The organism is Knoellia flava TL1 (assembly GCF_000768675.1).
In the GTDB taxonomy this organism is placed as follows: Bacteria; Actinomycetota; Actinomycetes; order Actinomycetales; family Dermatophilaceae; genus Knoellia; species Knoellia flava.
In genome coordinates, this window is record NZ_AVPI01000004.1 from 1 (window position 1) to 56,159 (window position 56,159).

Sequence of the window (56,159 nt, forward strand, 5' to 3'; positions counted from 1 at the left end):
GGCGGTGGCGAAGGCGCCGAGCGTCGTCGGCGAGGCGAGGCGCCCGACGCGGCCGAGCGGCTGGTCCTCGACCACCGCGAGGGGCCGGGTGTCCTGCAGTCCCGCCGCGGCGGCGAGGGCCTCGGCGACCCCGGCGGCCGCGACGTCGGCGTTGGTGTGCGCGACGTAGAGGGCGATGTCGCCGACGACGAGGCCGGTGACGCTCGCCCCCTTGGCGCTCGTCGTCGCGACCGAGTGGACACCGCGCAGGAGGAGCGGGTGGTGTGTGACGAGGAGGTCGGCGTGGAGCTCGCGAGCCTCGTCGATGACCGCGAGCGTCGGGTCGACGGCGAGGAGGGCACGCTCCACCGGCTGCTCCGGGTCGCCGGTCACGAGGCCGACCTGATCCCAGGACTGGGCGGTGGCGGGCGGGTAGAGGCGGTCGAGGACGTCGACGACGTCCCGGAGGGTGGCGGTCACGTGGGCCCGGCCGGCCTCGAACCGACGACACCCGCGGTGTAAACGCGGTGCTCTACCAACTGAGCTACAGGCCCCGACACGGCGCCCGGCCGTGTGCGGTCGCCCATTGTGTCAGGAGTCGGGACCGGGCCCGGCCCGGCCCCGCGACTCGGTCAGGCTCGGGCGAGCGCGTCGTGGTAGCCGCTGAAGTCCCGACGCTCGCCGATAGCGGTGACGAGCGACCAGCGGATGACCCCGTCGGGCCCGATGAGGAAGGTGCCGCGGCGGGCGACGCCCGCCTTCTCGTCGAAGACGCCGTAGGCGCGGGCGACCTCGCCGTGCGGCCAGAAGTCGGAGAGCAGCGGGAAGAAGTAGGCGTCGCGGTCGGCGTAGGCCCGCAGCGAGAACATCGCGTCGCACGAGACGGTGAGGACCTGGACGTCCTCGGTGACGAAGGCGCCGAGGTTGTCACGGATCTCGGTGAGCTCGCCGGTGCAGATGCCCGAGAAGGCCCACGGGAAGAAGACGAGGAGGACGTGGCGGTCACCGAGGTGGTCGGCCAGCGAGACGTCCTGGCCGTTCTGGTCACGCAGCGTGAACATCGGGGCCTGCTCCCCCACGGGAAGGCCGGTCAGCACGTCGTCCATGACGAGCAGTCTGCCGCAGGAGGGGTCAGCGGCGTCCCTTGGGGGCGACGAGCTTGGTCGCCCGCCAGTCCGGTGACGCGTGGAAGGCGCCGGCGGTGTGGAGGCCAGCGGTGCCGGCCGCCTCGTCGATCTCGGACGGGTCGACCGCGCCGTTCTCGCGGTTCTTGGGGGTGAGCGCGACGACGAAGCCGCCCTCCTGGAGCACCCCGACGAGGTCGACGAGTGCGTCGGTGAGGTCGCCGTCGCCGGCCCGCCACCAGAGGAGGACTGCGTCGGTCTCGCCCGTGTAGTCGTCGTCCTCGAGGTCGGAACCGATGACGTCCTCGACGGCAAACCGGAAGTCGTCGTCGACGTCCTCGTCCCAGCCGAGCTCCTGCACGATCTGCTCGGCGACGAAGCCGAGGCGTCCGACGGTGCCCGAGCCGTCGGACCCGGGTTCGGCGGCAGGTGCTGCGGGGGTGTTCACGGTCGGCTACCTCTCCTCGTGTGGTGGTGGGGGCTCTAGTTGACTAGGAACCTCGGGCGTCGTGCAAGCGCTTCCCGAGATTTGCCGTGCGGCGCGCGACCTCGCTGCCTCGTCGCGCAGCAGGCCCGCCGCGGTGCCCGCCTCCAGGTGCTGGACCTGCACGGACACGGGTCCGGGCGTCGACACGAGGGTCACGGTCGCGAGGTCGAGGCGCCGGTCGAGAGGGCCCTGCGAGAGGGTGAGCGACTGGACGCGGGCGTGCGGCATGACCGAGACGCGCCGCCACAGCCGGCCGGTGCGGACCATGAGCGAGTGCGCGGACACGGCAAACCCGTTGCGGCGCCAGCCCAGCGGGTCGAGGGACCGGGCTCGCTCCGAGACCGTCGTCCAGCCGGGCTCGCCGCCCTCACCGAGCGCCGCCTGACGCAGGTCGTCGGCCGAGATGACGGGGTCGAGCAGCGCGAGCACCTCGAGCGCCTGGTCGAGCGTCCCCACGGGCAGGACGGTCGTGTCGTCACCACCGGCCTCGCCCGTCGGGTCGTGGCCGATGCCCGCGACGTTGACGTTGACGCGCCACCACCCGAACGGGCGCCACCACAGCGGCTGCACCATGGCGACGGCCTGGATGCGGTGCAGGGGGATCGTCGTCGTGCGCTTGTCGGTGAGCCCGTGCTGGACCCGGGCGGCCGTGCCCGTGTCGCCGAGGCGGAAGTTGCCGTGCTTGAGCAGCTCACCCACGCGGTTGACCACGATGCCGAACGCCAAGGGTCCGATGGCCGGCAGCGCGATCGCGGCACCCGTGAGGACCTCGAGCGACGACCCGTATGCCGCGAGCGCGAGGCTCGCTGCGACGAGCGCCACCGCGCCCAGGAAGATCGTGCCGCCGTGGAGGATCGTCGCGACGAAGAGCCGCGAGTTCGGGACGCGCAGCACCTCTCGACCCTCGTCGGGGTCGAGCAGGCCGGTCGACGGGACGGTCGCCGGTCGGCCGGTGGCGGGGTCGATGGCCGAGGGGACCGAGGCGGTGGCGGGGGTGCCGCTCGGCGTGGCGCCGCTCGGGTCGGTGCCGTCGACGCGCACCGCGGGGCGCACCTCGTCCCGGCGGCCCGCGAGCGCGATGAGCTCGCGGCGCACCTCGTCGGCGCGGCGGGCGCCGAGGAAGGCGAGCTTGAGGTGCGAGTCGCCGCCGCCCGCGGACTGGACGATGACCTGCGACAGGCCGGTGAGCTGGGCGAGCAACGGTCGGCTGATCTCGATGGCCTGGACCCGCTCCAGCGGCACCTGCCGGTGCTCACGGAAGAGCCACCCCTTGCGCAGCTCGATCTGCCCGGCGGCCACCCGGAACTTCGCGAAGCGCCACGAGAGCCAGCCGACGAGACCGACGACGAGGAGCGCGAGCAGCAGGACGCCACTCGTCGCGAGCGGGTGGTCGAGCAGGAACCCGAGGCCGTCGCGGATGCCGCCCTCCGAGGGGTCCTCGGGCTCGCCGCCACCCATGCCGCGTAAGAGGTCGTCGACGAACTGCGTCGCGGCATAACCGATGACGGCGATGCCGACGACGCCCCCGCGGACGAGCGGCGAGAGCGGGTGGAGGTGCTGCCACTCGTTGAGCGGGGTATTCGACCCCGGACGCGACTCCGGCACGACCTGACGGGGCAGCCCAGGGTTGGCCGCCGGCATACGCGGGTCCGGCGCCGGCATTCGCGGGTCCGACACCGGCATACGCGGATCCTGTTCGGTCACAGGCCTGCTCGCTGCGCCTCGCCACGGGCCGCGAGACGACCACGGAGCGCCTCGGCCTCCTCCAGCGGAAGGCCCGGAAGGGTTCCGCCACTCTCGGGCGATGCGGTGTGGAACTCGCACGACGCGATCCCCCGGGAGCGCATGAGCGGCCCGGACTGGACGTCGATGTACTGGAGCCGGCCGTAGGGGATGCTCACGAGCGACCGGAAGACGCGGCCCTTGCGGATGACGATCTCGTCGGGGAGCTCGATCCACGAGATCGCCGACACCTGGCGGCCGATGAGCCAGACCCCCCACGCGAGGAGGGCGGCGACCACGACGGCGCCGATCCAGAACCACGGCCACAGGAGCACGGCCAGGACCACGAAGGCGAGGACGAACGGCACGAGCCACACCGACAGGGTGATGAGCCGGACGGTGCGCAGCGCGGGGCTCACGGGGCGCCACGGCAGCTCGTCCCCGCGGAGGGTCACGGCGTCCGGGTCGAGCGCGGAGGTCATGGCCACAGCCTGCCAGCCGACCCGCGTGTGACGACGGCCACTCCCGAGTGACAGGATGGTCGGGACGACCTCTTGGTCGAATCCGCAAGCAGAAGGGACATCGTCGTGACGTTTCGCGAGGAAGCCGGCCCGATCCTCAATGGCCTCCCGAGCAGCCTCACCGACATCGACCCCGAGGAGACCTCGGAGTGGTTGGACTCGCTGGACCAGGTGATCGACGAGGGTGGCCGGCAACGGGCGCGCTACCTCATGCTGCGCCTCCTCGAGCGCGCCCGCGAGAACCAGATCGGGGTCCCGTCACTCACCGCGACCGACTACGTCAACACCATCGACCAGGAGCAGGAGCCCTGGTTCCCCGGTGACGAGGAGGTCGAGCGCCAGTACCGCCGCTGGATCCGCTGGAACGCCGCGGTCATGGTGCACCGCGCCCAGCGCCCGGGCGTCGGAGTCGGCGGCCACATCTCGACCTACGCGTCGGCCGCGACCCTCTACGAGGTCGGCTTCAACCACTTCTGGCGGGGCCAGGACCACCCCGGCGGCGGCGACCAGATCTTCTTCCAGGGCCACGCCTCCCCCGGTATGTACGCCCGCAGCTTCCTCGAGGGCCACCTCGGCGAGACCGACCTCGACGGCTTCCGCCAGGAGAAGAGCCACCTCGTCGACGGCCGCATCCGGGCCCTGTCGTCCTACCCGCACCCGCGGATGATGCCGGACTACTGGCAGTTCCCGACGGTGTCGATGGGCATCGGCCCGATGAACGCGATCTACCAGGCGCAGTTCAACAAGTACCTCCACGGCCGTGGCATCAAGGACACGAGCGACCAGCGCGTCTGGGCCTTCCTCGGCGATGGCGAGATGGACGAGCCGGAGGCGCGCGGTCTCCTGCAGCTCGCGGCATACGAGGAGCTCGACAACCTCACGTTCGTCGTCAACTGCAACCTGCAGCGGCTGGACGGCCCGGTCCGCGGCAACGGCAAGATCATCCAGGAGCTCGAGGCGTTCTTCCGGGGCGCCGGCTGGAACGTCGTCAAGGTCATCTGGGGCCGCGGCTGGGACCCGCTGCTCGCTGCCGACCGCGACCACGCGCTGCGGCACATCATGAACACGACGACCGACGGCGACTACCAGACGTTCCGCGCCAACGACGGCGCCTACGTCCGCGAGCACTTCTTCGGCCGCGACCCGCGCACCCGCAAGATGGTCGAAGGCCTCACCGACGACCAGATCTGGCACGACCTCCAGCGCGGTGGCCACGACTACCGCAAGGTCTACGCCGGCTACCAGGCCGCGGTCCACCACACCGGGCAGCCGACGGTCATCCTCGCCCACACCATCAAGGGCTACTCGCTCGGCAAGGGCTTCGCCGGCCGCAACGCGACGCACCAGATGAAGAAGATGACGGTCGACGACCTCAAGGGCTACCGCGACGTCCTGCGCCTGCCGATCACGGACGCGCAGATCGAGGAGAACCCCTACCAGCCGCCGTACTTCCACCCCGGCGAGAACGACCCGACGCTGCAGTACATGCTCGAGCGTCGTCGCGCGCTGGGCGGACCGATCCCCGAGCGCCGCAGCAAGTACACCCAGATCTCGCTCCCGGGCGACGACGCCTACAAGCAGGTCAAGAAGGGCTCGGGCAAGCAGACCATCGCGACGACGATGGCGTTCGTCCGGCTGCTCAAGGACCTCATGCGCGACAAGGAGTTCGGCAAGCGCATCGTGCCGATCATCCCCGACGAGGCCCGCACGTTCGGCATGGACAGCTTCTTCCCGACGCTGAAGATCTACAACCCGCACGGGCAGAACTACACCCCGGTCGACCACGACCTCATGCTCAGCTACCGCGAGTCCGAGCAGGGCCAGATCCTCCACCTCGGCATCAACGAGGCCGGGTCGGTCGCCGCCTTCACCGCCGCCGCGACGAGCTACTCGACGCACGGCGAGCCGATGATCCCGATCTACATCTTCTACTCGATGTTCGGGTTCCAGCGCACCGGCGACTCCATCTGGGCGGCCGCAGACCAGATGGCCCGCGGCTTCCTCATCGGTGCGACCGCGGGTCGCACGACGCTCACCGGTGAGGGCACGCAGCACGCCGACGGTCACTCGCCGCTGCTCGCCTCGACCAACCCCGCCGTCGTCGCCTACGACCCGGCCTACGGCTACGAGATCGGGCACATCATGCGCGACGGTCTCGAGCGGATGTACGGCGAGAGCCCCGAGGACCTCATCTACTACCTCACCGTCTACAACGAGCCGATCGTCCAGCCGGCCGAGCCCGAGGGCGTCGACACCGAGGGCATCCTGCGCGGCATGTACCTCCTCGAGAAGGCCGACACGTCGAGCTGGACCCACACCCCGGCGCGCGCGCAGCTGCTCGCGTCCGGCGTGGGCGTGCCGTGGGCGCTCGAGGCGCAGCGGCTCCTCGCCGACCACTGGGGCGTCGCGGCCGACGTCTGGTCGGTGACGTCCTGGGGAGAGCTCCGCCGCGACGGCCTGTCGTGCGACGAGGAGGCCTTCCTCCACCCGGAGAACGAGGCCCGCGTCCCCTACGTCGCGCAGAAGCTCAAGAACGTCGAGGGCCCGGTGCTCGCGACCTCCGACTACATGCGCGCCGTCCCCGACCAGATCGCCCAGTGGGTCCCCGGCGAGTTCCACTCGCTCGGCACCGACGGATTCGGCTTCGCCGACACCCGTCCGGCCGCGCGTCGGTTCTTCCACGTCGACGGCCCCTCGCTCGCGGTCCGCACCCTCCAGGTGCTCGCCGCGCGTGGAGAGGTCCCGGCCGACGTCCCCGGCAAGGCCGCCGAGAAGTACCAGCTCCTCGACGTTCGCGCCGGCACGAGCGGCAACGAGGGCGGCGACGCCTGACCCTCGCCCCACGGTCGCCTGCGCCCGTCACCCTCCGTGGTGGCGGGCGCAGCCGCTTCTCGTATGCCGTGCCACGCCTTCCGTGCGCCCGTCACCGGCGAGCGAGCCACAGGTGGGAGAGCGAGCCACGCCTGGCTGCGTCGCTCACCACGATGTGGCTCGCTCGGGCTGCCTGACCCAAGCAGGGCGGGTATGCCGTCCGCTCGCCTCTCAGAGCCAGCCGCGGTCGCGGGCGTGGACGGCCGCCTCGCCTCGGGTCGACGTGCCCGTCTTGGCCATCGCCGAGGAGAGGTGGTTGCGAACCGTCCCCTCCGAGAGGTGGACGGCGCGCGCCACGACGGCGATGGGCGCACCACCGAGCGTCGCCCGCAGGACGTCCTGCTCGCGCGGCGTGAGCGGGTTCGCGCCCTCGATGAGCGACTCGGCCGCCAGTGCGCCGTCGACGACCCGCTCCCCCGCGTGCACCCGCCGCACGGCGGCAGCGAGCTCGGAGGCGGGGGTGTCCTTCACGACGAAGCCGGCCGCACCCGCCTCGAGCGCCCGGCGGACGAACCCGGGGCGTCCGAACGTCGTCACGACGAGGGCCCGCGTCGGCAGGCCCGAGGCAGCGATGGCCCGGCACACCTCGATGCCGTCGAGGCCGGGCATCTCCACGTCGACGAGCGCGACGTCGACCTCGTGCTCGGGCAGCAGGGCGAGCACCTCGTCCCCACGCCCCGCCTCGGCGACGACGGTGAGGTCCGGCTCGAGGTCGAGCAGCGTGACGATCGCACCACGCACCAGCGCCTGGTCGTCGGCGACGAGGACCCGGATGACCGGTCCGACGTCGCTCACAGGGTCACCTCGAGCCTCGTGCCCGGGGCCGCGTCGGCCACTCGCAGCACTCCCCCCGCGGCGTCGACACGTTCGCGCACGCCGCGCAGCCCGTTGCCCTCGCGCAGCCCCGAAGGTCCCCGTCCGTCGTCCTCGACGGTGAGGGACGACGGGCCCAGGGCCACGCGGCATACGGAGGCTCCGCTGTGGCGCACGACGTTGGTGACCGCCTCGCGCAGCACCCAGGCGAGGACGACACGGTGGCGCGGGTCGACGACGGTGAGGTCCTCGGGCAGCTGCGCCGTGATCCCGGCGGCGGCGAGGACCCGTGCGGCAGAGGCGATCTCGTCGTCCAGCCGGGCGGAACGGATGCCGCCCACGGCGGCACGCACCTCGGCGAGCGCCTGCCGGCTCAGGGCGGCGACCTCGGCGATCTCGCGCCGCGCGCGCTCCGGGTCGGCGGCCACGAGCCGCTCGGCGACGTCGGCCTTGAGGCTCATCGCCGTGAGGGTGTGCCCGACGACGTCGTGGACGTCGCGCGCGAGCCGGTCTCGTTCCGCCGACACGGTGAGCTCGGCGGCGAGCTCGTCGTGCAGGATGCTGCGCCGCTCGATGGTCCGCACCACGGCGGTGACGACGGCGACGAGGATGACGATGCCGGGGAGGTACCACGTGTCCGCCAGCTCGCTCGAGACCGAGGTGAGCCACAGCGTGAGCCCGACGACGACGACGGTGAGGCCCACGGCCGCCCACATCGGCAGGACGAACATCGCGAGCGCGACGAGGTAGGGCCCGCCGCCCACCGACGCCGAACCCACGAGCGCGTGGATCACGACGCAGATCGCGACGAGCACGCCGAGGTGGGCGAGTCCGCCACGGACCACCTCGCGCTCGGAGCGGGCACGGCCCATCGCCTGAAAGCCGTGCAGGTAGACGACCGCGAAGAGGACGAAGAGGGCGACCCCCGCGACCACCCGTGGGCGGCTCGCGCCGCTGTCGACCACGCCGGCGACGGGGAAGGCGAGGAAGACGAGCCAGACCCCGCCCATGACCCATCCCCAGCGCTGCCAGGGATGGGCCACGGGCGGGTTCGCCGCCGAGCCGGGGCCGGTCACTGCCGTCCGCGGCTGCGTCGCACGAGCCAGGTCGCGAGCACCGCGAGAATCGTCGTCCACGCCGCCACGTTAGCCACCGACATCCACAGCGCCTCGGAGGCGAGGTTCCCGTCGGCATCGATGACCGAGCCCTCGGTGAGCGGGTAGCGGGCGAGCGACACGTAGCCGTAGAGGGGGGTGAACCGGGCGACGTCGAGCAGCACCCCGCTCAGCGGGAAGAAGATGTTGCCGAGGAAGCCCAGGACGACGAGCGAGCCGGACGCCGCCGAGACCGCCGCCTCCGACCGGAACGCCAGCCCGAAGACGAGCCCGTAGAGGGCGAAGAGCAGGGCCCCGACGACGAGGATGACCGCGCTGCCCAGCCACGCGCCGGGCGTGCCCTCGGCACCGGTGAGGAGCCCGAGGACGTAGACGACGAGGATCGGCAGGGCCGCGACGGCCAGCGCGACGAGCGCCTTGGTGGCGACGTAGGTGCTGTCGCGCAGCGGCGTGAGCCCGAGCTGGCGGCCCCACCCCTGCATCCGCTCGACCGCGGCCGAGCCGCCGATGCCGACGGTCGCGGTCACCGCGCCGTAGGCGGCCATCGAGATCATCACGTAGAGGGCGACGTTGCCGTTGCCCGCGCGCTCCTGCGAGTAGCCCGCGCTCGCGCCGAAGAGGAGGTACATGAAGCCGGGGAGCCCGACGACGAAGAACATCGCCACGACGTTGCGCAGCGTCCGCCGCAGCTCGATCCGTGCGTATGCCGTCCGCTCGCCTCGCGTGGTCGTCATGGCGCTCATGCCGCTGCTCCTTCGGTGGCGGGGGTCGTGGACCCGGTCGACGGGGTCGACCCGGTGAGGGTGAGGAAGGCCGACTCCAGCGAGCCGGTGGTGATCTCGACGTCCCTGGCGTCGAGCGTGGTGAGGAGGATGCGTGCGACGGCGTCGGAGTCCGCCGTCGTCACGGTGAGCCGGTCGCCGTCGACGCGCACGTCGTGCACGACGGCGAGGGCGCGCAGCTCGGTGGCCGCGGGGCCGACCACCTCGGGGGCGAGCCGCGCGGCGACCGTGCGGCCGAGCGCCGTGGAGCGGATGACGTCCGCGGGCCCGTCGGCGACGACCCGGCCACCCGCGACGAGGACGATCCGGCTGGCGAAGTCGTCGGCCTCCTCGAGGTAGTGCGTGGCGAAGACGACGGTGCGGCCCTGTGCGGCCTCGGCGTGCATCGCGTCCCAGAAGGCGCGGCGGGCGGCGACGTCCATGCCGGCCGTCGGCTCGTCGAGGACGAGCAGCTCGGGGTCGGGCAGGAGGGCGAGCGCGAAGCGGAGACGCTGCTGCTCGCCGCCGGAGCAGAGCGAGACGCGGCGCCCGGCGATCGCCGTCAGGCTCGCGCGGCGCAGGACGTCCTCGACCGGGACGTGGACGGCATACGTGCTCGCGACGAGCTCGACGGTCTCGCGCACCGTGAGGTCGCGAAGGAGCCCGCCGGTCTGGAGGACGGCCGCGATGCGGCCGGCGCGCACGGCCTCGCGCGGCGACCCGCCGAGGACCCTGACCTCGCCGGAGGTGGGTGTCGTGAGACCGAGGAGCAGGTCGAGGGTCGTCGTCTTGCCGGCACCGTTGGGTCCGAGCAGGGCGACGACCTCGCCGGTCGCGATCGTGAGGTCGATCCCCCGGACCGCGCGGACGGTGCCCGCGCGGCCGGGGAACGACTTGGTGATGGCCGTCAGCTCGACGGCCGGGTGCTGTGGTGAGGTCATGCATCAAGGCTCCGCCGCGGACCGGTGTCGGTGACAGTGCCGGACGCCACGACCTCGCCGTGACATCTGTCAGGGGTCAGCGGGCGAGGAACTCCGAGCGGGCAGCGACGCAGATGTCGGGCTGGTCGCAGAAGACGCCGTCGACGCCGGCCTCGAAGTACCTCGTGACCTCGTCACCCATGCGGCCGTGCGTGGCCGGGTCGGTGCCGACGCGGTAGTCGACCGGGAGGAACTGGTTCTCGGCGCGGAAGGTCCACGGCGTGACGTCGAGCCCGACCCGGTGCGCGTCGGTGACGAGCGAGGTCGGCGTGCCGAGGGTGCCGTCGCTGCGGCGCGGGATGACCCGGCTCTTCTCGACGCCGAGACCGTCGACGTCCTTGACGAGCTGCTTGAGGCTCGCCGGTGCGATGAGGTCGGTGTAGGTGCGCGGGTCACCCTGGGCCTCGAGGTCGTAGGGCCGGCCGCTCGCGCTCACGAGGAAGACGAGGTTGGCCTTGTAGCCGAGCTCGTCGTCGAGCCGGACGAGAGGGGTGAGCTCGAAGCTCTGCACCCAGACGGCGGCGTTGGGCCGGTTGAGCCCGAACGCCTCGAGCTCCTCGAGCAGGGCGACCTCGGGGTCGAAGCCCGCATCGTGGAGGAAGGTCGAGTGCTTGATCTCGGGGATGACTCCGATCGTGCGGCCGGTCTCGGCGCTCAGCTGCTCGCGCAGCGCGAGCACCTCACTCAGCGTCGGCACCTCGAACCGGCCGTCGTAGCTCGCGCTCTCGGTGCGGACTGCCGGGATCCGCTCCTCGGCCCGCAGCGTCTTGAGCTCGGCGAGAGTGAAGTCCTCCACCCACCAGCCGGTCGTCGCCCTGCCGTCGAGCATCTTGGTCACGCGACGACCGGCGAACTCAGGGTGCGCGGCGACGTCGGTCGTGCCACCGATCTCGGGCTCGTGGCGGTCGACGAGGACGCCGTCCTTCGTCATGACGAGGTCCGGCTCGATGTAGTCCGCGCCCTGCTGCACGGCGAGCCGGTAAGCGGCGAGGGTGTGCTCGGGGCGATAGCCGGACGCGCCGCGGTGGGCGTGCACGAGGGGCTCGGTGAGCTTCGCCCGCCCGTTCGACGACGGGGGTGCGTCGGCTCCGGCGGGAGCCGTCACCGCGACGGACGTGAGGGCCACACCGGCCGCGAGGACTACGGAGATCAGAGGTCTCATCATGTCCGCCAACGTAGGGCGGTTCGGGTGATGCCGCCTGTCGAGGACGTGGACGACAGGTGACCGGGGCACGTCCGGCGAACGACGGCATACGAAGGGATTTGTGGTTATGCGCTCGAATGTATAGTCTTGCAACGTGTCCAAGGTCCTCACGTCCCTTCCCGTCGGCCAGCGCGTCGGCATCGCCTTCTCCGGAGGTCTCGACACCTCCGTCGCCGTTGCGTGGATGCGCGAGCGAGGCGCCGTTCCCTGCACCTACACGGCCGACCTCGGTCAGTACGACGAGCCCGAGATCGACACCGTGCCCGACCGGGCCGGCGACTACGGCGCCGAGGTGGCCCGGCTCGTCGACTGCCGCAGCGCGCTCGTCGAGGAGGGCCTGTCCGCGCTCGCGTGCGGCGCCTTCCACATCCGGAGCGGTGGCAAGACCTACTTCAACACCACTCCCCTCGGCCGCGCCGTCACCGGCACCCTGCTCGTGCGCGCCATGCAGGCCGACGACGTCTCGATCTGGGGCGACGGCTCGACGTTCAAGGGCAACGACATCGAGCGGTTCTACCGCTACGGCCTGCTCGCCAACCCGGACCTGCGGATCTACAAGCCGTGGCTCGACCCGGCCTTCGTCAGCGAGCTCGGTGGCCGGCACGAGATGAGCGAGTGGCTCACCCAGCGCGACCTCCCCTACCGGGCGAGCGCCGAGAAGGCCTACTCGACCGACGCCAACATCTGGGGCGCGACGCACGAGGCCAAGACCCTCGAGCACCTCGACGAGTCGATGGAGATCGTCGAGCCGATCATGGGCGTCAAGCACTGGGACCCCTCGGTCGTCATCGAGTCCGAGGACGTCACGGTCCGCTTCGTCCAGGGTCGCCCGGTCGCCATCAACGGCGAGTCCCTCGACCCGGTCGCCCTCGTCGACCTCGCCAACACCATCGGCGGGCGCCACGGCCTCGGCATGTCCGACCAGATCGAGAACCGGATCATCGAGGCGAAGTCGCGGGGCATCTACGAGGCGCCGGGCATGGCCCTGCTCCACATCGCCTACGAGCGGCTGCTCAACGCCGTCCACAACGAGGACACGATCGCGAACTACCACGCGGAGGGCCGCCGCCTCGGCCGCCTGCTCTACGAGGGCCGGTGGCTCGACCCGCAGAGCCTCATGCTCCGCGAGGCCATCCAGCGCTGGATCGCGTCCGTCGTCTCCGGCGAGGTCACCCTGCGGCTGCGGCGCGGCGACGACTACTCGATCGTCGACACCCGGGGCGAGAACTTCAGCTACCACCCGGACAAGCTGTCGATGGAGCGGGTCGAGAACGCCGCCTTCGGGCCGCTCGACCGGATCGGGCAGCTGACGATGCGCAACCTCGACATCGCCGACAGCCGGGCCAAGCTCGAGCTCTATGCCGAGCAGCCGGTCGACCAGGGCCAGCTCCTCGTCGAGAACGGCACGCTCTTCGGCGACCTGCCGGCCGGTGGCTACGACCGCATCACCGACAACCCGGCGGCCTCCGGGCCCGACGACAACGCGCTCGACGCGGCCGCCATGGAGTTCGGCACCGACTGACCCGTTTCGACTGATTGCCCTTTCGGGACGTCCCACGCCAGCGAGGATGTCCGGGAAGGGCAATGAGTCGCGGACGGACGGGAGATCGACCATGGACAACCGACGGATCCTCGAGCGCGTTGTCGCGACGCTCGGCGTGCTGGGGCTCATCGGCGTGCTGCCGTTCTACGTCGCCTCCGGGCTGGCCGCCCCGCTCTGGGCCGTCGTGCTCCTGCTCGCCTTCTGGCTCGTGCTGCTCGTCCTCGCGATCCGGTGGTTCACCCGGCGCCCGTGGTGGGTCCTGGCCATGCCGTTCGTCGCCGCAGCCGTGTGGTGGCTGACGATGACGCTCGGGGAGTCGCTCCTCGGATGGCAGGCCTGAGCTCGCGCGACGTGACACGACGCGAAGGTCACGGGACGGTATACGCGTTGTGCACGGCATACAAATAGACTGCCGACGTGGCCACGACGCGAACGCGCCCCTCGGCGGCGACCCGACGACGGGTCGAGCGCGCAGCCGGCGATCTGGGCGCCGCCGCCGTCCAGCAGATGGAGAGCTCGCACGAGTGGTACCGCGCGCTCCCGCCCGAGGACCGGTCGTGGGTCGGCCTCGTCGCGCAGGCCGGCATCCGCTCGTTCATCGAGTGGTTCACCGGCAGCCAGGACCAGGCCCACGTCACCGCCGATGTCTTCGGCACGGCGCCGCGTGAGCTGACCCGCTCGATCAGCCTCGGCCAGACCCTCGACCTCGTCCGCACCGTCGTCGAGGTCGTCGAGCGCGAGTCGATGGGGCTGGCCGCCGGCGACGACGAGGTCAAGGTCCGCGAGGCCGTCCTTCTCTACTCGCGCGAGATCGCCTTCTCCGCGGCGGAGGTCTATGCCCACGCCGCCGAGGCGCGTGGCGCGTGGGACGCCCGGCTCGAGGCGCTCGTCGTCGACGCCGTCATCCGTGGCGAGGCCGACGACTCCATGCAGTCGCGCGCCTCCGCCCTCGGCTGGGGCACGACGAGCGACGTGTGCGTCATCGTCGGGTCCACCCCGAGCACGGGTGCCGCACAGGTGGTGGACCTGCTCCACCGTGGCGCGAAGCGGGTCGGCGTCGAGGTGCTCGTCGCCATCCACGGCCGGCGCGTCGTCTGCATCGCGGGCCGGGTCTCGGACGCGCTCGAGACCGCCTCCCACCTCGGGAGCCACTTCGGTGACGGCCCGATCGTCGTCGGTCCCGTCGTCCCCCACCTGTATGCCGCGGGGCGCAGCGCGCGGGCCGCGCTCTCGGGCCACACGGCAGCCCCGGCCTGGCCCACCGCGCCCCGGCCGGTGCGCAGCGACGACCTCCTCGCCGAGCGCGCACTGCTCGGCGACCTGCCGGCCCGGGCCTCGCTCGTCTCGCGGGTCTATGCGCCGCTGTCGGCGAGCGGCGGTGGCAACCTCCTCGAGACCGCGGCGGCCTACCTCGACGGCGGGCTCGGGCTCGAGGGCACGGCACGCACCCTCTTCGTCCACCCCAACACGGTCCGCTACCGCCTCGCCAAGATCGCCGACACCATCGGCTACGACCTCACCGACCCGCACGACGCGCAGACCGTGCGGCTCGCCCTCGCCTACGGGCGGGTAGCCCCCGAGCCCGCGACGCGCGTCACCCGGCCCTCCGCCCGGGCGTTGTAGGAACCCTACAGAAGTCTGCGGTGAGGTTCGTCTCCGCCGCTCGCGCCGAGCGGGCCCCCGGACGGACACGCTGAAGGGGTGCTCGTGATCGTCTGCCCTGGACAGGGCTCCCAGACCCCCGGCTTCCTCTCCCCCTGGCTCGCCATCCCCGGCGTGCGCGAACGGCTCGGCTGGCTCTCGGCCGTCGCCGGCATGGACCTCGTCACGCACGGCACCGAGTCCGACGAGGAGACCATCAAGGACACGGCCGTCGCCCAGCCGCTCATCGTGGCGTCGGGGCTCGTGTCGCTCCTCGCGCTCTTCGAGCACCCGGCCGACGGCTTCCGCCTCGTCGGCGCGGGCGCCGGGCACTCGGTCGGTGAGATCACGGCCGCCGCTGCCGGGGGCGTCATCTCCGCCGAGCAGGCCATGGTGTTCGTCCGCGAGCGCGGTCGCGCGATGGCCGAGGCCAGCGCCGTCACCCCGACCGGCATGAGCGCCGTCATGGGCGGCGACCCCGACGACGTCACCGCGACGATCGAGCGCCACGGACTCACCCCCGCCAACATCAACGGCGCCGGCCAGGTCGTCGCCGCAGGGACGATGGAGCAGCTCGCGGCCCTCGCCGCCGAGCCGCCCGCCAAGGCCCGGGTCATCCCGCTCAAGGTCGCCGGCGCGTTCCACACGCAGCACATGGCGCCCGCCGTCGACGTCCTCGCCGGCTACGCCAAGGCGATGTCGACCCACGACGCGCGGGTGCCGCTCGTCTCCAACCGCGACGGCGCCGTCGTCCACAGCGGCCGCGAGGTCCTCGGCCGCCTCGTCAGCCAGGTGAGCAACCCGGTGCGCTGGGACCTCACGATGGAGACGTTCAAGGAGCTCGGCGTCACGGGCATCATCGAGATCCCGCCGGCCGGAACCCTCGCCGGTCTCGCGAAGCGCGTCCTCAAGGACGTCGAGATCCTCGCGCTCAAGAGCCCGGACGACCTCGAGCAGGCCCACCGCATGGTCAAGGAGCACGGCAAGTCCTCGGGCGTGGCCCAGGACCCGACGTGGCGCCTCGTCATCAGCCCCGCCAAGGGCATGGTGTCGTTCACCCACAGCGAGGTCGGCACCGCGGTCGAGGCGGGCAGCGTCGTCGCCACCGTCGGCACCCTGCGCGACACCTATGAGGTCGTCGCCCCGCACGGGGGCCGCGTCGTCGAGTGGCTCGTGGAGGACGGCGACCCCGTCTCCCCCGGCCAGCCCGTCCTCCGCCTGCACCCGCAGGAGGGCTGACGTGTCCGGCAGCATCACCCCCTCCACGGGGGCGGCCCACGCCCGCATCGTCGGCGTCGGCGCCTACCGTCCGCGCCGCGTCGTGCCGAACTCCGAGATCGTCGACGCCATCGACTCCTCGGACGAGTGGATCCAGGAGCGCTCGGGCATCAAGACCCGCCACTTCGCCGGTGAGGGCGAGAGCATCATCGACATGTCCGAGGCCGCCACGCGCGACGCCCTCGACATGGCCGGCATGGAGGCCGGCGAGATCGACGCGGTCGTCCTCGCCACCGTCTCGCACCCCTACCAGACCCCGGCTGCCGCACCGGCCCTCGCCGACCGCATGGGCATGGGCAAGCCGGTCGCCTTCGACATCTCGGCCGCCTGCGCGGGCTACTGCCACGGCATCGCGATCGCCAGCGACATGGTCCGCGGTGGCAGCGCCCGCAACGTCGCCGTCATCGGCGTCGAGCGGCTCTCGGACTTCACCAGCCGCACCGACCGCGGGACCGCCTTCATCTTCGGTGACGGCGCCGGCTCCGCCATCGTCACCGCGGCGGACTCGCCCGGCATCGGCCCGACCGTTTGGGGCTCCGAGGGCGACAAGTGGGACGTCATCGCCCAGAACGAGAGCTGGATCGACGTCCACGAGCAGAAGCTCGACTGGCCGACGATCGGCATGCAGGGCCAGAGCGTCTTCCGCTGGGCCGTCTGGAGCATGGCGCCCGTGGCCCAGCAGGCGCTCGACGCCGCGGGGGTCACCGTCGACCAGCTCGACGCCTTCATCCCGCACCAGGCCAACGTCCGCATCATCGACGCGATGTGCAAGCAGCTCAAGGTGCCCGACCACGTCGCCGTCGCGCGCGACATCGTCGACTCGGCCAACACCTCGGCGGCGTCGGTTCCCCTCGCCACCGAGCGCCTCCTGCGCGAGGGCCTCGCCCCGCGTGGCGGCCTCGCGCTCCAGATCGGCTTCGGCGCCGGCCTCTCGTATGCCGCGCAGGTCGTGACGCTCCCCTAGGGACTCCCGCGGTCCACGGGTCACCTCGGACCACAGCACCACCCGCACCACCCCACCAGAGAGTCCGCACCCGGCGGACCGAACGACAAAGGAGCAGGACATGGCTCAGAGCGAGCAGGAGATCCTCGCGGGTCTCGCGGAGATCGTCAACGAAGAGACCGGCCTCGACCCCGAGAGCGTCCAGAGCGACAAGGCCTTCACCGACGACCTCGACATCGACTCGCTGTCGATGATGACGATCGTCGTCAACGCCGAGGAGAAGTTCGGCGTGCGCATCCCCGACGACGAGGTCAAGAACCTGCGCACCGTCGGCGACGCCGTCTCGTTCATCCAGTCCAACCAGAGCTGATCCCCTCTCGACCTATTGCGCTTTCGTGCCGGTCCAGGGGCGGTTCACCGCCCGCAGGACGCACGAAAGCGCAATAGGTCGGGACCAGTCCCACGCCAAGGAGTCATCGAACATGAGCACCGAACGTCGCGTCGTCGTCACCGGACTCGGAGCCACCACACCCCTCGGTGGGACGATCACCGAGACGTGGGACGCCATCCTCGCCGGCACCCCCGGCGCGCGGCCGCTCGCGCAGGACTGGGTCGAGCAGTACGAGCTCCCCGTCACCTTCGCCGCCACGATCCACACCTCGCCCGAGGAGGTGCTCACCAAGGTCGAGTGCCGCCGGATGGACCCGAGCGCGCAGTACGCCATGGTGGCCTCGCGCGAGGCCTGGGCCGACGCAGGAAGCCCCGAGGTCGACCCCGAGCGCTTCATGGTCGCCATCGGCACCGGCATCGGCGGCGTCCACACCCTCCTGACCCAGTGGGACAACCTGCGGGAAAAGGGCGTTCGACGGGTCTTCCCCCTCGCCGTCCCAATGCTCATGCCCAACACGAGCAGCGGCAACGTCTCCCTCGCCCTCGGTGCGCGTGCAGGCGCGCACACCGCGGTGTCGGCGTGCGCGTCCGGCGCCGAGTCGATGGGCCTGGCCGTCGACCAGATCCTGTCCGGTCGCGCCGACATCGTCATCGCCGGCGGCACCGAGGCCGCCATCCACCCGCTGCCCTTCGCCGGGTTCGCCCAGATGCAGGCTCTCTCGACCCGCAACGACGACCCGGCCCACGCCTCCCGGCCCTACGACACGGGTCGCGACGGCTTCGTCATGGGTGAGGGTGCGGCCGTCATCGTGCTCGAGTCCGAGGAGCACGCCAAGGCGCGCGGTGCCCGGATCTACGCCGAGCTCGCTCCCGCCGGCATGTCCTCGGACGCGCACCACATCACCGCCCCCGAGCCCGAGGGCGCGGGAGCGTCCCGCGCCATGCGAGAGGCCGTGCAGCGCGCGGGCATCACGCCCGCGGACATCGTCCACATCAACGCCCACGCCACCTCGACCCCCGTCGGCGACGTCGCGGAGGCCAACGCCATCCGCCGCGCCTTCGGTGACGCCACCGACGGCATGTGCGTCAGCGGCACGAAGTCGATGACCGGCCACCTCTTGGGTGCCGCCGGTGCCCTCGAGGCGCTCTTCACGATCCTCTCCGTGCACCACCGGATCGCCCCCGCCACGATCAACATCGAGAACCTCGACCCCGAGATCTCGCTTGACGTCGTGCGCGGCGAGCACCGCAAGCTCCCCGAGGGCGACATCGCGGCGCTCAACAACTCGTTCGGCTTCGGTGGCCACAACGTCGCCCTCGCGGTGAAGAGCCTCTGATGGCGCACCAGCCCAACGAGGCGTCCGCCACCGCGTCGGCCGCCACCAAGCCCAAGCCCGACCGCGCCACGGACCCTCGCAACCCGCGCCTGCGACTCGCCGCCTTCTTCGACGAGGGCTCGCTCGAGCTCATCACCCCCGAGGACGACTCCGGCATGCTCGCCGCCGTCGGCACTTGCCAGGGCACCCGCGTCGCCGCCTTCTGCTCCGACGCCACGATCATGGGCGGCGCGATGGGCGTCGCCGGCTGCAAGGTGATCCTCGAGGCCTACGAGCGGGCGCTCGCGGACGGCATACCGGTCGTCGGCATCTGGCACTCCGGGGGCGCACGCCTTCCCGAGGGTGTCGTGAGCCTGCACGCGGTCGGCGAGGTCTTCGCGATCATGACCCGCGCGTCCGGCAAGGTCCCGCAGATCTCGGTCGTCATCGGCGCTGCTGCGGGCGGCGCGGCCTACGGACCTGCCCTCACCGACATCGTCGTGCTCGCGCCCGACGGCCGCATCTTCGTCACCGGCCCCGACGTCGTCCGCTCCGTCACCGGCGAGGCCGTCGACGCGCTGCGCCTCGGCGGCCCCGAGCCGCACGGCCGTCGCAGCGGCGTCGTCCACGTCGTCACCGAGTCGACCGAGGAGGCCTACGAGCGCGGGCGCCAGCTCTGCTCCCTCCTTGCCGACCAGGGCACGCTCGACGCGACGGGCATCGAGGACATCGACCTCGAGGAGACCTTCCCCGAGTCGGCCAAGCGCGCCTACGACGTGCACCCCGTCGTCGACAACGTCCTCGACAAGGGTGCCGACTCCGTCGAGCTGCACCCGCGCTGGGCTCCGAACATCGTCACCCAGCTCGGTCGCTTCGGCGGCCGCACGGTCGGTGTCATCGCCAACAACCCCATGCGTCTCGGTGGCTGTCTGGACTCCCCCAGCGCCGAGAAGGCGGCCCGCTTCGTGCGCATGTGCGACGCGTTCGGTGTGCCGCTCATCGTCCTCGTCGACGTGCCGGGCTACCTCCCCGGCGTGGGCCAGGAGTGGGACGGGGTCGTGCGCCGTGGCGCCAAGCTGCTCCACGCCTTCGCCGAGGCCACGGTCCCGCGCGTCACCCTCGTCACCCGCAAGACCTACGGCGGTGCCTACATCGCGATGAACTCGCGCTCGCTCGGGGCGACCAAGGTCTTCGCGTGGCCGACCGCCCACGTCGCCGTCATGGGCTCGGTCGCCGCGATCCGCATCCTGCACCGCCGCCGGCTCGCCGAGGTCGACGACGCCGAGCGCGCGGCGGTCGAGCAGGAGCTCGCGGAGGAGCACGACCGCCTCAGTGGCGGCCTGCCCCGTGCCGTGGAGATCGGCGTCGTCGACGAGATCGTCGAGCCGACCGCGACCCGGTCCGCCCTCGCCAGGGCCATCGCCGAGGCGCCCCAGCGGCGCGGTCAGCACGGCAACATCCCCCTCTAGCCGCCTCAGCTTTTGCTCCGCATGCGGGAACGTTGAGGGTCCGGAGGGAACATTTCCCTCCGGACCCTCGAGGTTTCCTCCGCATGGTGCCGGACACAGCACGAGGCCCGCTCCCCCTGTACCGGAGCGGGCCTCGTGACGTGTGCGGGTTGTCGGCCGGCCTATCCGACCTGGTGGAGCCAGCGCACGGACGCCCCGTCACCGGCATACCGGAAGGGTTCGAGCTCGGCGTCCCACTCGGTGCCGAGGACCTCCTCGAGCATCTCCTCGATCGCGTCGGGTGAGCCCTGCGCGAGCATGAGGATCTCCTTGAGCCGCTCCTCGCCGACGACGGCGTCGCCACTCGCGGACGTCGTCGCGTGGTGGATGCCCAGGCTCGGCGTGTAGGACCAGCGCGAGCCGTCGCAGCCGGCGCTCGGGTCCTCGGTGACCTCGTAGCGGACGCCCTGCCAGCCGCGCAGCGTCGAGGCGATGTGCGCGCCCGTCCCCTGCTCGCCGATCCACGACCACTCGCCGCGGCGCAGCCCTGGCGCGATCGGCTGCTCGGTCCAGTCGATGACCACACGGGAGCCCGTGGCCTTCTCGAGTGCCCAGGTGATGTGCGGGCACAGCGCTGCCGGGGCCGAGTGGATGAACACCACTCCCCGGGTCGACACACGTCGCGTCGCGACAGACATCCTGGCCTCCTTGGTGTGCAAGGGACGTCTTCCCCAACGCCGTCGCACGTGGTCCGGAGGCAACAGATCTGTATGCCGGCCAGCTCGCTGTGAGGGCGCCCGCGGCGCCGCTGTTTGTCGCCTCACGAGCGAACTCGTGAACCGTGGGCCACATCATGCCGCATGAACCCCAGTCGCACCACCACGAACACGCGTCACGATGTGAGACGGCTCGAGAATGCCCCGAGAGCCGCGAGCGAACCTTATAGTCCTTTCGAGTCATTTGGTGGTTCTGAGTTGCCTACGGTACGACCCACCTTGACTATGGGCGTGCCTGACCCGTTCGGGTCACCCCCTCCAACCTAGGAGCGCCCTCGATGGGATCCCGCCACGTCGCCCGCCCGGCTCTCGCCGCGCTGGCCGCAACAGTCACCAGTCTCGGGTGCGTCGTCGCCCTGACAGCCACGCCGGCGAACGCCGTCAAGAGCAGGAAGCCCGCACCCGCGCTCACGTCCACCACGATGCCGACGTATCCGACCAGCATCGTCGGGGTGAGCCCCCAGGCGATGGAGAAGCCCAACGATTCAGGCCGCACTATTCGCAGCCTCACCCTCGACAACGGCAGGTTCTTCGTCGGCTACGGCGACTACCTCGAGAACGGCGGGCCAACGAAGGTGACCACGTTCGACCCCGCGACGCGCACCTTCGCCGAGACGGGGCTCACCGCGCCCACCGAGGAGGTCACGACCTTCCGCCGGATCAACGGCAAGCTCTATGCGCCGTGGACCGACCCGACCGGATCGGCCACCGCCAACCAGGGCTTCTCGACCAACGCGAGCGGGACCTGGACGAACGAGTTCAAGGCTCCCGCCGAGCACGTCTACGACGTTGCTTCGCTCAACGGCACCGACCTGTGGATGGTCGGTTCTGCCAAGAACGTCGTCAGTGGCAAGGGCGGTGCAGCGGCGTACCGATCCACCGATCGCGGCGCGACGTGGACGTTGGTTGCCGCCGACACGTCGAACGTCGAAACGGGCTACGAGCGCTATTACTGGGCGGCCGCCATCAACGGGAAGATGTACCTACAAGCGCACAACGTTGCGGAAGGGGCGCCGCTGCGTATCTTCAATGGGACCTCGTGGTCGACCCTGTCCCTCAACCCCTGCAACACCGTGGAGTCACGGGCTGTCGAGGTCTTCAAAGGCAACATCATCTGCACCAACTACGGGCGCGGAGTGGTCGCCTTCGACGGCAAGACCGCGACCACCGTTCTCAACACCGACGGCTGGAACGTTCTTGACTTCGACATCCCGGGCGATGGCTACATCTACGCCCTCTCTCGCGCCGGCGTCTACCGCAGCGCGGACGGCCTCAGCTGGCAGGGCCTGACCACCGTGCCCGAATACGCCTGGTCGATCGGCGTCCACAACGGCACGATCTACCTCGGCGAGCGTCTCAACGCCACCATCCGCAAGGTCGACGGGCTCAACACCAACGCGGTGCCGGCGCCCTCCACCACGTCGACGACCTGCAAGGGCAAGTCGAAGAGCTGCTGACGCGATGACAGGAGGGGCCGGTCCGGCATCGGACCGGCCCCTCCTGCGTGGCCGGGGTGGGGCGGCTGGGGCTTGAACCCAGGACCGACGGATTATGAGTCCGCTGCTCTGACCGACTGAGCTACCGCCCCGTGAAGCGGAGCCGAGCCTACCCGCGGGTGCGGAGCGGCCGGCATACGCCGTCGACAGCCCGGACTGCGTTGCGAATCGGTGTCGCATCGGCCCAGTCGTGCGTGGCGGACGGCACATGGCGGTAGGTTTCGCCCCATGACTGAGCCCCTCGTCGTCCTCAAGGACGTCCAGAAGCACTTCGGCGACCTCCACGTCCTCAAGGACATCGACCTGGAGATCGGCAAGGGAGAGGTCGTCGTCGTCATCGGGCCGTCCGGCTCGGGCAAGTCGACGCTGTGCCGCGCCATCAACCGGCTCGAGACGATCGAGTCCGGGACGATCACCATCGACGGCAAGACCCTGCCCGAGGAGGGCAAGGAGCTCGCGCAGCTGCGTGCCGACGTCGGCATGGTCTTCCAGTCGTTCAACCTCTTCGCGCACAAGACGATCCTCGACAACGTCACCCTCGGCCCGATCAAGGTGCGCAAGCAGAAGAAGGCTGCCGCCGAGAAGCGCGCCATGGAGCTGCTCGAGCGCGTCGGTGTCGCCCACCAGGCCCAGAAGTTCCCCGCCCAGCTCTCGGGCGGCCAGCAGCAGCGCGTCGCCATCGCCCGCTCCCTCGCCATGGACCCCAAGGTCATGCTCTTCGACGAGCCGACGTCTGCGCTCGACCCCGAGATGATCAACGAGGTCCTCGACGTCATGGTCGGCCTCGCCAAGGAGGGCATGACGATGATCGTCGTCACCCACGAGATGGGCTTCGCCCGCAAGGCCGCGAACCGCGTCGTCTTCATGGCCGACGGCCAGATCGTCGAGGAGAACACGCCCGAGGAGTTCTTCACCAACGCCAAGAGCGACCGCGCCAAGGACTTCCTCGGCAAGATCCTCACCCACTGATGTCAGACCCACACAGGAGGAAACAATGAAGGTTCGTCAGATCGGCGCGGTTCTCGCGGCTTCGGTGCTCACGCTCGGTCTCGCCGCCTGCGGCGACAGCGCCAACGACTCGGACTCGGGCTCCGGTGGCGACGCCAGCGGCGGCACCGGCAAGGCCGTGAAGATCGGCATCAAGTTCGACCAGCCCGGCCTCGGCCTCAAGCAGGGCGAGGACTACACCGGCCTCGACGTCGACGTCGCGAAGTACGTCGCCAAGGAGCTCGGCAGCGGCGAGGGTGACATCACGTGGGTGCAGGCGCCCTCCGCCCAGCGCGAGACCCTCATCTCGACCGGCCAGGTCGACATGATCTTCGCGACCTACTCGATCACCGACAAGCGCAAGGAGACCGTCTCCTTCGCCGGTCCGTACTTCATTGCCGGCCAGGACCTCCTCGTCCGCGGTGACGACAGCTCGATCACCGGCCCCGAGACGCTCACCGGCAAGAAGCTCTGCTCGGTCACCGGCTCCACCTCTGCCCAGAAGGTCAAGGACAAGTACCCCGGCGTCCAGCTCCAGGAGTTCGGCACCTACTCCGAGTGCGTCGCGGCCCTCGTCTCCAAGGGCGTCGACGCCCTGACGACGGACAACACGATCCTCGCCGGCTACGCCTCGCAGGAGCAGTACAAGGGCAAGCTCAAGGTCGTCGGCAAGACCTTCTCCGAAGAGCGCTACGGCGTCGGCATCAAGAAGGGCGACACCGCCCTCTGCGAGAAGATCAACACGGCGCTCACCAAGATGGTCGACTCCGGCGACTGGCAGAAGGCCGTCGACGCCAACCTCGGCCCGGCCGGCTTCAAGGTCGACACCGCGGTGAACCCGCCGAAGCCGGACGCCTGCTCCTGATCCGCTCCACGACCACGGCGTCTCGGGTATGCCGTCCGCTCACCCGGGCGGACGGCATACCCGAGTGCCGGAACGACCACGGCAAGGAAAGGTCTCTGCATGGGTGAGATCCTCAGCAACTACGACGTGCTCGCCGCGTTCTGGGGCACCATCAAGCTGTCGCTCCTCGGGACGTTCGGGGCGCTGGTGCTCGGCACCATCGTCGCCGTCCTGCGGCTCTCCCCCGTGCGGGTCTTCCAGTGGATCGGCTCCTGGTACGTCAACACCTTCCGCAACACCCCGCTGACCCTGCTCATGGTCTTCAGCATCCTCGGGCTGACCTTCATCCTCGGTCTCCAGCTCAACACCCAGGACCTCAACAGCAACGCCTTTCGCTGGGCCGCGGTGATGCTCGCCGTCTACCACGGCGCCTTCATCTGCGAGGCACTGCGCTCGGGCGTCAACACGGTGCCGGCGGGACAGGCGGAGGCGGCCCGCGCGATCGGGCTCACCTTCGGCCAGAGCATGCAGCACGTGCTGCTGCCGCAGGCGTTCCGCGGCTCGATCGCCCCCATCGGGTCGACGATCATCGCCCTCATCAAGAACAGCACCGTGGCCGCCGTCATCGGTGGCGGGGAGGCGGCCAACCTCATGTCGACCGTCATCGAGAACGAGGGCAGCCGGTTCAGCGTGTTCCTCGTCTTCGCGATCGGCTTCGTCATCCTCACCCTGCCCCTCGGACTGTTCTTCACGAGCATGTCGCGGCGTCTGGCGGTGAAGCGATGAGCGCCCAGTCCGTCCTCTTCGACGCCCCGGGCCCCAAGGCCCGTCGCCGGCACGCGATCCTCGCGGTCGTCGGCGCCGTGCTCGCGGTGGTGGCGCTCTACGTCGTCGTCCGCAAGATGCAGACGGCCAACCAGCTCCAGGGCTACATGTGGGAGCCGTTCCTCACCGACCGGTCGGTGTGGCGCGACTACCTGCTCAAGGGCCTCTGGGGCACGATCAAGGCCGCGCTCATCTCGATCGTCTTCGCCGCGGTCTTCGGCCTGGTCTTCGGCGTCGGCCGGCTCTCCACCATCCGCCCCGTGCGGTGGGTGTGCAGCGTCGTCGTCGAGTTCTTCCGGGCCGTCCCGGTGCTCATCATGATGATCTTTGCGTTCGGCGTCTACACCCGCAACGGCGTCTTCGCCAACGACCTCAACCCCCTCGCGGCGGTCGTCACGGCGCTCACGCTCTACAACGGCGCGGTCATCGCGGAACTGGTTCGTTCCGGTGTCCACTCCCTCCCCAAGGGTCAGGGCGAGGCCGGCCTCGCCGTCGGCCTGACGACCGGCCAGGTGCTGCGCTCGATCCAGCTCCCGCAGGCCCTCACCGCCATGCTGCCGGCGCTCATCGGCCAGTTCGTCACGATCCTCAAGGACTCGGCGCTCGGCACGGCGATCACCTACACCGAGTTGCTCACGTGGTCCAAGACTCTGGGGTCCGCGTTCACCAACACGGTGCCGGCCTACATCGTCGCGGCGATCCTCTTCATCACGATGAACTACCTGCTCTCCCGCCTCGCGGTGACGGTGGAGAAGCGGCTCAACCGCCGGGGCAAGACCGCCGGCGGCGCGGTCGCCGCGGCACCGCTTCCGGGAGGCGCACCAGCGGACGCAACCCCGGCGTAGTCGCGACCTCCGAATGCGAGCGTGAAGCGTGCACCGGGCCCGGCGACTGTCGCCGGGCCCGGTGCACGTTTGCCACATCGGGCGGGAAAGGTGTGACTGGCCGGACGGGCGGAGGGTCAGGACAGTCGCGCGCTGGCGCGGCCCGGGTCAGCTCCCGAGACCGTCGTCCGATCCCGGCCATGGCCTCCGTACCAGTCGAGAACGAGGATCGTGGCGTCGTCCTTGAGGTTGTGTCCCGTGGCGTCGAGGACGCGGTCGGCCATGTGTCGAGCTGCCTCGCGCGGATGCAGGTCGTGGGTCTCACCGATGACCGCCGTGAGGTCGAGGCCGGCCGCGTTGCGGTCGAGCATGCCGTCGGTGACGACGACGAGCCGGTCGCCGGGCTCAAGGGCGACCCGCGTGCTCCGGTAGCGGGTGCCCGGGAAGAGACCGATCGGCAGGTCCGGCGGCAGGTCGACGACCTCGACGCGGCCATTGCGTGCGAGGTAGGGCGGGACGTGGCCGGCATTGACGAGGTCGAGCGTGCCGGTCTCGAGGTCCAGTCGACCGCCCACCCCGGTGACGTAGTCGTCGGCACCGCGGGCGTCGGAGTGCTCGACCAGGGCGGTGTTCGTGGCGGCCATCTGCTCGAGGAGCGACGCCCCACGCCGGCGGGCACCCCGCAGGGCGCCCACGCTCAGCGACGCCGTGAGGGCCGCACCCACCCCATGACCCATGGCGTCGGTGACGGACAGGTGGAGGTGGTCGCGGGCCAGGCTGTAGTCGAAGCTGTCACCGGCGATGTCGCTCGCCGGCTCGAGCCAGGCGGACAGGGTGAAGGCTCCGGCCTCGCACGTGCGCGACGCGGGCAGGAGCCGCTGCTGGATCTCGGCGGACAGGCTCGCGGGACGGCTGCGCTGGCCCCACTCAAACAGGTCGGTGTGGCGGCGGTTGGCGATGACGACGAAGCCGAGGAAGTGCGCCAGCTGCCCCGCTGCCGAACGGGTGTCCTCGTCGGGCTCCTTCGGCAGGAGCATCTCGAGCACCCCGATGACCTCGCCCCGCTCCGTGATCGGCGCGAGGAGCGTCCACAGACGTGCGGCCGTGCCCGAGTCAGAGGCACCGGGCGCGACCACCTGGATGGTCTGCGTGCGCACGGCCTGCTCGCCATGTCCTCCGTCGAAGGGGAGTGTGGTGGCGCGCTCCTCGTCGGCCTGACGTTGGTGGGCGGCCAGCGAGGGGGCGCTGCCCGGCTCCGCGTCCTCCTCGAGCGGGGCGTGGGCGAGCCGGACGAGGGCCCGTCCAGACAGGTCGGCGATGAGGAACGACACCTCGGTGGCACCGAAGGCCTCGCCGAGCTCACGGGCCACGGACTGGACTGCCTCCACGGGCGAGACCGCCTCCGCGGCCTCGAGCAACCTGCCCAGCCTTCCGGACATCAACACGTCAGACACCCGGGCAGCATAAAGGCCCGAGACGCTCCGTCTGCCGGTCACGGCCCTTGCGAGTTCGGGATGCGACCGCGTAGGGGTGTCCGCGATCGCGCCGCACGGCCCAGCGCGAGAAACGCATCAGCCGGACCCACTCACGCGGGTCCGGCTGGGGTGGATGTCGGTCGACATCCGCGATGCTCCCCCGGTTGGACTCGAACCAACAACCTGCCGATTAACAGTCGGCTGCTCTGCCAATTGAGCTACAGGGGAATGCAATGCATCGGTGCTGACACCGGTGCGCGGCCACCCGGGGGCGGCGCGCTGCGCAACGATAGCAAAGGGAGGGGCCAGTCACGAAAACGGCTCCCCCACCCCGCCGCTGGGGTCGGGATCAGTCGAGCCCGACCTGCTCACGGAGCCGGCCGAGGGCGGCCGCGGTCTGCTCGCGCACCCCCGGGTCGCTCGACCTCACGCCCCGTCCGAGGATCGTCTGGCCGAGCAGCGCCTGCGTCTCCAGGTCCTTGCGGACGACGACCCGGGCGCGCCGCTTGTCGCCGAGGTCGACCTCGTCGGAGAGCACGACGCTCGCCTGGACCCGCTCGCGGAAGACCTGCGGGAACGTCGAGGGCAGCTGGATCTGCCACACCGTCGCGGGCGCGCGGTCGACCCACTGCACGGTGAGCCGGCGCGTCTGGTCGTCCCACGAGCCGGTGTCGACCATGTGCCACGGACGCTCGATGACCACGGAACCGTCGCGGACGGCATACACGTGGGTCGTGGTGGCGACGACCCACGACCCTGAGCGCTCGTCCTGCGCGACGCTGAGCACCTCGCGCCCCCGCTCGCCGAGCGCCCCCGCGACCTCGGCCGGCACCTCGGGCCCGCGGCGGCCGAGCCGAGGGAGCCTCACGTCACGAGCCGATCGCGCAGCCGGGCCCGGCTCATCTCGAGCTCGATGAGCTTGCGGGAACGTTCACGGATGGCCTCCGGTTCCGGGTCGGGTGAGTTCTGCAGGCGGCGGATCGCGGCGGTCTCGTCGGCGATCTGGCGGCTCAGGCCGGCGTCGTGGACGCCGATGACGAGCGAGTCGAGGTAGCGCTGGGGCGGCAGGCCCGTCGTCGGGTCGACCTTTGTGGGCAGCGGCGCGACGCTCAGCTCGGCGAGCAGCCCGCGCACGGCGAGCGGCCCGGCCTCGGCGACGGCCGCAGTCCAGCCGGCGGTCGAGAGCTGGGAGGCGCGCGCCGCGACGGCCCGCACCCCGTCGAAGATCGCCGCGTGCGCGGGGGCGGTGAACGCCACCGACGGGAGGGCGTCGATCGTCTCGGTGCTGAACCGCGTGGGGTACTGCAGCAGGGCTTGGAGGAGCTGACGCTCGGTGTTGACGACGGGGTCGCGCAGGTTGGGCGCGGGCATCGCCGCGGCATCTTCGCGCGCGTCGGGCTCGGGCACGTCGTCGGTGGACGCGGGCGTGCGGTCCCCCGGCCGGCCCGGCGCGCCGGACGACGCGTCCCGGGCGGCGATGCGCCCGGCGCGCTGGACCTCGCTGCGGACCTGCTCGACCTCGACGCCGAGCATGCCGGCGACCGTCCGCATGTACTCGGGCCGCAGCGACGAGTCGCGGATCGAGTTGATGATGGGTGCGACCGCACGCATCGCCTGGACACGCCCCTCGGCGGTCTCGAGATCGAAGCGGCGGATCGTCGTGCGCACCGCGAACTCGAACATCGGCACGGCGTCGTCGACGAGCGCCTTGACCGCCTCGTCGCCCTTGGCGAGGCGCAGGTCGCACGGGTCCATGCCGTCGGGTGCGACGGCGACGAACGACTGCGAGGCCCAGCGCTGGTCCTCGCCGAAGGCCTTCATCGCGGCCTTCTGTCCGGCGGCGTCGCCGTCGAAGGTGAAGACGACCTTGGCCGGCGCCCCGTCGGTCTCGTCGCGCATGATGCGCCGCAGGATCTTGATGTGGTCGACACCGAACGCGGTGCCGCACGTCGCGACCGCCCCCTCGACGCCGGAGAGCTGCGCGGCCATGACGTCGGTGTAGCCCTCGACGATGACGGCCCGCCGCTCGGTCGCGATCGACTTCTTCGCGGCGTCGAGGCCGTAGAGGACCATCGACTTCTTGTAGATGGGGGTCTCCGAGGTGTTGAGGTACTTCGCGGCGATGCGGTCGTCGTCGAGGAGGCGCCGGGCGCCGAACCCGACGGTGTCGCCGATGACGTCGCGGATCGGCCAGACGAGCCGTCCGCGGAAGCGGTCGTAGAGGCCGCGGCTCCCCCGGCCGGACAGCCCCGCGGTGACCATCTCGTCCTCGGTGAACCCCTTCTCACGCAGGTGGCGGGTGAGCTCCTCGCCGCCGCGTGGGGCGAAGCCGACGCCGAAGCGCTCGGCGACCTTGCTGTCGAACCCGCGGTCGCGCATGAAGTCGCGGCCGGGTCGCGCATCGGGCCGCCCGATGAGGACCGAGGCGTAGAACTCCTCGGCGACGCGGTGCGCCTCGATGAGCCGCGAGCGCCGCCCCAGGCCACCCTCGGCGCGCGGCCCTCCACCCTCCTCGTAGCGCAGCTCCATCCCGATCTTGGCCGCCAGCCGCTCGACCGACTCGGCGAAGGTGAGGTGCTCCACCTTCTGGACGAAGGAGATGACGTCCCCGCCCTCGCCGCAGCCGAAGCAGTGGTAGGCGCCGACGGCCGGGCGCACGGTGAACGACGGGGTCTTCTCGTCGTGGAACGGGCACAGGCCCTTGAGCGAGCCGACACCGGCCGGACGGAGCGTCACGTGGTCACGCACGACGTCCTCGATGGAGGAGCGTTCCTTGACGGACTGCACGTCGTCTGCGTTGATCCGCCCCGCCACGCGCACCTCCGGTCCTCGTCCGCTCCTGTGAGGGCTTCAGTATGCCGTCTGCCCACCCGGGCGCGCGGGCGCCCTTCCCCAGGGCGGAGCCGTGTCCACACGGGGCACGGTGGTGCGACCGCACCGGAATCGCAGCGGTTTCGCAGCGACGCGGCCGAGGGTGGCGCGCCCGCCCCGGACCGACCGCGGCGGGCGCCGCTGGACCACACGCACTACGGCGACGGCAGCTTCCCGGCGTTCGCCGGGGTCATCGGCTGGCAGGAGGTCAACGACCCTGTCGACCGCGCCCGCTTCGTCAACGCCGTCGTGCTCAGGAACAAGCAGACCGGCAAGAAGCTCGCCTTCGTCAGCACCCACCTCATCTCGGGCGCGTGGAACGGCAAGCACCCGAACCGGCAGGGTCGCTGGCTCCGTCACCTCGACGTCCTCGAGTCCGAGATCACCCGCCTGCGCCGGCTGCACAAAGCGCCGGTGGTCGTCGGTGACTTCAACCGACGCCGCGCCGAGAACCTGTCCGGGCTGCGGATCCTCGACGTCAAGGACGTCGCCGGCTACACGATCGACGAGATCTACGTCCCCGACAACGCCGTGGCCACGAAGTCCCACCAGGTCCAGACGTTCGGCTCCGACCACCACGCCTACAAGGCGCGCGTCGACTGGTGACCCCGCCGCTGGACGCGGTGTGAAGAAAACGTCGGGTGGGATGTCGTATCCGTGCGACCCCGTTCGTGGAGAGGATGACCCTCCCCCCCTCGAAGCACAAGGACACCACCATGCGCACCCTCATCGTCTCCGAGTTCATCTCCCTCGACGGTGTCGTCGACTCCCCCGGGGGCGGCGACCACCCCCACGCCGGCTGGACCTTCAAGGACGTCGAGTTCGACGAGGCGGCCTACGAGATCAAGGGCCGCGAGCAGGCCGACGCCGGGTGCCTCCTGCTCGGCCGCCAGACCTATGACGAGTTCGCTCCCGTCTGGCCCACGATGGACGAGTTCGCCGACTACAACGCGATGCCGAAGTGCGTCGTGTCGAGCACCCTCACCGACCCGGAGTGGCACAACACCACCGTCCTGCGCAGCCTCGACGACGTCGCCGCGCTCAAGGAGTCGGACGAGCCGGGCACGATCCTCGTCCACGCGAGCCCCACGCTCGCGCAGGGTCTGGCGGCGGCCGGGCTCGTCGACCGCTACCACCTGCTCGTCTTCCCCGTCCTCCTCGGCAGCGGTAAGCGTCTCTTCGCGACCGACGCCGCAAAGGCGCGGCTCACGCTCAGCGAGCACGCGGCATACGGCAACGGGGTCCAGCTCAACGTTCTCGACGTCGTGCGTTGAGACGGCGAGCGCTCAGCACCAGCGGCGGTGCAGCTCGAGCGCGCGGACGTCGGTGAGGGAGGCGACCTGGTCGACGACGACACGCAGTGCTGACCCGTCGTCGGCTGCGGCCTCGTAATCGGCCAGCAGGTCGGCGTCGAGGCGGGAGGGGTCCTCCCGGTAGGCCTCGACGAGATCGGCGATGACGGCCCGCTCCCCCGCCATGAGCTCGACGCGCTCGGCGACGTTCATGACGAAGTGCGCAGCGACCGCCTTGAGCACGGCGCACTCCGCGCGCGTCCCGACGGGCACGACGAGGTCGGCCTCGTGGCGCACGAGCGCACCGGAACCGTGCCGATCGCGTGTCGCCTTCTCCACCGAGTGGACGAAGCGGCCGATGATGCGCGAGGTCATGTCCTTGAGCCCTGCGAGGTCACCGCGACTGCCCTCGTATGCCGTCGGCACCGTGCCCGTGGCGAGCAGCCGTTCCAGCGCGCAGCCGAGCTCGTCGCGGTCGAGGTCGACGGCGTAGGAGGCGGTGGCGACCTCGAGGACGACGTCCACGTCGGTGGCGTCGCGCAGCCGGCGCGGGTCGAGCCGACCGGAGGCGATGGCGTCCTCGACGTCGTGGACCGAGTAGGCGACGTCGTCGGACCAGTCCATGACCTCGGCCTCGAAGGCACGGCGGCCCTCGACCGCTCCTTGACGGAACCACGCGAAGACGGGCAGGTCGTCTGCGTAGACCCCGAACTTCGGCGGGGGCGAGGGCCCCTCGCCGCGGGCCCACGGGTACTTCGTCGTCGCGTCGAGGCTGGCCCGGGTGAGGTTGAGCCCGGCCGGGCGGCCGTCCGCGTGGAAGCGCTTGGGTTCGAGCCGGGTGAGGATCCGCAGGGTCTGGGCGTTGCCCTCGAACCCGCCGATGCCGGCCGCGACCTCGTTGAGCGCGGTCTCGCCGTTGTGGCCGAACGGTGGGTGGCCGAGGTCGTGGGCGAGGCAGGCCGTGTCGACGACGTCGGCGTCGCAGCCCAGTGCCCCGCCGAACTCGCGGCCGATCTGGGCGACCTCGAGGCTGTGGGTGAGCCGGTTGCGGACGAAGTCGTCGCTGCCCGGCTGGAGCACCTGGGTCTTGGCGGACAGCCGGCGCAGCGAGGCCGAGTGCACGAGCCGGGCGCGGTCCCGGGCGAAGTCGTCGCGGTCGGCTCGCTTGTGCGCGGGGTCCTCCGCGACCCAGCGCTCACGGTCCCGCGCGGTGTACGTCACTCGCACGACACTAGAGGGTGGCCAGTCGCACGCTTAGGGTTGCACCCGGCGCGGGACAGCAGTCCCCCACGACGCAGAGGCAAAGGACCAGAGGTGACGGTGCAGGGACGACTCGCGCGACAGGTGGCTGCCGCCGTGGCCGTCGCGCTGATCGCCGCCGGGTGCTCCGGAGGCGGCGACGGGGGCGGGTCCGACGACGGCACCGGCACGAGCGACACGCCACGGGAGGCGAAGCCCGCGGACACCACCGGCCCGATCAAGGACGCGGCGCTGGCGGCCGGGTCGGTCGCCGTGACGCGCACGGTCCGTCCGGGCGACGCTGGCGACCGGATCACGCAGGAGGAGATCGAGGTCGAGCTCACCGAGCCGCCTTCGGGACGGGTGCTCCACGTCGGCGAGGAGATCTGGACCCTCGACGTCGTCGATGGCATCGGCTACCTCAAGGACCAGAGCGAGAGGAAGTCGGCGAACCGCTGGCAGCGCCTGTCGGCGGCCGAAACGACCGAGCGGCTCGAGGATGTCACGCTCGACGGCCTGCTCGGCGTCATCGACTGGGCCTCGAGGATCACGAAGACCGAGAAGGCCACCGTGGCCGGCACTGCGGCGACCTGCCACTCGCTCACCCTGGGGCCGGGTGCCACCGCCGGCGATGGCGACGGGCCGACCCCCCAGTCCGCGCGGATCTGCGTCGACGGTGACCGCCGGCCGCTCGAGCTCGTCGTCACGGCCGACGACGAGGTGACGACGTCGACCTTCACGTCGTGGGGACTCGCGGTCGAGGCATTGGCCCCACCGCCGGCCCTCGTCGACGGCGACTGAGCCGACCGCCTACGAGTCCGACGACTGCGTGCCTCGGGCTGCCTCCGCGGCGGCAGCCGCACGCTCCACCCACTTCGGCACCGTGCCGTAGCGCTGGCTCGGGATGAGCCGCCCGTGGGCGCTGTCGTCGATGAGCTGGGCCAGCCTGCTCTCGCGCGTCTCCTCGCGCTTGGCGCTGACCACCCAGTTCTCGGCGACCCGACGGTAGGACTCCGTCGCGGCCTCCCAGAACGCCGCGGCTGCGGGGTCGGCGAGCAGGCGGGCCCGCTGCCCCTCGTCCAGCTGGAGCCGCGTCTCGTAGGAGTAGCCGCTGTCCCCGGGTCGGCGGCGCTCGAACGCCGCGAGCCCTGCGGGGCGCATGAGACCAGCCGCGGTGAGCCGCTCGACGTGGGCGATGTTGGCCGCGCTCCAGACGCTCGACGGCTTGCGCGGCGTCCACCGCTGACGGCGCGAGTCGTCGTCGATCCGCTGCGACACGCTGTCGATCCACCCGAAGCAGAGCGCCACGGGCACAGCCTCCTCCCAGGTGAGGCCGCGGTCGGTGACGTGCTTCTTGTGCAGCCCCATCCACAGCTCGGTCGCGGTCTCGTGGTGCTCCTCGAGCCAGGCCCGGAACTCCGACGCGTCACGGAAGAAGAGCGCCGGGCGCGCGGCGGAACCACCCGGCATACCGATGTCAGGCATGGGTAGGAGTTTCGCAGCGGGAACCGACAGATGCACCGCGCGGCGCGTCGACCCGTAGGCTCGTGAGGCCGACCGACCGAAAGCCACGCCGTGCAAGGAGGACCTCGTTGACTGTGCCGGAGACGCTCGTGGCCGGGCGCTACCGCCTCGACCGGGTCATCGCCACCGGCGGGATGGGTGTCGTGTGGGAGGGGTTCGACGAACGCCTCCAGCGGCGCGTGGCGGTCAAGCTGCTGCACACGCTCTCCGGGGTGCCGGAGGCGGAGGCGCAGCTCGCCAAGGACCGCGCCATGCGCGAGGCACGCATCACCGCCCGGTTGCACCACCCGCACGCCGTCACGGTCTTCGACGTCGTCGAGCACGAGGGCCGGCCGTGCCTCGTCATGGAGCTGATCCCGTCGACCCCGCTGTCGGCGAGGCTCAAGGAGCTGGGACCGCTGCCCGTCGCGACCGTGGCACGGGTGGGGCACGAGGTCGCCACGGCGCTGGCCGCCGCGCACGACCTCGGCATCGTCCACCGTGACGTCAAGCCCGGCAACATCCTCCTCACCGCCGACGGCGCTTCGCACATCAGCGACTTCGGGATCTCGCACGCCCTCGGCGACGCGACACTGACCCGGACCGGGTTGCTGCACGGCACGCCGGCCTATCTCGCGCCGGAGGCGGCCCGCGGCGAGGAGGCGTCCTACCCTGCCGACGTCTTCTCGCTGGGCTCGACGCTGTTCGCTGCGCTCGAGGGCGCGCCGCCGTTCGGCTCCGACGAGAACTCGATCGCGCTGCTGCACAAGGTCGCTGCCGCCGATGTCCCCGCGCCGACGAACGCCGGGCCGCTCACCGGGTTCCTCCTCGACATGCTCTCGCCGGATCCGGCCGCCCGCCCCACGATGCGCGAGGTCGCCGACCGCCTCGCCCGGCTGCCCGAGGAGGAGGACCTCGACCGGGCGATGCCGCCCGTGGCGCCGACCGCGGTCCTGCCCCGGCACGACGAGCACGGCGAGCGCGACGACGTCCTGCCGTGGTTCCCACCGGACCCTGACGATGGGGACGCCCACGACGGGCCGGGAGCCCCGGGATCGTCGGGAGCGTCGGGAGCGCCCAGCGGAGCGGCCGACCGGGAGCCTCGGCGACGCGGCCGGGCCCTGCTGCTCCTGGGCGCAGCCGCGGTGGCCGTGGCCGTGCTGGTGGCCGCGCTCACCGGCAACCTCCCGGGCGGCTCCGACGCCGGCGAGGCGCGCGACACCTCGCCGAGCACCGCGCCGAGCACCTCGGCCACATCGGACACGCCCTCACGCTCGACCACGCCGTCACCCACCGCGTCGTCGCCGTCGCAGACCCCGACCAGCCGGCCGACCCCGTCGACGTCGTCGCCCAGCGCCTCGCCACCGGCGAGCCGGCCGCAGCAGCTCTCCTCGGCGATCTCGAGCTACTACGCCCTGCTGCCGGACGACACCGATGCGGCGTGGTCGCGCCTCACGGCGGGATACCAGCGCAGTCCCAGCGGCGGCCGCGACTCCTTCGAGTCCTTCTGGGGCCGCATCGACGACGTCCGCGTGAGCGACGTCAGGGCGCGGCCACCGGACGAGGTCGAGGCCACCCTGCGCTACACCTACGAGAACGGCCGGGTCGACGTCGAGCGCACGCGGTTCCGGCTCGTCGACGAGGACGGGGTGCTCAAGATCGCCGGCTCCGAGGTCCTCTCCAGCGGTCCGGGCTGACCCACGCGCGTGGGCGCTCGCGCCCGCGACACGAAGCGCGTATGCCGTCCGCGCGCCGCCGCGCACCGCGCGCCGCGTGCTTGCCGGTCAGCCGCCCGAGACCGACAGCTCCGCGTGCGCGATCTGCGCCCGCTGCGCCTCGTCGAGGTCGCGCGAGCGCAACCAGTTCTCGGGCAGCGCGACCACCCGCGGCGAGCCTGCCCGGCCGCGCTGGCCCTCGGCCGGCTCCCCCGGCCACGGCGCGTCGAGGTCCATGGTCCCGATGAGGTCGTCGAGCGCCTGGAGGCTGTCGACGAGGGCGAGCTGGTTGCGTACCGTCGAGCCCGCCGGGAAGCCCTTGAGGTACCACGCGATGTGCTTGCGGATGTCGCGGCATCCGCGCAGCTCGTCGCCGTCGTAGAAGTCGACGAGGTAGGCCGCGTGCCGGCGCAGCGTCTCGGTGACCTCGCGCAGCCCGGGCTGGACGCGTGCCGTCGTGCCGGCGAACGCGGCCGCGAGGTCGGTGAAGAGCCACGGCCGGCCGAGGCAGCCGCGGCCGACGACGACGCCGTCGCAACCGGTCTCGGCGACCATGCGCAGCGCGTCCTCGGCCGACCAGATGTCGCCGTTGCCGAGGACCGGCACAGTCGTCACGGCCTCCTTGAGCCGGGCGATGGCCGACCAGTCGGCCTGGCCGGAGTAGGCCTGCGAGGCGGTCCGACCGTGCAGCGCGACCGCGGCGGCGCCCTCGCCCTCCGCGATCCTCCCGGCGTCGAGGTAGGTGATGTGGTCCGCGTCGATGCCGATGCGCATCTTGACCGTGACCGGCACGTCGTAGGGGCTCGCCTCGCGGACGACGTTGCTGACGATCCCCCGGAAGAGCTCGGTCTTCCACGGCAGCGCCGCACCGCCACCCTTGCGCGTCACCTTGGGGACCGGGCAGCCGAAGTTGAGGTCGATGTGGTCGGCGAGGTCCTCGGTGACGAGCATGCGCGCGGCGAGGCCGGCCGTCGCCGGGTCGACCGAGTAGAGCTGGACCGAGCGCGGGTGCTCCTCGGGTCCGTGGCTGATGAGCCGCATCGTCTCGGGGGTGCGCTCGACGAGGGCGCGGGAGGTCACCATCTCGTTGACGTAGAGGCTCGTCGCACCGCTCGCCCCGCCCGCGGCGGCACCGGCGGAGCCGTACTCGCGGCACAGTCGCCGGAAGGCGCGGTTGGTGATGCCCGCCATCGGCGCGAGCACGACGGGTGACTCGATCGTGTGGCGCCCGATCTGCAACGGTGGCAGGACGGGCGACGTGGTGGACTCGGCTGGAGCAGTCATGACCCAGCGATTCTCCCACTGGTTGACTGGCGCCATGTCCACGCTCCTCACCCCTGCACAGCTCGCAGCCGCCATGGAGGCCGGCGAGGTGCGGGTGCTCGACGTCCAGTACTCGCTCGCCGGTGACGGACCGACCCTGTATGCCGTGGCGCACCTTCCCGGGGTCCCGCACCTCGACCTCGACGCGGTCCTGGCCGGGCCGCCCGGCGCCGGCGGGCGTCATCCCCTGCCCGACCCGGAAGTCCTCGAAGCCGGGCTGCGCGCGGTCGGGCTGCGCGAGGGCGAGACGGTCGTCGTCTACGACCAGCAGACGTCGCTGGCCTCGGCCCGCGCGTGGTGGGTGCTGCGGTGGGCCGGCGTGGCCGACGTCCGCGTTCTCGACGGCGGCCTCGCCGCGTGGCGGGCGGAGGGCCTGCCGGTGTCCACCGAGGTCCCCGAGCCCGAGGAGGGCGACGTCGTCGTGCGTCCCGGTTCGGTGCCGGTGCTCGACGCCGACGGGGCGGCCCGCGTGGCGCGCGAGGGCGTCCTCCTCGACTCGCGGGCCGGCGAACGGTTCCGCGGCGAGACCGAGCCGATCGACGCCGTCGCCGGTCACGTCCCCGGCGCCCGCAACGCCCCGATGGGCGAGCAGCTCGCGCCCGACGGCCGCTTCCGCTCGGCCGACGAACTCCGTTCCTACTTCGCGCAGCTGGGAGCCACGGCCGGCGCCGAGGTGGGGACGACCTGCGGCTCGGGCGTGACAGCGGCCCACACGGCCCTGGCCCTGCACCTCGCCGGGGTCGACGCCACGCCCTACATCGGGTCGTGGAGCCACTGGATCACCGACCCCACGCGGCCCGTGGCGACGGGGTCAGGGAGCGATCGCGACTGAGACGGCGGCCGTTCCGGGCGCGCTGCCCCCACGACCGGGCAGGGTGGAGACCCTGACGAGGGATCCGGTGGAGGCGTTCCACGACAGGAGGTGGGTCGTCCTCCAGCGGACGAGCACCTGGTCGTTGTAGGCCCAGCCGAGAACCTCGCAGCACCCGACGGAGACGCCTTCGCTCAACGGCGCAACGAGGAGCCGGGGGGCGCTTCCGTCCGTGGCCTCAACGGAGCCTTCGTCAGTGGCGGTGCCCTCGCCGGGTAGGGCGAGCACTCCCTGGAAGAGTCGCTCGGGGCGGCGCTGGTTCGCCGCGAGCGCTGCGTCGCGCCCGAGGAAACCGCCGGTCGCGACCCGTCCGGATGGGCTCGTCAGGGTCGTCCCCCACGTGCCGCTGAGGACGCCCGGCCCCCCGCGGGTCGCCTGGTTGGACCCGTTGACGTCGAACGTGTGGACGCGCACCTCGTCCCCAGCCTCCACGGTGACCCGGTGCGGACCCAGGTGCGACGACTGCGACAGGCGGGTCACCTGTCCGGTCCTCCGGTCGATGCGCCAGCGTGCCGTCTCCGACCAGGCGATGACTGACGTCGGTGTCCAGCCGCCGTGGTCGAGGTACCTGTCCGCCACCGGATGGGTGCGCACCTCCCCCGAGTAGGCGTCGAGCACGACGACCCTCCCCGGCTGCAGGAAGAGGACGTGACGTCGGTCCTCGGCGACCGCGGTGACCTCGAGCGGCGGGCTGGCCCGACCCGCCTCGTCGACGTTGGGGACGAGCGGCAGCGTGTCGACGACGACGAACTGGTCCTCGAGCGTGGGACGCACGAGCACCGCCCGGAAACCGTCGGACTCGTGCCGCAGAAGGACCGCTCGCACGGGTGCGCTGCTCGGGCCGAGCTCGCTCAGGGTGCGCATCCGGGTGCGCGGGCCGAAGGACAGCACCTCGGGCAGGGCGAGCTGCCCCCGGGTGAGGTCGTCGACGGTCGGCAGCAAGGAGACCTGCTCCTCGCTCGGGCCGACCTGGGCCACCGTGCCGAGCAGCGCGAACGCCGAGCCGTCCCACCGCGACGTCGCGCTCGCACCCGATGCCGAGGGTGTCGCCGAGGGTGCGGGGGCGACCGACCGACCGGAGCCGTCGGGCAGGGCGATGACCGCTCCGACGAGGACGGCACCCGCGGCGACCGTCCCGGCCCACCGGCGCCAGGCGTGCCGACGCCGGCCCAGGGCACCGAGCCGGGCCCGGTCGACGTAGTCCCGGTCCGGCACCGGCGAGGCGGCGTCGAGCAGGTCGTCGCGGGTCACGGCCGGCAGCTGTCGCCGCAGCGACGCCACCGACAGGCCCAGCACCTCGGCCGCCTCGACCTCTCCCCGCTCCTCGTAGCGAAGGAGGACGGCCACGGCGCGCTGCCGCCGGGTGAGCGCGGCGAGCCCGGGCGGCAGGTCCGGCCCCGACCCCGACCCCTCGCGCCGACGGACGCGCCGCACCGTCGCCGCGCGGTAGGCCTCGCGTCGCACGAACGTGTCGGGGTCGTCGTCCCGCATCCGCCGCCACCGCAGCAGCAGCGCGCCGAAGGCGTCCTGCGTGACCTCGTCGGCGAGGGCGAGGTCGCCGCAGACCAGATAGGCCGCGCGCAGCAGCTGCTCCTGCCGGGCGCGGACGTAGTCGGCGAACTCGTCGCCGGCCTCGCGTGGTGGGCCGCTCACCCTCCCACTGTCCAACGCCCGAGGCCAAGCGCAAAGAGGCGGCGGGCACACGGCATACGAAAACCCCCCGACCATCCGGTCGGGGGGCTTCGGCGAGAGCGGAGTCTCGAAGGTGGTCCTGGGTCAGAGACCCTTGACCTTCTCGGCCTGCGGACCCTTGGGGCCCTGCGTGACGTCGAACTCGACCTTCTGGCCCTCGGTGAGCTCGCGGTAGCCGCTGCTCTCGATCGCCGAGTAGTGGACGAAGACGTCAGCGCCGCCACCGTCCTGCTCGATGAAGCCGAAGCCCTTTTCGCTGTTGAACCACTTCACGGTGCCGGTTGCCACTGGTGTTGCCTATCTGTGTGTTGCGAGCGCTCCCGTATGGAGAACTCAGGTGCCGCCTGAAAGGCAACATGGACAACGGTATCAGCGCATCCACGTCGGCGCCCCATCGCGCAGCAAGTCGGGTCGGTCGGCGAGGTCAGGAGGACGCGCGCCGCAGCAGCTCGCCGAAGTCGGTGACGTCGCCGAACCGGTCGGTGAAGCCGGCCTCGCGCTGCTCCCCCTCGGCCGGCAGGAAGCCGGACCGCCCCGCCGCCGCACCCGCCGCCGACCCGAGGAGGGCCGCGACGAGCTCGGCCGCCGCGCGGTCGACCCGGCGGTCGAGGCCGGGCGTGCCGAAGTCGTCGGTCGCGGCCATGACGCCGGTCGGGACGACCGAGGCGTGCAGGTAGGAGAAGAGCGGACGCATCGCATGGTCGAGCATGAGCGAGTGCCGCGACGAGCCACCGGTGGCGGCGACGAGGACCGGCTTGCCGTCGAGCGCGTCGACGTCGAGGTTGTCGAAGAACGCCTTGAACAGCCCGCTGTAGGAGCCGGAGAAGACCGGGGAGACGGCGACGAGAGCATCGGCCGAGATGACCTTCTCGATGGCCGCGGCCAGCTCCCCGCTCGGGAAGCGGGTGAGCATCTGGTCGGTGATGAGCCGGGCCAGCGGGCGCAGCTCGACGACCTCGACCACGGCCTCCTCACCGTGGGCGGTGACGTGGCGCGCCACGGCCTCGGTGAGGCGGTCGGTGAGCAGCCGGGTCGAGCTGGGCTCGGACAGCCCGGCCGTCACCGCGACGATGCGACGCGTCATGTCAGACCTCCACAGGGGTGCCGTCGAGCGCGACGAGGCGCTCGGCGTGACGGGGTGCCGTGGCGGGCACGTGGGCAGGGCGGCGCGCGTCGGCGATCCGACGCAGCTCCGGGACGACCTCGCCGCCGAGGAGCTCGATCTGCTCGAGGACCGTCGTGAGCGGCAGACCGGCGTGGTCCATGAGGAAGAGCTGGCGCTGGTAGTCGCCGACGTGGTCGGCCATCGTGGCGTAGCGCTCGATGACCTGCTGCGGGGAGCCGACGGTGAGCGGGGTCTCGCGGGTGAACTCCTCGAGCGAGGGCCCGTGACCGTAGACCGGCGCGTTGTCGAAGTAGGGGCGGAACTCGCGCACCGCGTCCTGGCTGTTCCTGTGCATGAAGACCTGGCCGCCGAGGCCGACGATCGCCTGGTCGTGCTTGCCGTGGCCGTGGTGCTGGTAGCGGCGGCGGTAGAGGTTGACCATCTGCTTCGTGTGCGACAGCGGCCAGAAGATGTTGTTGTGGAAGAAGCCGTCACCGTAGTAGGCGGCCTGCTCCGCGATCTCGGGGCTGCGGATCGAGCCGTGCCAGACGAACGGAGGTATGCCGTCGAGCGGTCGGGGCGTCGAGGTGAACCCCTGGAGGGGCGTGCGGAACTTGCCCTGCCAGGTCACGGCCTCCTCGCGCCACAGGCGGTGCAGCAGTGCGTAGTTCTCGATGGCGAGGTCGAGGCCGTCACGGATGTCCTTGCCGAACCACGGGTAGACGGGGCCGGTGTTGCCGCGGCCCATCATGAGGTCCATCCGACCGTCGGCCAGGTGCTGGAGGTAGGCGTAGTCCTCCGCGAGGCGCACGGGGTCGTTCGTGGTGATGAGGGTCGTGCTCGTCGAGAGGACGACGCGCTCGGTCACGGCCGCGAGGTGAGCCAGGAGCACCGGCGGGTTGGCAGGAGCGGCGAACGGCGGGTTGTGGTGCTCACCGGTCGCGACGACGTCGAGGCCCACCTCCTCGGCCTTCTTCGCGATGGCCACCGTGGCCTTGATGCGCTCGTTCTCCGAGGGCGTCCTGCCGGTGGTCGGGTCCATCGTGACGTCCCCGACGGTGAAGATGCCGAACTCCATGCCATTCGCTCCTTCGACTGATTAGTTGACGATTCATCTACCTGAACGGGAGCAGCCTCGCCGACATTCCCGCGCGCACACGCGGGCGGCCCGCTCCGCGCGCACCGGCCGCGGGTGAGCAGCACGTCAGTCCGCGGCGGCACCCGCGGAGGAGCCTGCGGACGGGTCGGGGTGGCGATCGACTGCACCGACGCGCAGCCGCGCGATCCGGCGCCCGTCCATCTCGAGGACGGTGAGGGTGCGCCCGTCGACCGTGACGCTGTCGCCGACGACGGGAATGTCCTGGAGGTGCTCGAGGACGAGGCCCGCGACGGTCGAGAAGCGCTCGACAGCGACCTCGGTCCCGGTGAGATCGGCGTAGTCGGCGAGGTGCATGCCGCCGTCGATCTCGGTCGTCGCGTCGAGGGGCAGCTCCCCCGTGGGCGGCTGGGAGGCGTCCGGGCCGTCGCCCTCCGGGTCGTACTCGTCACGGATGTCGCCGACGAGCTCCTCGACGATGTCCTCGAGGGTGACGATGCCGTCGGTGCCGCCGTACTCGTCGACGACGAGTGCCATGTGCACGCCCTCGCGCATCCGCGTCAGGGCCGCGAGCACGCGGCCACTGCTCGGCAGCACGGTGATCTCGCGGACGAGCGGGGCGATGGTGGCCTCGCCCGTCTCGGAGTCGTCGGCCGAGAGGATGTCACGCACGTGGACGAAGCCGACGATGTCGTCGACCGAGTGGCGACGGGTCACCGGGAAGCGCGAGTGCGGGGTGCGGGCGATGACCTCGCGGGCCTGCGCCAGCGTCGCCGAGGCGTCGAGGAAGTCGACCTCGCCACGGGGCCGCATGACCTCCTTGAGGTTGCGGTCGGTTGCGGCGAAGACGTCCTGGAGGATCTGCCGCTCGTCGGCCTCGAGGTCCTTGTGGTGGCCGACGAGGTGGCGCAGCTCCTCCTCGCTCATCTCGTCGCCCGCGGCGTCGGGGTTGCCACCGAGGAGGCGGACGACGGCGTTGGTCGAGCGCGACAGCAGCCAGATGACCGGCTTCATGAGCGTCGCGAAGCGGGACAGCGGCGGCGCCACGGCGAGCGCGATGGCGGGAGCCCGCTGGAGCGCGAGTCGCTTCGGCACGAGCTCACCGAAGACGAGCGAGAGGTAGGCGATGACGAGCGTCATGAGGACGAGCGCGACCGACCCGGCCGCGCCCTCGGGCACCCCGGCCCGCTCCAGCAGAGGGGCCACATCGGGCGCGATCGTCGTCGCGCCGTAGGCCGCCGAGAGGAAGCCGGCCACGGTGACGCCGATCTGGACCGCGGCGAGGAAGGTGTTGGGGTCGCGCGCCAGCCGAGCGACCCTGGCGCCGCGGGCGCCGCTGCGCTCCATGGCGCCGAGCTGGGTCTCACGCAGGGAGACCAGCGCCAGCTCGGTCGCGGCGAAGATCCCCCCGACGAGGACGAAGAGCAGCACGAGCCCGAAGGCGAGTGCGGTGTCCTGGTTCACCGGAACCTCCTCGCGACGTGCTCACGGAGGTTCCGGCCGGTACTTCGAGGGCGATCCATGCGCACATCCTACGGAGACGGCTGGACGTTCCCTGAAAGCGTCAGCCGTCCTCGGCGTCCACTGCAGCGACCGTGGCCCGGGCTGCGTCGAGCCGCGACTGGGCGTCGACGACCGCGCGCCGTGCGGCGCGAGCCGCCTTCTCGGCCTCGTCGAGGGACGCCTGCGCTGCGGACATCTCGGCCTGCGCCTCGGCGAGCTCGGTCGCGGCCCGTCGCTGCTCCTTCTCGCGGGCGCGCGCCCTCGCCTTGGCCTCCTTGGCCTCGGCGACCGCACGGGCGAGCTCCTCCTCGGTGAGCTCGTCCCCGTCGTCGGCCTCTTCGTCGTCGGCCTCGCCAGCCTCCTCCGTCGAGGTCCCCGACAGGATCGCCCCGCCCGGCAGCACCGAGACGACCGAGCCCGAGCTCGTCACTCCGACCGCACCCGAGAGGTCGACCTCGCCGAACCCGCTGTAGCTCAGCGCCCGGGTCAGCTGCCCGGAGGCCAGGGCGTCCGAGGCGCTCTCGTCGGCGAGCGCCGCGATCGCCGAGGCGCGCACCTCCTCGCGCGCCGCCGCCGAGAGGCTCGCGCCCTCACCGTCCGCGGCGCCCGCCACCGCCTCGACGTATGCCGTGAGCGCGGCGTCACGCTCCCCCCTCACCGACGTGAGGGTCGCCGTGTCGAGCCGGGACTGGGCGGCACGCATCCGAGCCCCCAGCCCGACCAGGTCCGCGAGCGCGGACGAGTCCCCCCGTGGGACGAGGTTCATCGCCCACGCAGGCAGGGTGGGCTTGCGCAGGGCCAGCACCGCCTTCGAGGCGGCCGGACCGGCAGCCGCCTTCACCTCGGTGGCCAGCGCCTTGCGCGACGCGACGAAGTCGGCGAGCGGGACGGCATACAGGCGTCTGGCGGCGTCGGCGACGGCCTGCTCGACGACGCCCTCGTCGCCGGTGTCAGCCATGCGCCGACGATAACCGGCGAGAAGGGCAACGGCGTCAGGAGCGCGAGGGTTCGGGCACGCGCGCCGGGCCTGCGTCGGCGACGAGGTGCCAGACCCACATGAGGCAGCCGAGGACGACGAGGACGAGGCTCGCGACGGCCAGCGTCGTCACAGAGCCGGTGACGAGCGGGGTGAGGAGGGCGGCGACGACGGCGTTGGTCGCGAGCGGCATGACCCCCGCGACCGAGGCGGCCGCACCACGCACGTGCGGGAAGAGGTCGAGCAGGGCGACCTGGATCGTCGGGAAGGCCGTGCCCGTGCCGACGGCGATGAGGCTCGGCCCGACCACGGCCCACGGCAGCTCGGGTCCGAACGCGATGGCCAGGCCGACGTTGAGGACGGCGGCGAGGACCGACACGGCGAAGGACCACGTGATGAGCCTTCGGGTGTCCACCCGGCCGGCCGCGCGACCGCTCACCCACGAGCCGACGATGACGCCGCTGATCATCGGGACGAAGAACTGCCAGAAGTCGCCCTCGCCCTTGCCGAGGAGGTCGACGACGAAGATCGCGGCACCGCCGATGTAGATGAACTGCCCGGCGAAGACGAGGGTGATGGCCCAGCCCATGCGCTCGAACTGGCCGTCGCGCGCGACGCGCACGAGGTCGCGCAGCATCGGCGCGAGCCGCAGCGGCCGACGACGCTCGCGCGGGTGGGTCTCGGGGACGACGACGAGGACGACGCCGGCGAGGACGAGGGCGAAGGCGCCGATGAACCAGAAGATCGTCGGCCACGGACCGAGCCCGAGGAGGAGACCCCCGATGATCGGCGCCACCGCTGGGGCGAGGCCGAAGATCATCATGACGCGGCTCATGACCCGCTGCGCCTCGGCGCCGTCGAAGAGGTCGCGGATGATCGTGCGGCCGATGATCGTCGAGCCACCCGCCGAGAGCCCCTGGAGGACGCGGAAGAAGAGGAGCACGCCGAGGTTGGGCGACAGGGCGCAGCCGATGCTCGCCAGCGTGTAGGACGCGAGCGCGCCGATGACGACGGGCTTGCGTCCGACGGCGTCCGAGAGCGGTCCGTGGAACGGCGTCATGACCGCGAAGGCCAGCATGTAGGTGCTGACGACGAGCTGCATCTCGTCGATGCCGACCCCGAACTCGCCGCGCATCTGGGCGAACGCCGGGAAGGGCGTGTCGATCGAGAACGGTCCGAGCATCGCCATGCCGGCGAGGACGAGCGTGAGGAGCAGCCCGGCGTTGCGGCGTGAGGTTGCTTCCGTGGGCGCGGCCCCGCCCCTCACCACGTCAGGCGCCGACCCGGCGCGGCGACCGCATCAGCAGCCGACGAGCCGCTGGGCGAGGTAGCCCTCGACCTGGTCGAGCGAAACCCGCTCCTGGGCCATCGTGTCGCGCTCGCGGATCGTCACGGCGTCGTCCTCGAGGGTGTCGAAGTCGACGGTGATGCAGAACGGCGTGCCGATCTCGTCCTGGCGGCGGTAGCGCTTGCCGATCGCACCGGCGTCGTCGAACTCGACGTTCCAGCTGCGGCGCAGGGTCGCGGCGAGGTCGCGGGCCTTGGGCGAGAGGTCGGCGTTGCGGCTCAGCGGGAGCACGGCCGCCTTGACCGGGGCGAGGCGACGGTCGAGACGGAGAACGACGCGCTTGTCGACGCCGCCCTTGGTGTTGGGTGCCTCGTCCTCGGCGTAGGCGTCGACGAGGAAGGTCATGAGGCTGCGCGAGAGACCGGCCGCGGGCTCGATGACGTAGGGCGTGTAGCGCTCGCCGCTCGTCTGGTCGAAGTAGACGAGGTCGGTGCCGGAGTGCTTCGAGTGCGTGCCGAGGTCGAAGTCGGTGCGGTTGGCGATGCCCTCGAGCTCGCCCCACTCGCTGCCGGCGAAGTTGAAGCGGTACTCGATGTCGACGGTGCGCTTGGAGTAGTGCGACAGCTTGTCGGCCGGGTGCTCGTAGTGGCGCAGGTTCTCGGGCTTGATGCCGAGGTCGACGTACCAGCGGGTGCGCTCGTCGATCCAGTACTGGAACCACTCGTCGTCCTCGCCGGGCTTGACGAAGAACTCCATCTCCATCTGCTCGAACTCGCGCGTGCGGAAGATGAAGTTGCCCGGCGTGATCTCGTTGCGGAAGCTCTTGCCGGTCTGGGCGATGCCGAACGGCGGCTTCTTGCGCGACGTCTGCATGACGTTGAGGAAGTTGACGAAGATGCCCTGGGCGGTCTCGGGACGAAGGTAGTGCAGGCCGGACTCGTCCTCGATGACGCCGAGGTGGGTCTTGAGCATCATGTTGAACTCGCGCGCCTCGGTCCACTGGCCGCGCGTGCCGCAGTTCGGGCAGGCGATGTCGGTGAGCGGGATCGAGTCGGGGTCCTCGATGTTCTTCTTCGCCGCGATGGCTTCCTGCATGTGGTCGACGCGGAAGCGCTTGTGGCAGCTGAGGCACTCCGTGAGCGGGTCGGTGAACGTGCCGACGTGACCCGAGGCGACCCACGTCTCACGCGGCAGGATGATCGAGGAGTCGAGGCCGACGACGTCGTCGCGACCGATGACCATTGCCTTCCACCACTGCCGGCGGATGTTCTCCTTGAGCTCGACACCGAGCGGCCCGTAGTCCCAGGCCGAGCGGGTGCCGCCGTAGATCTCACCACTGGGGAAGACGAAACCTCGCCGCTTGCAGAGGTTGACGACGGTATCGACGGTGGAGGTCTCCTTGGCCATGCGCGCAAGGATACGGTCCGCGGGGAAGCGTTCCCGCACCGGTTTGGGCGCCGGCGGTCGCCAGGCGCGCGACCTTCGCGTCGTGCCGCTCCCGTAGGCTCTGCGCTCGTGCCCAGCCTTCGCGAGTCCCTCGAGAACGCGAGCGCGCCCGCCCTGCGGACGATCGCCTCGCTCCCCCGCGCCGTCCCCTTCCTCGTCATCCTCGGCCTCATGGTCGCCGGGGCGCTCATCCCGGGCTGGGGCTGGGTCCTCCTCGCGCTCGTCACGCTCTTCCTCGCGTGGCTGCTCGTCCTCGGCTGGCCGCGGCTCACCGCTCCCGAGCGGCTCATGCGGATCGCCGTCGTCGCCATCGCCGTCGCCATCACGATCACGCAGGCCATCCCGCGCTGAGAGACGCTGTTTGACAATCATTCTCATCTGAGTTGAGAATGATTGTCATGAAGCGACCCCTCGCCGCCCTGCCCCTGCTCGGCCTGCTCGCCCTCACCGGCTGCGGCTCGGGCTCGAGCGCCAACGCCTCGGGGGCGTCCGGCTCGGACGACGCGGTCGCCGTCACCGCCGCCTTCTACCCCCTCGCGTATGCCGTGGAGCGCGTCGGTGGGGACCGCGTCAGCGTCGCGAACCTCACCAAGCCGGGCGCGGAGCCGCACGACGTCGAGCTCACCCCGAAGGACGTCGCCGGCCTCGCGAAGGCCGACCTCGTCGTCGTCGAGAAGGGCTTCCAGCCGGCTGTCGACGAGGCCGTCGAGAGGGTCGACGGCGAGAAGGCGCTCGACGTCTCCACCGCGGTCGACCTCTCCATCGAGGCGAGCGAGGACGGGCACGACCACGGCGGCGAGGAGCACGCCGAGGAGCCGAGCCCGACCGGCGGCGCGATCGACCCCCACTTCTGGCTCGACCCCACCCGCTATGCGAAGGCGGCCGGGGCGATCGCCGACCGGCTGTCCGAGGTCGACCCGGACGGCGCGACGGCATACAAGGAGAACGCGGACGCGTTCGTCGCGGAGCTGACCACGCTCGACGAGGAGTTCCGGACGGGTCTGGCGAGCTGCGCCAACCGCGACCTCGTCACCGGACACGTCGCCTTCGCCTACCTCGCGGACCGCTACGACTTCCACCAGTCAGGCATCGCCGGCCTCTCCCCCGACGCCGAGCCCAACGCCGCTGCCATGAAGGAGATCGTCGAGCACGTGCGCGAGCACAAGGTGACGACGATCTATGCCGAGACGCTCGTCGGCCGCGACCTCGCCGACACCATCGCCAAGGAGACGGGCGCGACCGTCGCCGTCCTCGACCCGATCGAAGGGCTGAGCGACGCGTCGGCGGGCAGCAACTACCTTGAGGTCATGCGCTCCAACCTCGCCACGCTCAAGAAGGGCCAGGGCTGCCGATGAGCGAGGGCGCCCTCATCTCCCTGCGGTCGGCCTCCTTCGGCTACGCCGACCGCAAGGTGGTGGACGGCGTCTCGCTCGACCAGGGGCCGGGCGAGGTCATCGCGCTCCTCGGCCCGAACGGCTCGGGCAAGACGACGCTCGTCAAGGGCCTGCTCGGCCTCTCCGAGCACCTCGGCGGCGAGGTGAGCCTCTTCGGCACGCCGCTCGACCGGTTCCGTGAGCGGCCTCGCATCGGCTACGTCCCGCAGCGCCACTCGCTGTCGACGTCGGTGCGGGCGACCGTCCGCGAGATCGTCGAGGTCGGCCGACTGCCGCTGCGCCCCTGGTGGCGTCCATCCGGAACCGAGGACGCCCGGCTCGTCGACGAGGCCCTCGACGCCGTGGGCCTGCGCGACCGCGAGCGTGAGGACGTCGCCGCCCTGAGCGGAGGACAGCAGCGCCGCGTCCTCATCGCCCGGGCACTCGTCGCCCAGCCGGACGTGCTCGTCATGGACGAGCCGACGGCCGGCGTCGACATCGACAACCAGCGGGTGCTCGCGGAGGTCCTCGGGCGCCTCGCTGCGCGCGGCACCTCGATGCTCGTCGTCACCCACGAGCTCGCCGCCCTGCGCGACGTCGTCACCCGCATCGTCTGCATGGACGGCGGGCACGTCGACTTCGACGGCAGTCCCAGCGCCTACGCCCGCGGTCACCGCGGTCACGAGCTCGGCGACGGCCACCACCACGAGTCGCCGTCCCACGACCACCCCGCCCCGGGCATCGCGGCGATCCTCACCGACCCGCTGCCGCCGAGGGAGGTCCAGCCGTGAGCGACCTCCTCGCCCTCGACTTCATGCGCCAGGCCCTGGTCGCCGCCGTGCTCGTCGGCCTCGCCGCCCCCCTCGTCGGCGCGTTCCTCGTCCAGCGCCGGATGTCGCTCATCGGCGACGGCATCGGGCACGTGGCCCTCGCCGGCGTCGCGGTCGGCATCCTCACCGGCTCGATGCCCGTCCTCACCGCACTCGTCGCCGCGGTCGCCGCGGCCGTCGGGGTCGAGCTCATCCGCGCGGCCGGCCGCACGAGCGGTGACATCGCGCTCGCCGTGATGTTCTACGGCGGCATCGCGCTCGGTGTCGTCCTCATCTCGAAGTCGAGCGCGACCTCACCCGCCAACCTCACCGGCTACCTCTTCGGCGCCATCCTCACGACGAGCACGAGTGACATCGTCGTCTTCGCCGCGCTGGCCGTCGTCGTCGCCGCGGTGACATGGGTGCTGCGCCAGCGCTTCTTCGCGGTGGCCAACGACGAGGAGTTCGCCCGTGCGGTCGGACTGCCGGTCATGGGCTACAACATCGCACTGTCGGTGCTCACCGCCGTGACCGTCGTCGTGTCGATGCGGGTCGTCGGCCTCCTGCTCATCACCGCGCTCATGATCATCCCCAACGCGACGGCCCAGCTCGTCTCGCGCAGCTTCCGCAGCAGCCTGCTCTGGGCGTCGTTGCTCGGGGTGCTGGCCAGCGTCGGCGGGGTCGTCTCGTCGTTCTATGCCGAGACCCCGTCGGGCGGGACGATTGTGCTGCTCGCCATCGCCGCCTTCCTCGTCGTGAGCGTCGTCTCCGGCGCCGTGGCCCGGGCGCGGCGGGCCGCGCACGAGCGGGCCGAGCGGCACGACCACGAGCACGGGCCCGCCTGCGGCCACCCGGCGATCCCGCACGACGGCCACGTCGACTACCTCCACGACGGGCACCGTCACGCCCCGCACCGCGACCACTACGACGAGCACGAGGCACACGCCCGGCACGACGGGCACGACGAGCACGAGGAGGTCGTGCGATGAGCCCAGCGCACACCGAAACCGCAGCCGGGACAGCGGCCGGGACCGCGGCCGGGACCGCAGCCCGCCGGCCCACTCGACAGCGGGCGGCACTGGCCGACCTCATGTCGACCACGACCGAGTTCCTCTCGGCCCAGGACCTCCACGGCCGCCTCCAGCAGCGCGGCGAGTCGGTCGGGCTCGCGACGGTCTACCGCAACCTCCAGGCGATGGCCGCCGACGGCGACGTCGACGTCCTGCGCACCGACGACGGCGAGTGCGTCTACCGCTCGTGCGGCACCGACGCCCACCACCACCACCTCGTGTGTCGCGAGTGCGGCCGCACCGTCGAGGTCGAGGGTCCGGCGGTCGAGAAGTGGGCGGCCGAGGTCGCTCGGCAGAACGGCTTCAGCGACGTCACCCACACCATCGAGCTCTTCGGGACCTGCACCTCCCACTGACCCCCACCCCGACTGATTGCGACTTCGCAGAGTTGTCAGCCCAGCGAACGGCTCTGCGAAGTCGCAACGAGTCGGAGGCCTGCCACGCCGGTCGAGCCCTCAGCCATCGCGACGGGAGTAGCGTCCGAGGCGTCCCAGACCTGGACGTCGGGAGGTGCTCGTCGTGACGTCGTTCTTCCTGAGCGGCCCCGGAGGCCCGGAGGTCACGGCCCTCGGGTCGACGTACGTCACCAAGACGGACGGCACCGCGGTGGGCGGCGCCTACTCCCTCATGGAGGAGACCTTCTGGTCCGACTCGACCCCGCTCCACACACACGTCGCAGCCGAGGAGTCCTTCTACGTCCTCGACGGCGACGTCGAGCTGCACGTCGCCGGGCGGACCAGCACCGCGGGACCGGGCGCGTTCATCACGGTTCCCCGCGGAGTTGTGCACGGACTACGGCGTCTCGGCACGTCCCCCGTCCGGATGCTCACGATCATCTCCCCGCCGGGTTTCGAGCAGATCTTTGCCGAGGTCGCCGAGCGCGGCGAGGAGGCTCTCCTGGCCGACCCCGAGGCCCTTGTCGCGCTGGCGGAGCAGCACGGCACCGTCATCGTCGGCGACTATCCGGACCGGTCGAGGTAGCAGGACATGACGGGGACGGCGCGCCCGTGCGGCGTGTCGTGCTATCTCGACTCGGTCGAGGTCTCGTCCGGGCCGGTCGGCGTGGCGGCCGAGTCGACGGCGCCGCCGTAGCGGCGGTCGCGGTCGGCGTAGATCTCGATGGCCCGCCACAGGTCGCGCCGGTCGAAGTCGGGCCACAGCGTGTCGAGGAAGACCATCTCTGCGTAGGCGCTCTGCCACAGCAGGAAGTTGCTCGTGCGCTGCTCCCCTGAGCTCCGGACGAAGAGGTCGACGTCGGGCATGCCGGGCTCCGGCAGGTAGCGCGCGAGCGCCTTCTCGTCGACGTTGCGGGGCTTCAGCCGGCCGCGAGCCACGTCCTCGGCCATCGCCCGGGCGGCATCGCCGAGCTCGGCCCGCCCGCCGTAGTTGACGCAGAAGTAGAGGGTGAGACCGGTGTTGTGCTGGGTGAGCTCCTGGGCGACCTCGAGCTCCTTGATGACCGAGCTCCACAGCCGCGGGCGCCGACCGACCCAGCGCATCCGGACCCCCCAGTCGTGCAGCTGGTCGCGGCGGCGGCGGATGACGTCCCGGTTGAAGCCCATGAGGAAGCGGACCTCCTCGGGCGAGCGCCGCCAGTTCTCCGTCGAGAAGGCATAGGCCGACAGGTGCGTCACGCCCGCCTCGATCGCCCCCGCGACGACGTCGAGCAGGGCGCCCTCGCCGGCCTCGTGACCCTTGGTGCGCGGCAACCCGCGCTGGTTGGCCCAGCGACCGTTGCCGTCCATGACGATGGCGACGTGACCGGGAACCTGCTGCGCCGGGATGGACGGGGCTTGCGCGCCGCTCGGGTGCGGGAAGGGACGGCTCGTCACCGCTCCACCATACGGAGCGAGCGCACCCCGCGTTCGAGGTGCCACTGGAGGAACGCGGTCGTCAGCCCGCTGCCCTCGCGGCGGTGCCTGAGCTTGGAACCGTCGGCGATCATCCAGTCGCCGGCGAGCAGCGCAGCGAGCAACCGGAGCGTCTCCGGCGCCGGGGCGCTCGAGCCGGGCGGACGGCATACGGAGCAGACGGCGCCACCGGAGACGACGTGGAACGCGCGGTGCGGACCCTCGGCGCCGCACTTCGCGCAGTCGTGGAAGCTCGGCGCCCAGCCGGCGATCGCGAGCGCGCGCAGGAGGTAGGCATCGAGGACGAGGTTGGGGTCGTGCTCCTTGCCGGCGAGCGAACGCAGCGCGCCGGTGACGAGGAGGTACTGCTGGAGGGCCGGCTCGCGCTCCTCGGTGAGCCGGTCGCAGGTCTCGAGGACGGCGTTGGCCGCGGTCCACGCGTCGTAGTCGCGGGCGCAGACGTCGCCCCACGACTCGAGCGTCTCGGCCTGGGTCACCGTGTCGAGGTTGCGCCCCTCGTAGCACTGGAGGTCGACGAGCATCCCCGGCTCGAGCCGGGCGCCGAAGCGCGACTTCGTGCGGCGCACGCCCTTGCCGACCGTGCGGACCTTGCCGAGGCTGCGCGTGAGGACCGTGATGATGCGGTCCGCCTCACCCAGCTTGTGGGTGCGCAGAACGATCCCCTGGTCACGGTAGAGCGGCACACCCCATTGTCCCCCGAGCCTCCGACAATCCCCGTATGCCGTGCCGCCCGGAGGCCTACGGTGTCGCCATGAGCGACCGCGAACCGTTCTTCGAACCGCGTCGGCCCCCGGGCGACGAGCCGAGCGCGCCTCGACGTTTCGTCAACCACCCGTGGATGCCACCACTCAACGTCGTCCCGGCACTTCTCGCGGCGGACCTGGAGGTCGTCGCCACCGAGGCGGTCGTGGCCAGGGTGGCGGAAGTCCGCGTCTACGACCGCGGGATGCTCATCGGATCGAGGCATGGCTCCACCCGGACTCGGCGGTTGCCGTCCTCGAGTCGTTCGGCATGCCCGACGAGCCGCGGGTCGGCCTGCTCCTAGGTGACGGCACCCGACTCGGCGCCGGCGACCCCGGCACTTCCCCGGACGTCGCACCGGACCTCCCCGGCGATGGCGGACCGCCGCTCTACGTCCAGAACGGCGGCGGTGCGGGCGAACTGCGCGTCCAACAGTCGTGGTGGGTCTCACCGGTCCCGGAGGGAGATGCCGAGCTCGTGCTCGAGTGGGAGGCCGTGGGTGTGCCGGAGACCTTCGTGCCACTCGACCTCGCCTCGATCCGCGCTGCGGCATCGCGGGCCCGTGAGCTGTGGCCGCTCCCCGACGCCCACGGTGAGGAGTTCACGTGGGTCGGCTACGCGCCCTGGGCGGGGACCGCATACACGCCTCCGCAGGGTCCTGCCACCGGAGGTGAGGGGTAGCGCTCCCCATGTACGCGTGACGCCCGCACTTCTAGGTTCGGGTCCGGCAGCAGCCGACCGACACGCGAGCGAGGGGACACGACCATGTGCGAGCAGCACCACGAGCAGGGACCGGACGAGGCGTTCGCGGAGACGCCCGACGTGGGAAGACGGGCGCTCGTGCGCGGCGCCGGCGGGATGCTGCTGGGCGGTGGCCTCGTCGTCGCGGGCGCCGGCGCCGCGCAGGCCGCCACGTCGCAGAACGGCTGGCCGGCGAGCAGCAGCCCGAGCGCGATCGGCATCACCGGTCTGACGGTCGCGGGCCACGCCTTCCCGTCGGGGGTACGGGGTGGACAGGTCCACACGATCCTCGGCTACGTCGCCCGCCGCTTCCACAACGAGGTCGAGGCCCTCGTGACTCCCGGCAACTGGGGCTACAACTACCGCGTCATCTCCGGCAGCACGAGCCTGTCGAACCACGCCTCCGGCACCGCCATCGACGTCAACGCCCCGCGGCACCCGCTCGGTGCGTCCGGCACGTTCAGCTCGACCCAGGTGAGCCGGATCCGCTCGATCCTCAGCTCCTGCAACGGTGTCGTGCGCTGGGGTGGCGACTACTCGGGCCGCAAGGACGAGATGCACTTCGAGATCAACGTCCGTCCCGGCGACTCTCGCATCGCACCGCTCGTCGCGAAGATCGGTGGGTCGCCCGACCCCGCGCCGACGATCACGTGGTCGACGGTGCGCTCCGGCGCCACCGGCTTCCGGGTCACCGTGGTCCAGCACCTGCTGCGCGCCCGTGGCCAGTCGCTCACCGTCGACGGCGTCTTCGGGTCGGTCACCGCGAGCAAGGTCAAGGCGTTCCAGTCCTCCCGCGGTCTCTACGCCGACGGGATCGTCGGTCCGAAGACATGGGCCGCACTCGTCGTCACCGTGCAGAACGGCTCGACCGGGCAGGCGGTCGTCGCCGCGCAGAAGGCGCTCACGGCGCGCGGCTACTCGCTCACCGCCGACGGTGTCTTCGGGTCCGTGTCGGTGAGCAAGGCGAAGGCGTTCCAGACGAGCCGCGGGCTCGTCGCCGACGGCATCATCGGCCCGCGCACCTGGGCCAAGCTGACGATCTGACGCACGACGCTGCGTGTTCCGGCGCGCCGACCCTTCCGCCGGGGCTAGAACAGGTGTTCGATCTGCGCTAGTCTCGGTGGCATGGACGCGGTCCTGCAGCACTCGCTCTTCGACACCGGGGACTCCATCGAGCTCGGTCCGGTGGCGCCCACGCGCACCGTCCTCGACCGCGGCGCCTGGGTCGACTACCAGCCGGCGTGGCTGGCCGGCGCCGACCTGCTCTTCGACGCCCTCCACCACGACGTCCCGTGGAAGGCCGAGCGACGCGAGATGTACGAACGCGTCGTCGACGTCCCCCGCCTCCTCAAGTTCTACGAGGAGGGCGAACCGCTCCCCCACCCTGTCCTCGCGCAGGCGCGAAATGCGCTGTCGCACAGGTATGCCGGCGAGCTGGGTGAGCCCTTCGTCTCCGCCGGGATGTGCCTCTACCGCGACGGCCGCGACTCGGTCGCGTGGCACGGCGACCGGATCGGCCGGGCCCGCGACATGGACACGATGGTCGCGATCCTCTCGGTCGGCTCGGCCCGCTCGCTCATGCTCCGGCCCCGCGGTGGCGGCGCCTCGATCGGCTTCTCACTCGGGCACGGCGACCTCGTCGTCATGGGCGGGTCGTGCCAGCGAACCTGGGACCACGCGATCCCCAAGACGAGCAAGCCCGTCGGACCCCGGATCTCGATCCAGTTCAGGCCCCGCGGCATCCGCTGACGGCAACCGCAGAGAATCCCGCCCTGGGCTGCGGACGGCATACCCACCGCTTTTGCTCCCCATGAGGGAAGGTTCGGGGTCCGGAGGGAACATTCCCCTCCGGACCCCGAAGGTTCCCTCCGGTCGTGCCGCTGAGCCGCTCGGCGTCAGGCCGAGGCGGCGTCGCGCTCGGCGCGGTTGACCGCCGAGAGCACCGCCGTGAGCGAGGCGCGCACGATCGAGGAGTGCATGCCGACGCCCCAGAGGACGCGGTCGGCGACGGCGCACTCGACGTAGGCCGCGGCCTTGGCGTCGCCACCGGAGGAGAGCGCGTGCTCGGAGTAGTCGAGGACACGGACATCGACGCCGACGGTCGAGAGCGCGTCGATGAAGGCGGCGATCGGGCCGTTGCCGTAGCCGTCGACAGTGATCTCCTGGCCGTGGTCGAGCATGACCGCGGTGATGTGGTCGCGCCCGTCGCCGGCGCTGACGAGGGTGTGGCTCACGGGGGTGAACCGGCCCCAGTCGTTGCGCTTGCCGGGC

The 56,159-nt window shown here is 71.5% G+C and carries 56 protein-coding genes and 3 tRNA genes (1 of these 59 running past the window's edge); 28 read left to right on the forward strand and 31 right to left on the reverse strand.

The features are described from left to right. The 6 genes from N798_RS02670 to N798_RS02695 form a co-directional block, all read right to left on the reverse strand. A partial coding sequence (locus N798_RS02670) for a Nif3-like dinuclear metal center hexameric protein (protein ID WP_035946165.1) occupies nucleotides 1–459 on the reverse strand: 459 nt, incomplete at its 3' end. A 1-nt stretch (nucleotide 460) separates the two neighbouring features. Further along, a tRNA-Val gene (locus N798_RS02675) sits at nucleotides 461–533 on the reverse strand. Nucleotides 534–611: 78 nt separating this feature from the next. Beyond that, the gene (locus tag N798_RS02680; RefSeq protein WP_035946086.1) at nucleotides 612–1,085 is read right to left on the reverse strand and encodes a peroxiredoxin; all 474 of its coding nucleotides are present in this window, start codon (nucleotides 1,083–1,085) and stop codon (nucleotides 612–614) included. A gap of 25 nt (nucleotides 1,086–1,110) precedes the next feature. Beyond that, nucleotides 1,111–1,551: a DUF3052 domain-containing protein gene (locus tag N798_RS02685; protein WP_035946088.1), complete on the reverse strand. Its 441-nt coding sequence runs from the start codon at nucleotides 1,549–1,551 to the stop codon at nucleotides 1,111–1,113. Nucleotides 1,552–1,557: 6 nt separating this feature from the next. Then, complete coding sequence (locus N798_RS02690; RefSeq protein WP_084100022.1) at nucleotides 1,558–3,273, reverse strand: PH domain-containing protein; 1,716 nt, start codon at nucleotides 3,271–3,273, stop codon at nucleotides 1,558–1,560. Between the two features lie 17 nt (nucleotides 3,274–3,290). Then, nucleotides 3,291–3,794 carry a PH domain-containing protein gene (locus N798_RS02695; RefSeq protein WP_035946166.1) on the reverse strand — a complete coding sequence of 168 codons (504 nt, stop codon included), beginning with the start codon at nucleotides 3,792–3,794 and terminating at the stop codon, nucleotides 3,291–3,293. 105 nt (nucleotides 3,795–3,899) lie between these two features. On the opposite strand from N798_RS02695, the gene aceE reads away from it, so the two are divergent. After that, entirely contained in the window at nucleotides 3,900–6,665 is a 2,766-nt protein-coding gene (gene aceE, locus N798_RS02700; RefSeq protein WP_035946090.1) for a pyruvate dehydrogenase (acetyl-transferring), homodimeric type, read from the forward strand. A 210-nt stretch (nucleotides 6,666–6,875) separates the two neighbouring features. Here the strand turns inward: aceE and N798_RS02705 are convergent, their stop codons facing one another. From N798_RS02705 to N798_RS02725, 5 genes are all read right to left on the reverse strand, one after another. After that, complete coding sequence (locus N798_RS02705; RefSeq protein ID WP_035946091.1) at nucleotides 6,876–7,499, reverse strand: response regulator transcription factor; 624 nt, start codon at nucleotides 7,497–7,499, stop codon at nucleotides 6,876–6,878. Continuing rightward, on the reverse strand, nucleotides 7,496–8,653 hold the full coding sequence (locus N798_RS18590; protein WP_229708287.1) for a sensor histidine kinase: 1,158 nt from the start codon (nucleotides 8,651–8,653) through the stop codon (nucleotides 7,496–7,498). Before N798_RS18590 ends, N798_RS02705 begins: the two co-directional genes overlap by 4 nt. Beyond that, the gene (locus N798_RS02715; protein ID WP_229708290.1) at nucleotides 8,590–9,375 is read right to left on the reverse strand and encodes an ABC transporter permease; all 786 of its coding nucleotides are present in this window, start codon (nucleotides 9,373–9,375) and stop codon (nucleotides 8,590–8,592) included. The genes N798_RS18590 and N798_RS02715 overlap by 64 nt, the downstream gene beginning before the upstream one ends. After that, the gene (locus tag N798_RS02720; protein WP_052116843.1) at nucleotides 9,372–10,334 is read right to left on the reverse strand and encodes an ABC transporter ATP-binding protein; all 963 of its coding nucleotides are present in this window, start codon (nucleotides 10,332–10,334) and stop codon (nucleotides 9,372–9,374) included. The genes N798_RS02715 and N798_RS02720 overlap by 4 nt, the downstream gene beginning before the upstream one ends. Nucleotides 10,335–10,410: 76 nt before the next feature. Next, a complete protein-coding gene (locus N798_RS02725) occupies nucleotides 10,411–11,538 on the reverse strand; it encodes a glycerophosphodiester phosphodiesterase family protein (protein WP_188450344.1) in 1,128 nt (375 codons plus the stop codon). 133 nt (nucleotides 11,539–11,671) lie between these two features. Here N798_RS02725 and argG point away from each other — a divergent pair, with 133 nt between their 5' ends. The 8 genes from argG to N798_RS02765 all read left to right on the forward strand — a co-directional run bounded on the left by argG (nucleotide 11,672) and on the right by N798_RS02765 (nucleotide 20,157). Continuing rightward, nucleotides 11,672–13,099 (forward strand): argininosuccinate synthase, encoded by a 1,428-nt coding sequence (gene argG, locus N798_RS02730; RefSeq protein ID WP_035946093.1) that lies wholly within the window; start codon nucleotides 11,672–11,674, stop codon nucleotides 13,097–13,099. Between the two features lie 91 nt (nucleotides 13,100–13,190). Then, nucleotides 13,191–13,460: a hypothetical protein gene (locus tag N798_RS02735; protein WP_035946095.1), complete on the forward strand. Its 270-nt coding sequence runs from the start codon at nucleotides 13,191–13,193 to the stop codon at nucleotides 13,458–13,460. Between the two features lie 77 nt (nucleotides 13,461–13,537). Further along, entirely contained in the window at nucleotides 13,538–14,743 is a 1,206-nt protein-coding gene (locus N798_RS02740; RefSeq protein WP_035946096.1) for a PucR family transcriptional regulator, read from the forward strand. 78 nt (nucleotides 14,744–14,821) lie between these two features. Beyond that, nucleotides 14,822–16,000, forward strand: a complete 1,179-nt coding sequence (locus N798_RS02745) for an acyltransferase domain-containing protein (RefSeq protein WP_035946098.1) — start codon at nucleotides 14,822–14,824, stop codon at nucleotides 15,998–16,000. Nucleotide 16,001: 1 nt separating this feature from the next. Then, the gene (locus N798_RS02750) at nucleotides 16,002–17,003 is read left to right on the forward strand and encodes a beta-ketoacyl-ACP synthase III (protein WP_035946099.1); all 1,002 of its coding nucleotides are present in this window, start codon (nucleotides 16,002–16,004) and stop codon (nucleotides 17,001–17,003) included. Nucleotides 17,004–17,103: 100 nt separating this feature from the next. After that, the gene (locus N798_RS02755) at nucleotides 17,104–17,352 is read left to right on the forward strand and encodes an acyl carrier protein (RefSeq protein ID WP_035946101.1); all 249 of its coding nucleotides are present in this window, start codon (nucleotides 17,104–17,106) and stop codon (nucleotides 17,350–17,352) included. A gap of 112 nt (nucleotides 17,353–17,464) precedes the next feature. Beyond that, nucleotides 17,465–18,709 carry a beta-ketoacyl-ACP synthase II gene (fabF, locus tag N798_RS02760; RefSeq protein ID WP_035946102.1) on the forward strand — a complete coding sequence of 415 codons (1,245 nt, stop codon included), beginning with the start codon at nucleotides 17,465–17,467 and terminating at the stop codon, nucleotides 18,707–18,709. Next, on the forward strand, nucleotides 18,709–20,157 hold the full coding sequence (locus N798_RS02765; RefSeq protein ID WP_035946103.1) for an acyl-CoA carboxylase subunit beta: 1,449 nt from the start codon (nucleotides 18,709–18,711) through the stop codon (nucleotides 20,155–20,157). The genes fabF and N798_RS02765 overlap by 1 nt, the downstream gene beginning before the upstream one ends. A 161-nt stretch (nucleotides 20,158–20,318) precedes the next feature. Here N798_RS02765 and N798_RS02770 read toward each other — a convergent pair whose 3' ends face one another. Then, on the reverse strand, nucleotides 20,319–20,834 hold the full coding sequence (locus N798_RS02770; protein WP_035946104.1) for a DUF3145 domain-containing protein: 516 nt from the start codon (nucleotides 20,832–20,834) through the stop codon (nucleotides 20,319–20,321). 530 nt (nucleotides 20,835–21,364) lie between these two features. On the opposite strand from N798_RS02770, the gene N798_RS02775 reads away from it, so the two are divergent. Beyond that, on the forward strand, nucleotides 21,365–22,369 hold the full coding sequence (locus N798_RS02775; protein ID WP_156971583.1) for a WD40/YVTN/BNR-like repeat-containing protein: 1,005 nt from the start codon (nucleotides 21,365–21,367) through the stop codon (nucleotides 22,367–22,369). A gap of 57 nt (nucleotides 22,370–22,426) precedes the next feature. Here the strand turns inward: N798_RS02775 and N798_RS02780 are convergent. Further along, a tRNA-Ile gene (locus N798_RS02780) sits at nucleotides 22,427–22,500 on the reverse strand. 136 nt (nucleotides 22,501–22,636) lie between these two features. On the opposite strand from N798_RS02780, the gene N798_RS02785 reads away from it, so the two are divergent. The 4 genes from N798_RS02785 (at nucleotide 22,637) to N798_RS02800 (ending at nucleotide 25,909) form a co-directional block, all read left to right on the forward strand. Continuing rightward, nucleotides 22,637–23,377, forward strand: a complete 741-nt coding sequence (locus N798_RS02785; RefSeq protein ID WP_035946108.1) for an amino acid ABC transporter ATP-binding protein — start codon at nucleotides 22,637–22,639, stop codon at nucleotides 23,375–23,377. Between the two features lie 25 nt (nucleotides 23,378–23,402). Next, entirely contained in the window at nucleotides 23,403–24,260 is an 858-nt protein-coding gene (locus N798_RS02790) for a glutamate ABC transporter substrate-binding protein (RefSeq protein ID WP_035946109.1), read from the forward strand. Nucleotides 24,261–24,359: 99 nt separating this feature from the next. Beyond that, entirely contained in the window at nucleotides 24,360–25,025 is a 666-nt protein-coding gene (locus tag N798_RS02795; RefSeq protein ID WP_035946110.1) for an amino acid ABC transporter permease, read from the forward strand. Then, a complete protein-coding gene (locus tag N798_RS02800; protein WP_052116844.1) occupies nucleotides 25,022–25,909 on the forward strand; it encodes an amino acid ABC transporter permease in 888 nt (295 codons plus the stop codon). Before N798_RS02795 ends, N798_RS02800 begins: the two co-directional genes overlap by 4 nt. A gap of 116 nt (nucleotides 25,910–26,025) precedes the next feature. Here the strand turns inward: N798_RS02800 and N798_RS02805 are convergent, their stop codons facing one another. The 4 genes from N798_RS02805 to dnaG form a co-directional block, all read right to left on the reverse strand. Beyond that, nucleotides 26,026–27,342 carry a PP2C family protein-serine/threonine phosphatase gene (locus N798_RS02805; RefSeq protein ID WP_198030697.1) on the reverse strand — a complete coding sequence of 439 codons (1,317 nt, stop codon included), beginning with the start codon at nucleotides 27,340–27,342 and terminating at the stop codon, nucleotides 26,026–26,028. Between the two features lie 176 nt (nucleotides 27,343–27,518). Further along, nucleotides 27,519–27,591 (reverse strand) — tRNA-Asn (locus N798_RS02810). A gap of 121 nt (nucleotides 27,592–27,712) precedes the next feature. Further along, nucleotides 27,713–28,231, reverse strand: a complete 519-nt coding sequence (locus N798_RS02815) for a hypothetical protein (RefSeq protein WP_052116845.1) — start codon at nucleotides 28,229–28,231, stop codon at nucleotides 27,713–27,715. Then, a complete protein-coding gene (gene dnaG / locus N798_RS02820; RefSeq protein WP_035946177.1) occupies nucleotides 28,228–30,177 on the reverse strand; it encodes a DNA primase in 1,950 nt (649 codons plus the stop codon). Before dnaG ends, N798_RS02815 begins: the two co-directional genes overlap by 4 nt. A gap of 27 nt (nucleotides 30,178–30,204) precedes the next feature. Here dnaG and N798_RS17995 point away from each other — a divergent pair, with 27 nt between their 5' ends. Then, on the forward strand, nucleotides 30,205–30,840 hold the full coding sequence (locus tag N798_RS17995) for an endonuclease/exonuclease/phosphatase family protein (protein ID WP_156971584.1): 636 nt from the start codon (nucleotides 30,205–30,207) through the stop codon (nucleotides 30,838–30,840). Between the two features lie 110 nt (nucleotides 30,841–30,950). Further along, on the forward strand, nucleotides 30,951–31,508 hold the full coding sequence (locus N798_RS02830; RefSeq protein WP_035946183.1) for a dihydrofolate reductase family protein: 558 nt from the start codon (nucleotides 30,951–30,953) through the stop codon (nucleotides 31,506–31,508). Nucleotides 31,509–31,520: 12 nt separating this feature from the next. Here N798_RS02830 and N798_RS02835 read toward each other — a convergent pair whose 3' ends face one another. Then, complete coding sequence (locus tag N798_RS02835; RefSeq protein ID WP_035946114.1) at nucleotides 31,521–32,747, reverse strand: deoxyguanosinetriphosphate triphosphohydrolase; 1,227 nt, start codon at nucleotides 32,745–32,747, stop codon at nucleotides 31,521–31,523. Nucleotides 32,748–32,840: 93 nt separating this feature from the next. On the opposite strand from N798_RS02835, the gene N798_RS02840 reads away from it, so the two are divergent. Beyond that, nucleotides 32,841–33,566, forward strand: coding sequence for a hypothetical protein (locus N798_RS02840; protein WP_035946116.1), 726 nt, complete (start codon nucleotides 32,841–32,843; stop codon nucleotides 33,564–33,566). Nucleotides 33,567–33,575: 9 nt separating this feature from the next. Here the strand turns inward: N798_RS02840 and N798_RS02845 are convergent, their stop codons facing one another. After that, on the reverse strand, nucleotides 33,576–34,250 hold the full coding sequence (locus N798_RS02845) for a YdeI/OmpD-associated family protein (protein ID WP_084100030.1): 675 nt from the start codon (nucleotides 34,248–34,250) through the stop codon (nucleotides 33,576–33,578). Nucleotides 34,251–34,363: 113 nt separating this feature from the next. On the opposite strand from N798_RS02845, the gene N798_RS02850 reads away from it, so the two are divergent. Beyond that, complete coding sequence (locus N798_RS02850; RefSeq protein WP_052116847.1) at nucleotides 34,364–35,965, forward strand: serine/threonine-protein kinase; 1,602 nt, start codon at nucleotides 34,364–34,366, stop codon at nucleotides 35,963–35,965. Between the two features lie 87 nt (nucleotides 35,966–36,052). Here N798_RS02850 and dusB read toward each other — a convergent pair whose 3' ends face one another. Next, entirely contained in the window at nucleotides 36,053–37,267 is a 1,215-nt protein-coding gene (gene dusB / locus N798_RS02855; RefSeq protein WP_035946184.1) for a tRNA dihydrouridine synthase DusB, read from the reverse strand. 34 nt (nucleotides 37,268–37,301) lie between these two features. Here dusB and N798_RS02860 point away from each other — a divergent pair, with 34 nt between their 5' ends. After that, nucleotides 37,302–38,138, forward strand: a complete 837-nt coding sequence (locus N798_RS02860) for a sulfurtransferase (protein WP_035946119.1) — start codon at nucleotides 37,302–37,304, stop codon at nucleotides 38,136–38,138. Here N798_RS02860 and N798_RS17170 read toward each other — a convergent pair. The 8 genes from N798_RS17170 to N798_RS02900 form a co-directional block, all read right to left on the reverse strand. Further along, nucleotides 38,118–39,830 (reverse strand): SigE family RNA polymerase sigma factor, encoded by a 1,713-nt coding sequence (locus tag N798_RS17170; protein ID WP_052116848.1) that lies wholly within the window; start codon nucleotides 39,828–39,830, stop codon nucleotides 38,118–38,120. The genes N798_RS02860 and N798_RS17170 overlap by 21 nt on opposite strands. Nucleotides 39,831–39,953: 123 nt before the next feature. After that, the gene (locus N798_RS02870; protein ID WP_035910714.1) at nucleotides 39,954–40,157 is read right to left on the reverse strand and encodes a cold-shock protein; all 204 of its coding nucleotides are present in this window, start codon (nucleotides 40,155–40,157) and stop codon (nucleotides 39,954–39,956) included. A gap of 136 nt (nucleotides 40,158–40,293) precedes the next feature. After that, the gene (locus N798_RS02875; RefSeq protein WP_035946121.1) at nucleotides 40,294–40,953 is read right to left on the reverse strand and encodes a CE1759 family FMN reductase; all 660 of its coding nucleotides are present in this window, start codon (nucleotides 40,951–40,953) and stop codon (nucleotides 40,294–40,296) included. 1 nt (nucleotide 40,954) lies between these two features. Beyond that, complete coding sequence (locus N798_RS02880; RefSeq protein ID WP_035946124.1) at nucleotides 40,955–42,052, reverse strand: LLM class flavin-dependent oxidoreductase; 1,098 nt, start codon at nucleotides 42,050–42,052, stop codon at nucleotides 40,955–40,957. Nucleotides 42,053–42,178: 126 nt separating this feature from the next. Further along, a complete protein-coding gene (locus tag N798_RS02885; protein WP_035946126.1) occupies nucleotides 42,179–43,534 on the reverse strand; it encodes a hemolysin family protein in 1,356 nt (451 codons plus the stop codon). 100 nt (nucleotides 43,535–43,634) lie between these two features. Next, a complete protein-coding gene (locus N798_RS02890; protein WP_035946128.1) occupies nucleotides 43,635–44,531 on the reverse strand; it encodes a hypothetical protein in 897 nt (298 codons plus the stop codon). A gap of 34 nt (nucleotides 44,532–44,565) precedes the next feature. Continuing rightward, the gene (locus N798_RS02895; RefSeq protein WP_084100032.1) at nucleotides 44,566–45,819 is read right to left on the reverse strand and encodes a multidrug effflux MFS transporter; all 1,254 of its coding nucleotides are present in this window, start codon (nucleotides 45,817–45,819) and stop codon (nucleotides 44,566–44,568) included. 30 nt (nucleotides 45,820–45,849) lie between these two features. After that, the gene (locus tag N798_RS02900; protein ID WP_035946132.1) at nucleotides 45,850–47,244 is read right to left on the reverse strand and encodes a glycine--tRNA ligase; all 1,395 of its coding nucleotides are present in this window, start codon (nucleotides 47,242–47,244) and stop codon (nucleotides 45,850–45,852) included. Here N798_RS02900 and N798_RS02905 point away from each other — a divergent pair. The 6 genes from N798_RS02905 (at nucleotide 47,218) to N798_RS02930 (ending at nucleotide 51,516) form a co-directional block, all read left to right on the forward strand. Beyond that, nucleotides 47,218–47,634, forward strand: coding sequence for a DUF6703 family protein (locus N798_RS02905; RefSeq protein WP_308738191.1), 417 nt, complete (start codon nucleotides 47,218–47,220; stop codon nucleotides 47,632–47,634). The genes N798_RS02900 and N798_RS02905 overlap by 27 nt on opposite strands. A gap of 47 nt (nucleotides 47,635–47,681) precedes the next feature. Next, a complete protein-coding gene (locus N798_RS02910) occupies nucleotides 47,682–48,638 on the forward strand; it encodes a metal ABC transporter substrate-binding protein (protein WP_035946137.1) in 957 nt (318 codons plus the stop codon). Then, nucleotides 48,635–49,447, forward strand: coding sequence for a metal ABC transporter ATP-binding protein (locus N798_RS02915; RefSeq protein WP_035946139.1), 813 nt, complete (start codon nucleotides 48,635–48,637; stop codon nucleotides 49,445–49,447). Before N798_RS02910 ends, N798_RS02915 begins: the two co-directional genes overlap by 4 nt. Next, complete coding sequence (locus tag N798_RS02920) at nucleotides 49,444–50,454, forward strand: metal ABC transporter permease (RefSeq protein WP_035946141.1); 1,011 nt, start codon at nucleotides 49,444–49,446, stop codon at nucleotides 50,452–50,454. Before N798_RS02915 ends, N798_RS02920 begins: the two co-directional genes overlap by 4 nt. Further along, nucleotides 50,451–50,891, forward strand: coding sequence for a Fur family transcriptional regulator (locus N798_RS02925; RefSeq protein ID WP_084100034.1), 441 nt, complete (start codon nucleotides 50,451–50,453; stop codon nucleotides 50,889–50,891). The genes N798_RS02920 and N798_RS02925 overlap by 4 nt, the downstream gene beginning before the upstream one ends. 163 nt (nucleotides 50,892–51,054) lie before the next feature. Continuing rightward, nucleotides 51,055–51,516 carry a cupin domain-containing protein gene (locus N798_RS02930; protein WP_156971585.1) on the forward strand — a complete coding sequence of 154 codons (462 nt, stop codon included), beginning with the start codon at nucleotides 51,055–51,057 and terminating at the stop codon, nucleotides 51,514–51,516. 41 nt (nucleotides 51,517–51,557) lie between these two features. Here the strand turns inward: N798_RS02930 and N798_RS02935 are convergent, their stop codons facing one another. Next, the gene (locus tag N798_RS02935) at nucleotides 51,558–52,367 is read right to left on the reverse strand and encodes an isoprenyl transferase (RefSeq protein WP_035946144.1); all 810 of its coding nucleotides are present in this window, start codon (nucleotides 52,365–52,367) and stop codon (nucleotides 51,558–51,560) included. Then, a complete protein-coding gene (gene recO, locus N798_RS02940; protein WP_035946145.1) occupies nucleotides 52,364–53,089 on the reverse strand; it encodes a DNA repair protein RecO in 726 nt (241 codons plus the stop codon). Before recO ends, N798_RS02935 begins: the two co-directional genes overlap by 4 nt. 328 nt (nucleotides 53,090–53,417) lie before the next feature. Here recO and N798_RS02950 point away from each other — a divergent pair, with 328 nt between their 5' ends. The 3 genes from N798_RS02950 (at nucleotide 53,418) to N798_RS02960 (ending at nucleotide 55,637) form a co-directional block, all read left to right on the forward strand. Next, nucleotides 53,418–53,828: a hypothetical protein gene (locus N798_RS02950; RefSeq protein ID WP_035946147.1), complete on the forward strand. Its 411-nt coding sequence runs from the start codon at nucleotides 53,418–53,420 to the stop codon at nucleotides 53,826–53,828. Nucleotides 53,829–53,912: 84 nt separating this feature from the next. Beyond that, nucleotides 53,913–54,932 (forward strand): peptidoglycan-binding protein, encoded by a 1,020-nt coding sequence (locus N798_RS02955; RefSeq protein ID WP_035946148.1) that lies wholly within the window; start codon nucleotides 53,913–53,915, stop codon nucleotides 54,930–54,932. A gap of 81 nt (nucleotides 54,933–55,013) precedes the next feature. After that, nucleotides 55,014–55,637: an alpha-ketoglutarate-dependent dioxygenase AlkB gene (locus N798_RS02960; protein WP_035946149.1), complete on the forward strand. Its 624-nt coding sequence runs from the start codon at nucleotides 55,014–55,016 to the stop codon at nucleotides 55,635–55,637. Nucleotides 55,638–55,783: 146 nt separating this feature from the next. Here the strand turns inward: N798_RS02960 and leuA are convergent, their stop codons facing one another. After that, nucleotides 55,784–56,159, reverse strand: partial view of a 2-isopropylmalate synthase gene (leuA, locus tag N798_RS02965; RefSeq protein WP_035946151.1) — the end only. It continues 1,370 nt past the right edge of the window; only the last 376 of its 1,746 coding nucleotides appear in the window; its start codon lies off the right edge, out of view; it ends in the stop codon at nucleotides 55,784–55,786.

What these genes read in the sequence shown, in the direction of transcription:
- N798_RS02680 (WP_035946086.1), bottom strand. Translation starts at nt 1,085, where the DNA reads ATGGACGACGTGCTGACCGGCCTTCCCGTGGGGGAGCAGGCCCCGATG.
- N798_RS02690 (WP_084100022.1), bottom strand. Translation starts at nt 3,273, where the DNA reads ATGCCGGTGTCGGACCCGCGAATGCCGGCGCCGGACCCGCGTATGCCG.
- N798_RS02695 (WP_035946166.1), bottom strand. Translation starts at nt 3,794, where the DNA reads ATGACCTCCGCGCTCGACCCGGACGCCGTGACCCTCCGCGGGGACGAG.
- N798_RS02715 (WP_229708290.1), bottom strand. Translation starts at nt 9,375, where the DNA reads ATGAGCGCCATGACGACCACGCGAGGCGAGCGGACGGCATACGCACGG.
- N798_RS02720 (WP_052116843.1), bottom strand. Translation starts at nt 10,334, where the DNA reads ATGACCTCACCACAGCACCCGGCCGTCGAGCTGACGGCCATCACCAAG.
- N798_RS02725 (WP_188450344.1), bottom strand. Translation starts at nt 11,538, where the DNA reads ATGATGAGACCTCTGATCTCCGTAGTCCTCGCGGCCGGTGTGGCCCTC.
- N798_RS02735 (WP_035946095.1), top strand. Translation starts at nt 13,191, where the DNA reads ATGGACAACCGACGGATCCTCGAGCGCGTTGTCGCGACGCTCGGCGTG.
- N798_RS02755 (WP_035946101.1), top strand. Translation starts at nt 17,104, where the DNA reads ATGGCTCAGAGCGAGCAGGAGATCCTCGCGGGTCTCGCGGAGATCGTC.
- fabF (WP_035946102.1), top strand. Translation starts at nt 17,465, where the DNA reads ATGAGCACCGAACGTCGCGTCGTCGTCACCGGACTCGGAGCCACCACA.
- N798_RS02765 (WP_035946103.1), top strand. Translation starts at nt 18,709, where the DNA reads ATGGCGCACCAGCCCAACGAGGCGTCCGCCACCGCGTCGGCCGCCACC.
- N798_RS02770 (WP_035946104.1), bottom strand. Translation starts at nt 20,834, where the DNA reads ATGTCTGTCGCGACGCGACGTGTGTCGACCCGGGGAGTGGTGTTCATC.
- N798_RS02785 (WP_035946108.1), top strand. Translation starts at nt 22,637, where the DNA reads ATGACTGAGCCCCTCGTCGTCCTCAAGGACGTCCAGAAGCACTTCGGC.
- N798_RS02790 (WP_035946109.1), top strand. Translation starts at nt 23,403, where the DNA reads ATGAAGGTTCGTCAGATCGGCGCGGTTCTCGCGGCTTCGGTGCTCACG.
- N798_RS02795 (WP_035946110.1), top strand. Translation starts at nt 24,360, where the DNA reads ATGGGTGAGATCCTCAGCAACTACGACGTGCTCGCCGCGTTCTGGGGC.
- N798_RS02800 (WP_052116844.1), top strand. Translation starts at nt 25,022, where the DNA reads ATGAGCGCCCAGTCCGTCCTCTTCGACGCCCCGGGCCCCAAGGCCCGT.
- N798_RS02830 (WP_035946183.1), top strand. Translation starts at nt 30,951, where the DNA reads ATGCGCACCCTCATCGTCTCCGAGTTCATCTCCCTCGACGGTGTCGTC.
- N798_RS02845 (WP_084100030.1), bottom strand. Translation starts at nt 34,250, where the DNA reads ATGCCTGACATCGGTATGCCGGGTGGTTCCGCCGCGCGCCCGGCGCTC.
- dusB (WP_035946184.1), bottom strand. Translation starts at nt 37,267, where the DNA reads ATGACTGCTCCAGCCGAGTCCACCACGTCGCCCGTCCTGCCACCGTTG.
- N798_RS02860 (WP_035946119.1), top strand. Translation starts at nt 37,302, where the DNA reads ATGTCCACGCTCCTCACCCCTGCACAGCTCGCAGCCGCCATGGAGGCC.
- N798_RS02875 (WP_035946121.1), bottom strand. Translation starts at nt 40,953, where the DNA reads ATGACGCGTCGCATCGTCGCGGTGACGGCCGGGCTGTCCGAGCCCAGC.
- N798_RS02880 (WP_035946124.1), bottom strand. Translation starts at nt 42,052, where the DNA reads ATGGAGTTCGGCATCTTCACCGTCGGGGACGTCACGATGGACCCGACC.
- N798_RS02890 (WP_035946128.1), bottom strand. Translation starts at nt 44,531, where the DNA reads ATGGCTGACACCGGCGACGAGGGCGTCGTCGAGCAGGCCGTCGCCGAC.
- N798_RS02900 (WP_035946132.1), bottom strand. Translation starts at nt 47,244, where the DNA reads ATGGCCAAGGAGACCTCCACCGTCGATACCGTCGTCAACCTCTGCAAG.
- N798_RS02910 (WP_035946137.1), top strand. Translation starts at nt 47,682, where the DNA reads ATGAAGCGACCCCTCGCCGCCCTGCCCCTGCTCGGCCTGCTCGCCCTC.
- N798_RS02915 (WP_035946139.1), top strand. Translation starts at nt 48,635, where the DNA reads ATGAGCGAGGGCGCCCTCATCTCCCTGCGGTCGGCCTCCTTCGGCTAC.
- N798_RS02925 (WP_084100034.1), top strand. Translation starts at nt 50,451, where the DNA reads ATGAGCCCAGCGCACACCGAAACCGCAGCCGGGACAGCGGCCGGGACC.
- N798_RS02950 (WP_035946147.1), top strand. Translation starts at nt 53,418, where the DNA reads ATGCCCGACGAGCCGCGGGTCGGCCTGCTCCTAGGTGACGGCACCCGA.
- N798_RS02955 (WP_035946148.1), top strand. Translation starts at nt 53,913, where the DNA reads ATGTGCGAGCAGCACCACGAGCAGGGACCGGACGAGGCGTTCGCGGAG.
- N798_RS02960 (WP_035946149.1), top strand. Translation starts at nt 55,014, where the DNA reads ATGGACGCGGTCCTGCAGCACTCGCTCTTCGACACCGGGGACTCCATC.